The 57671-nt window shown below is 60.9% G+C and carries 48 protein-coding genes (2 of these 48 running past the window's edge); 27 read left to right on the top strand and 21 right to left on the bottom strand.

The genetic code is table 11. From position 1 onward, the window contains the following. Positions 1 to 1155: the 3' portion of an indolepyruvate ferredoxin oxidoreductase family protein gene (locus FFS45_RS11085; protein ID WP_137954682.1), read on the top strand. 2439 nt of this gene lie to the left of the window's left edge; only the last 1155 of its 3594 coding nucleotides appear in the window; its start codon lies off the left edge, out of view; it ends in the stop codon at positions 1153 to 1155. Between the two features lie 37 nt (positions 1156 to 1192). Here the strand turns inward: FFS45_RS11085 and FFS45_RS11090 are convergent, their stop codons facing one another. Together FFS45_RS11090 and FFS45_RS11095 are read right to left on the bottom strand one after the other, a co-directional pair. After that, a complete protein-coding gene (locus tag FFS45_RS11090) occupies positions 1193 to 1888 on the bottom strand; it encodes a copper homeostasis protein CutC (RefSeq protein WP_137954683.1) in 696 nt (231 codons plus the stop codon). A 35-nt stretch (positions 1889 to 1923) separates the two neighbouring features. After that, positions 1924 to 3201 (bottom strand): EAL domain-containing protein, encoded by a 1278-nt coding sequence (locus tag FFS45_RS11095; RefSeq protein ID WP_137954684.1) that lies wholly within the window; start codon positions 3199 to 3201, stop codon positions 1924 to 1926. A 390-nt stretch (positions 3202 to 3591) separates the two neighbouring features. Here FFS45_RS11095 and FFS45_RS11100 point away from each other — a divergent pair, with 390 nt between their 5' ends. Beyond that, the gene (locus FFS45_RS11100; protein WP_137954685.1) at positions 3592 to 5259 is read left to right on the top strand and encodes a Na+/H+ antiporter; all 1668 of its coding nucleotides are present in this window, start codon (positions 3592 to 3594) and stop codon (positions 5257 to 5259) included. A 75-nt stretch (positions 5260 to 5334) separates the two neighbouring features. Here the strand turns inward: FFS45_RS11100 and FFS45_RS11105 are convergent, their stop codons facing one another. The 4 genes from FFS45_RS11105 to FFS45_RS11120 form a co-directional block, all read right to left on the bottom strand. Further along, a complete protein-coding gene (locus tag FFS45_RS11105; RefSeq protein ID WP_137954686.1) occupies positions 5335 to 6642 on the bottom strand; it encodes a solute carrier family 23 protein in 1308 nt (435 codons plus the stop codon). A gap of 137 nt (positions 6643 to 6779) precedes the next feature. Next, positions 6780 to 8345, bottom strand: coding sequence for a methyl-accepting chemotaxis protein (locus tag FFS45_RS11110; protein ID WP_137954687.1), 1566 nt, complete (start codon positions 8343 to 8345; stop codon positions 6780 to 6782). 439 nt (positions 8346 to 8784) lie between these two features. Then, positions 8785 to 9414 (bottom strand): DUF2239 family protein, encoded by a 630-nt coding sequence (locus FFS45_RS11115; RefSeq protein ID WP_137954688.1) that lies wholly within the window; start codon positions 9412 to 9414, stop codon positions 8785 to 8787. A 143-nt stretch (positions 9415 to 9557) separates the two neighbouring features. Continuing rightward, positions 9558 to 11069, bottom strand: coding sequence for a sensor domain-containing diguanylate cyclase (locus FFS45_RS11120; protein ID WP_137954689.1), 1512 nt, complete (start codon positions 11067 to 11069; stop codon positions 9558 to 9560). A gap of 399 nt (positions 11070 to 11468) precedes the next feature. Between FFS45_RS11120 and FFS45_RS11125 the strand changes: the two genes are divergently transcribed. Beyond that, positions 11469 to 12872 carry a GGDEF domain-containing protein gene (locus FFS45_RS11125; protein ID WP_137954690.1) on the top strand — a complete coding sequence of 468 codons (1404 nt, stop codon included), beginning with the start codon at positions 11469 to 11471 and terminating at the stop codon, positions 12870 to 12872. A gap of 74 nt (positions 12873 to 12946) precedes the next feature. Here the strand turns inward: FFS45_RS11125 and FFS45_RS11130 are convergent, their stop codons facing one another. From FFS45_RS11130 to FFS45_RS11140, 3 genes are read right to left on the bottom strand one after another with little or no spacing between them, the layout of a single operon-like run. Continuing rightward, positions 12947 to 13897, bottom strand: coding sequence for an oxidoreductase (locus tag FFS45_RS11130; RefSeq protein WP_137954691.1), 951 nt, complete (start codon positions 13895 to 13897; stop codon positions 12947 to 12949). A gap of 19 nt (positions 13898 to 13916) precedes the next feature. Further along, positions 13917 to 14780, bottom strand: coding sequence for an oxidoreductase (locus FFS45_RS11135; RefSeq protein ID WP_137954692.1), 864 nt, complete (start codon positions 14778 to 14780; stop codon positions 13917 to 13919). Between the two features lie 57 nt (positions 14781 to 14837). Next, positions 14838 to 15410, bottom strand: coding sequence for a TetR/AcrR family transcriptional regulator (locus tag FFS45_RS11140; RefSeq protein WP_137954693.1), 573 nt, complete (start codon positions 15408 to 15410; stop codon positions 14838 to 14840). Between the two features lie 614 nt (positions 15411 to 16024). On the opposite strand from FFS45_RS11140, the gene FFS45_RS11145 reads away from it, so the two are divergent. Further along, complete coding sequence (locus FFS45_RS11145) at positions 16025 to 17965, top strand: hypothetical protein (protein WP_137954694.1); 1941 nt, start codon at positions 16025 to 16027, stop codon at positions 17963 to 17965. Between the two features lie 23 nt (positions 17966 to 17988). On the opposite strand, the gene FFS45_RS11150 is transcribed toward FFS45_RS11145, so the two are convergent. Both FFS45_RS11150 and FFS45_RS11155 read right to left on the bottom strand, forming a co-directional pair. Next, positions 17989 to 18363 (bottom strand): DUF190 domain-containing protein, encoded by a 375-nt coding sequence (locus FFS45_RS11150; protein ID WP_137954695.1) that lies wholly within the window; start codon positions 18361 to 18363, stop codon positions 17989 to 17991. Positions 18364 to 18398: 35 nt separating this feature from the next. Then, a complete protein-coding gene (locus tag FFS45_RS11155; protein ID WP_137954696.1) occupies positions 18399 to 18737 on the bottom strand; it encodes a DUF190 domain-containing protein in 339 nt (112 codons plus the stop codon). A 350-nt stretch (positions 18738 to 19087) separates the two neighbouring features. Between FFS45_RS11155 and FFS45_RS11160 the strand changes: the two genes are divergently transcribed. From FFS45_RS11160 to FFS45_RS11170, 3 genes are all read left to right on the top strand, one after another. Then, on the top strand, positions 19088 to 19900 hold the full coding sequence (locus FFS45_RS11160; protein ID WP_137954697.1) for a mechanosensitive ion channel family protein: 813 nt from the start codon (positions 19088 to 19090) through the stop codon (positions 19898 to 19900). A gap of 253 nt (positions 19901 to 20153) precedes the next feature. Further along, positions 20154 to 20600: an SRPBCC family protein gene (locus FFS45_RS11165; RefSeq protein WP_137954698.1), complete on the top strand. Its 447-nt coding sequence runs from the start codon at positions 20154 to 20156 to the stop codon at positions 20598 to 20600. 84 nt (positions 20601 to 20684) lie between these two features. Next, entirely contained in the window at positions 20685 to 21218 is a 534-nt protein-coding gene (locus FFS45_RS11170) for a phospholipase D family protein (RefSeq protein ID WP_137954699.1), read from the top strand. Between the two features lie 599 nt (positions 21219 to 21817). Here the strand turns inward: FFS45_RS11170 and FFS45_RS11175 are convergent. Further along, positions 21818 to 23272 carry a hypothetical protein gene (locus tag FFS45_RS11175; protein WP_171029628.1) on the bottom strand — a complete coding sequence of 485 codons (1455 nt, stop codon included), beginning with the start codon at positions 23270 to 23272 and terminating at the stop codon, positions 21818 to 21820. Positions 23273 to 23834: 562 nt separating this feature from the next. Between FFS45_RS11175 and FFS45_RS11180 the strand changes: the two genes are divergently transcribed. From FFS45_RS11180 to FFS45_RS11195, 4 genes are read left to right on the top strand one after another with little or no spacing between them, the layout of a single operon-like run. Then, the gene (locus FFS45_RS11180) at positions 23835 to 26537 is read left to right on the top strand and encodes a type VI secretion system Vgr family protein (RefSeq protein ID WP_137954701.1); all 2703 of its coding nucleotides are present in this window, start codon (positions 23835 to 23837) and stop codon (positions 26535 to 26537) included. A 38-nt stretch (positions 26538 to 26575) separates the two neighbouring features. After that, positions 26576 to 28516, top strand: coding sequence for an alpha/beta hydrolase (locus FFS45_RS11185; protein WP_137954702.1), 1941 nt, complete (start codon positions 26576 to 26578; stop codon positions 28514 to 28516). Further along, positions 28510 to 29544 (top strand): T6SS immunity protein Tli4 family protein, encoded by a 1035-nt coding sequence (locus FFS45_RS41695; RefSeq protein ID WP_249362751.1) that lies wholly within the window; start codon positions 28510 to 28512, stop codon positions 29542 to 29544. The genes FFS45_RS11185 and FFS45_RS41695 overlap by 7 nt, the downstream gene beginning before the upstream one ends. Positions 29545 to 29555: 11 nt before the next feature. Next, complete coding sequence (locus FFS45_RS11195) at positions 29556 to 29843, top strand: PAAR domain-containing protein (protein ID WP_137954703.1); 288 nt, start codon at positions 29556 to 29558, stop codon at positions 29841 to 29843. A 270-nt stretch (positions 29844 to 30113) separates the two neighbouring features. Here the strand turns inward: FFS45_RS11195 and FFS45_RS11200 are convergent, their stop codons facing one another. From FFS45_RS11200 to FFS45_RS11210, 3 genes are read right to left on the bottom strand one after another with little or no spacing between them, the layout of a single operon-like run. Further along, positions 30114 to 31034, bottom strand: coding sequence for a plasmid partitioning protein RepB C-terminal domain-containing protein (locus FFS45_RS11200; RefSeq protein WP_137954704.1), 921 nt, complete (start codon positions 31032 to 31034; stop codon positions 30114 to 30116). After that, positions 31034 to 31921, bottom strand: a complete 888-nt coding sequence (locus FFS45_RS11205) for a plasmid partitioning protein RepB C-terminal domain-containing protein (protein ID WP_137954705.1) — start codon at positions 31919 to 31921, stop codon at positions 31034 to 31036. Before FFS45_RS11205 ends, FFS45_RS11200 begins: the two co-directional genes overlap by 1 nt. Then, a complete protein-coding gene (locus tag FFS45_RS11210; RefSeq protein ID WP_249362752.1) occupies positions 31918 to 33480 on the bottom strand; it encodes a recombinase family protein in 1563 nt (520 codons plus the stop codon). Before FFS45_RS11210 ends, FFS45_RS11205 begins: the two co-directional genes overlap by 4 nt. Before the next feature lie 228 nt (positions 33481 to 33708). Here FFS45_RS11210 and FFS45_RS42340 point away from each other — a divergent pair, with 228 nt between their 5' ends. The 8 genes from FFS45_RS42340 to FFS45_RS11250 all read left to right on the top strand — a co-directional run bounded on the left by FFS45_RS42340 (position 33709) and on the right by FFS45_RS11250 (position 40328). Continuing rightward, a complete protein-coding gene (locus FFS45_RS42340; protein ID WP_249362753.1) occupies positions 33709 to 34473 on the top strand; it encodes a hypothetical protein in 765 nt (254 codons plus the stop codon). 128 nt (positions 34474 to 34601) lie between these two features. Continuing rightward, entirely contained in the window at positions 34602 to 35579 is a 978-nt protein-coding gene (locus FFS45_RS11220) for a DUF932 domain-containing protein (RefSeq protein WP_137954706.1), read from the top strand. Between the two features lie 78 nt (positions 35580 to 35657). After that, positions 35658 to 36653 carry a lambda-exonuclease family protein gene (locus tag FFS45_RS11225; RefSeq protein ID WP_137954707.1) on the top strand — a complete coding sequence of 332 codons (996 nt, stop codon included), beginning with the start codon at positions 35658 to 35660 and terminating at the stop codon, positions 36651 to 36653. 38 nt (positions 36654 to 36691) lie between these two features. After that, positions 36692 to 37597, top strand: coding sequence for a phage capsid protein (locus FFS45_RS11230; RefSeq protein ID WP_137954708.1), 906 nt, complete (start codon positions 36692 to 36694; stop codon positions 37595 to 37597). Then, positions 37594 to 38682: a hypothetical protein gene (locus FFS45_RS11235; RefSeq protein ID WP_137954709.1), complete on the top strand. Its 1089-nt coding sequence runs from the start codon at positions 37594 to 37596 to the stop codon at positions 38680 to 38682. The genes FFS45_RS11230 and FFS45_RS11235 overlap by 4 nt, the downstream gene beginning before the upstream one ends. 62 nt (positions 38683 to 38744) lie before the next feature. Further along, on the top strand, positions 38745 to 39551 hold the full coding sequence (locus FFS45_RS11240; RefSeq protein WP_137954710.1) for a DUF4942 domain-containing protein: 807 nt from the start codon (positions 38745 to 38747) through the stop codon (positions 39549 to 39551). A gap of 122 nt (positions 39552 to 39673) precedes the next feature. After that, entirely contained in the window at positions 39674 to 39973 is a 300-nt protein-coding gene (locus FFS45_RS11245) for a hypothetical protein (protein WP_137954711.1), read from the top strand. Between the two features lies 1 nt (position 39974). Further along, positions 39975 to 40328 (top strand): hypothetical protein, encoded by a 354-nt coding sequence (locus FFS45_RS11250; protein WP_137954712.1) that lies wholly within the window; start codon positions 39975 to 39977, stop codon positions 40326 to 40328. Here FFS45_RS11250 and FFS45_RS11255 read toward each other — a convergent pair. Then, a complete protein-coding gene (locus FFS45_RS11255) occupies positions 40322 to 40690 on the bottom strand; it encodes a helix-turn-helix transcriptional regulator (RefSeq protein WP_137954713.1) in 369 nt (122 codons plus the stop codon). The genes FFS45_RS11250 and FFS45_RS11255 overlap by 7 nt on opposite strands. A 273-nt stretch (positions 40691 to 40963) precedes the next feature. Between FFS45_RS11255 and FFS45_RS11260 the strand changes: the two genes are divergently transcribed. Continuing rightward, positions 40964 to 42712: a hypothetical protein gene (locus tag FFS45_RS11260; protein WP_249362754.1), complete on the top strand. Its 1749-nt coding sequence runs from the start codon at positions 40964 to 40966 to the stop codon at positions 42710 to 42712. A gap of 228 nt (positions 42713 to 42940) precedes the next feature. Next, complete coding sequence (locus FFS45_RS11265; protein ID WP_249362755.1) at positions 42941 to 44095, top strand: hypothetical protein; 1155 nt, start codon at positions 42941 to 42943, stop codon at positions 44093 to 44095. Between the two features lie 126 nt (positions 44096 to 44221). Here FFS45_RS11265 and FFS45_RS11270 read toward each other — a convergent pair whose 3' ends face one another. Continuing rightward, entirely contained in the window at positions 44222 to 44608 is a 387-nt protein-coding gene (locus tag FFS45_RS11270) for a hypothetical protein (protein ID WP_137954714.1), read from the bottom strand. 1457 nt (positions 44609 to 46065) lie between these two features. Here FFS45_RS11270 and FFS45_RS11275 point away from each other — a divergent pair. From FFS45_RS11275 to FFS45_RS11300, 6 genes are all read left to right on the top strand, one after another. Then, positions 46066 to 46953: a hypothetical protein gene (locus FFS45_RS11275; RefSeq protein WP_137954715.1), complete on the top strand. Its 888-nt coding sequence runs from the start codon at positions 46066 to 46068 to the stop codon at positions 46951 to 46953. A gap of 757 nt (positions 46954 to 47710) precedes the next feature. Continuing rightward, positions 47711 to 48133, top strand: a complete 423-nt coding sequence (locus FFS45_RS11280; RefSeq protein WP_137954716.1) for a hypothetical protein — start codon at positions 47711 to 47713, stop codon at positions 48131 to 48133. 465 nt (positions 48134 to 48598) lie between these two features. Then, the gene (locus tag FFS45_RS11285) at positions 48599 to 50206 is read left to right on the top strand and encodes a hypothetical protein (RefSeq protein ID WP_171029629.1); all 1608 of its coding nucleotides are present in this window, start codon (positions 48599 to 48601) and stop codon (positions 50204 to 50206) included. Beyond that, a complete protein-coding gene (locus FFS45_RS11290; protein ID WP_137954718.1) occupies positions 50184 to 50798 on the top strand; it encodes a hypothetical protein in 615 nt (204 codons plus the stop codon). The genes FFS45_RS11285 and FFS45_RS11290 overlap by 23 nt, the downstream gene beginning before the upstream one ends. 576 nt (positions 50799 to 51374) lie before the next feature. Further along, complete coding sequence (locus FFS45_RS11295; protein WP_212745717.1) at positions 51375 to 52133, top strand: hypothetical protein; 759 nt, start codon at positions 51375 to 51377, stop codon at positions 52131 to 52133. 125 nt (positions 52134 to 52258) lie between these two features. Beyond that, entirely contained in the window at positions 52259 to 53026 is a 768-nt protein-coding gene (locus tag FFS45_RS11300) for a DUF6710 family protein (protein WP_137954719.1), read from the top strand. A gap of 149 nt (positions 53027 to 53175) precedes the next feature. Here the strand turns inward: FFS45_RS11300 and FFS45_RS11305 are convergent, their stop codons facing one another. The 4 genes from FFS45_RS11305 to FFS45_RS11320 form a co-directional block, all read right to left on the bottom strand. Further along, complete coding sequence (locus FFS45_RS11305; protein ID WP_171029630.1) at positions 53176 to 54483, bottom strand: inovirus-type Gp2 protein; 1308 nt, start codon at positions 54481 to 54483, stop codon at positions 53176 to 53178. Between the two features lie 334 nt (positions 54484 to 54817). Further along, a complete protein-coding gene (locus FFS45_RS11310; RefSeq protein ID WP_212745718.1) occupies positions 54818 to 56425 on the bottom strand; it encodes an AAA family ATPase in 1608 nt (535 codons plus the stop codon). Beyond that, positions 56415 to 57545: a hypothetical protein gene (locus tag FFS45_RS11315; protein WP_137954721.1), complete on the bottom strand. Its 1131-nt coding sequence runs from the start codon at positions 57543 to 57545 to the stop codon at positions 56415 to 56417. Before FFS45_RS11315 ends, FFS45_RS11310 begins: the two co-directional genes overlap by 11 nt. Positions 57546 to 57555: 10 nt before the next feature. Continuing rightward, positions 57556 to 57671, bottom strand: partial view of an AlpA family phage regulatory protein gene (locus FFS45_RS11320; RefSeq protein WP_137954722.1) — the final stretch only. It continues 169 nt past the right edge of the window; 116 of the gene's 285 nt are visible here — the last part of the coding sequence; its start codon lies beyond the right edge, outside the window; the stop codon is at positions 57556 to 57558.

Here is a 57671-nt window from a genome sequence, read left to right on the forward strand (position 1 = left end):
GATGCGCTGCAAACGGTGCGGCATGGCCGCACGCGCATTGTCGTGAATACGCATGCGATTCCGAACGCGACCTTCGTGCAGAACCCGGACGCGAACCTGCACGCCGACGCGCTGATCGACAAGATGCGTCATGCCGCGGGTGAAGAGCGCATGTCTTCCTGCGACGCGCAGGCACTGGCGACGCGTTTCCTTGGCGATACGATCGGCGCCAATATCCTGATGCTCGGCTTTGCATGGCAGCTTGGCCTCGTGCCGGTGTCGTTCAGCGCGATGATGCGCGCGATCGAACTGAACAACGTCGCGGTGCAGATGAACCAGTTGGCGTTCTCGGTGGGCCGTCTTGCCGCGGCCGATCCGGCGGCGCTCGAAGCGCTTTGGCAGGCTCGGCATGCTGTGCAACAAGCGGTGCGTGTCGATACGGTGGATGAGCTGATCGCGCATCGCGAAGGCCGCCTCGCGGTGTACGGCGGTGCGCCTTACGTGAAGCGCTATCGCGCGCTGGTGGATGCGGCGCGCCGCGCCGAAGCGACACTCGGCAGTGCTGCGCCGGACGAGCGCTTGACGCGCGCGGTGGCGACGACGTTCTATCGCTTGCTGGCCGTGAAGGATGAATACGAGGTGGCGCGCCTGCATACGGACACCGCGTTCCGCGCCTCGCTCGAAGCGCAATTCGAAGGCGTGGCGGGCAAGGACTACGGCGTGAAATTCAATCTCGCGCCGCCGACGCTGTCACGCCCGAAACACGGTTCGGCGCCGCTCAAGAAGACGTTCGGGCAGTGGCTATGGCCTGTGCTCGGCACGATGGCGAAATTCCGCGGACTGCGCGGCACGATGCTCGATCCGTTTGGCCGCACGCTGGAACGCCGGATGGAACGCGAACTGGCCGACGACTACGAAGTGACGATGCAAAAGGCCTTTGCAAAGCTCGATGCGGTTAACGCTGAAGATGTCATCAGGCTGGCGGACCTGCACGCTCGGGTGCGCGGTTATGGGCACGTGAAGCTGGCGAATCTCGCAGGTGTGAAGCGTAGCGAGCGTGAGCTGGCCACGCGTCTGAATATCGAAGCGGCGACTGGTGTAGCGGTCAGGCAAGCGCTCGAGGAAGTGAAGGGTGCGGGGACGTTGAAGGGGATTCCGGTGGTGGTGGCAAAGTAAGTGCGCGTTGGTGCGCGCGGCTTCGGGCGAGGTTCGATCAGAGCAACGCCCGCACCCGTGCCACCTTCTGCGGGTCCACCGGCGCAAGTCCATTCCCACCCACCCTGACACCTGAGCCGAAGTGCACTGCCGTGACCTGGGTTGCCTGAACAAACCCGGCCACCGCATCCACCGTCAACCCGGCACCGGCCAGGATCGTGCAATGCGAACCGGCCGCCTGCCGCAGCAGCGCGCGAATCGTCTCCTCAGCCTGCAACACGGATGGCTTGCCACCTGAGGTCAGCACATTCGTCACCGCCTCAAAACCCAGCAGCACGTCCAGCGCCGCGGGCAAATCGCGCGTCTCGTCGAACGCACGATGGAAGGTGATGGCGAGGCCATCCGCAGCATCGACTGCACGGGCCAAACCCTCGCGGTCGATTTCGCCCTCCGGCGTCAGCATGCCGATCACCACGCCATTCGCACCGGCCGCCGCGACCGCTCGCACGTCGCGCAGCATCACCTTGTGGTCATCCGCATCGAACACGAACGACCGGCTATGCGGGCGCACGATCACGTTCACCGGAATATCCACGGCCTCGACCACCGCTTCGATCAGCCCGAGACTGGGCGTCAAACCGCCCTCGCCCATCGCCGTGATCAACTCAAGCCGGTCAGCCCCCGCCTGCGCCGCGAGCCGCGCGTCGGCAAGCGTAGTGGCAATGACTTCCAGCAAAACGCGGGCGTGAGACATGGCGGCGGATCGGTGTCGTTAAAGCCGACATGATCTCAGAACTGCTCGTCATCCACCCAGTCGATATCGCCGCACAGCACGCAGGTCTGCTCGCCGACATGCGTCGCCACCGACAGCGTCACGCACGGCAGCGCTTCGTTAATCGACAGATACGGCCGCGTCACATGCACGCGCTCCGGCGCGTTGATCGCCGCCCGGAAGTACGGCCGGCGCAGCCAGTTCGCCCCTTGTGCATCGGCGAGTGGCAGAAAACGCGTCTCGTGCGCGGCGCGGTCGGCGCGCAGCACCACGTTGCGGCCCGCCTGGCGGCCCTTGGCATCGAGCAGGAAGCAACGCGCCGCATGATCGAGCGCGAGGAAATTCCAGCACACCTCGTCGAGCGGCTCGCCCGCCGCGAGCCGTTCCGCCGCCCGCTCGAACGCGCGGATATACGGCGCGAGCCGGCTCGCATTGCGCCGCTCGCGCTCCTCGGTCTGGTTGCGGTAGCGCTCCGTGACCTCGCCGATGCAGGTCACCGCCTGCACACTGTCAGCCGCGCCCGGGTTCGGCCGGCCGAAGAAAAAACCCTGCACGAAATCGGCGTCGCAGGCGAGCGCCATCTGCGCCTCATGTTCGGTTTCCACGCCTTCGATCAGCACCAGCTTGCCCGCTTCGTGCAGCAGCGCGACCAGTCCGGGCAGGATCGTCGCCATATCGGCGCGATGCGCGGCATGCGAGAGCATGATGCGGTCGAGCTTGACGATGTCCGGGTTCAGTTGCCAGATCCGCTCGATGTTCGAATGTCCCGCGCCGAAATCGTCGAGCGCGATCAGGAAGCCGAGTTCGCGGAACTTGCGCACGGCTTCCGCAAGACGTTCGAGGTCTTCGGCGCGTTGTTCCAGCACTTCGAGCACGATGCGCCGTGGCGACAGATCGAGCCGCCGCAGATTCGCCAGCAACGCGGCGGCGTGGTACGGATCGGTCAGGGCACCCGGGTGAACGTTCAGAAACAGCCACTCCTTCTCGGCGCCAAGCACCTTGAAGTTCTCCAGGTGCAGCGCCTGGGCGAGCCGGTCCATCTGCAGCACATCACCGAGCCGCGCGGCCTGGCCGAATACGTCGAGCGGCGACACGGGCCGGTCGAGCGCGTCGTGGGCGCGCAGCAGTCCCTCGTAACCGACCGCACGCATATGCGACAAGCTGAAGATCGGCTGAAACACGCTCGTCAGCTCCAGATCCCCATGCCGCACCGAGTACCGTTCGAGCCCCGAAGTCACACTCACCTCAAAGCCATGCGGCGCGGCGGCCGTTCTTTCCTGTTGCGCAATCGTCATGCATTCCTCTCACGCGAGAGCCGGGCCGGTCCGAACGCGGGGGCGAACAACCTCGGCGCCGATTCTCAAAATGTGCGTCATCGACACTGCTTAAGCAAGCTCCGTGCGCACGCTGCCGCACCTTCGAGCAAACTTTGTATGCGTAGCGGCGCTGGTTGCCGTTGCGGTCGGCGCCTCTGCGCGCACCACGCACCATATCGGTGCAATCGCCTCGGCCTAAAAGCGCTAATTGGGGGCATACGGAGTGCGTGTGGCTCGGGCTAAACTCCCACCTTACGTTTGTTAATGTCTGCACATTCGCTGCCCGCCGCGCATCCCGCCGCATGCCCGCGCCTCGCACATCCGTCGCCCAGCGCACGAGTGCCTGCCGCCCCTCTTTAGACGAGCCAGATGGAAATTGTCTTCACTGTCCTGATCCTCCTGCTTGCGGTCGCCGTCTCCGGTGTCGTCGTCCGTGTGCTGCCGTTCAAACTGCCGCTGCCGCTCGTACAGATCGCCCTCGGCGCTGTGCTAGCCTGGCCGAGACTCGGCTTGCACGTCACCTTCGATCCGGAAATCTTCATGATGCTCTTCATTCCGCCGCTGTTGTTCGCGGATGGCTGGCGCATTCCGAAACGCGAGTTTTTCATGGCGCGGCGCTCGATCCTGCTGCTCGCACTCGGGCTGGTCTTCATGACGGTGCTGGCGGTCGGCTATTTCGTGCACGCGCTGGTGCCGGCAATCTCCTTGCCGGTCGCCTTCGCGCTTGCCGCCGTGCTGTCGCCGACCGATGCGGTGGCGCTGACCGGCATCGCCGGCAAGAACAAGATTCCGGCGCAACTGATGCATATCCTCGAAGGCGAGGCGTTGATGAACGACGCGTCAGGCCTGGTCGCGCTGAAGTTTGCGATTGCCGCCGCGCTGACCGGCGTGTTCTCGCTGCGCGACGCCTCGATCAGCTTCGTCATCATTGCTCTGGGCGGGCTCGCCACCGGCGTGGCGGTGAGCTGGCTCTTCAGCGTCACGTCGGCGCGTTTTCTGAACGTCACCGAGGAAGGCGATCCCGCGCCGGGCGTGGTGATGACCCTGCTGATTCCGTTCGCGGCTTATCTCTTTGCCGAGCATTTCGGCTGGTCGGGCATTCTCGCCGCGGTCGCCGCCGGGATGATGATGAACTACACCAGCATCGCCAACGCCGGGCCCGTCTCGGCGCGCGTGCGCGCCAACAGCACGTGGACGATGATCGAATTCGTCTTCAACGGCATGGTGTTCATCCTGCTCGGTCTGCAGTTTCCGCACATCCTTGGCCGCGCGCTGATCGATGCGCACGAGACCAGCAATGAGCAGATGGTGTTGCTGATCGGCTATATCGCGGCGGTCGCGCTGGCGCTCTACGCGCTGCGTTTTGTGTGGGTCTGGCTGCTGCGCTGGTACGCGAGCCGCGGCGCGGCCAGGCGCGGCATGGCGAGTGCGGTGCCGGGGTTGCGTACCGTGACGGTGACAACCGTGGCCGGCGTGCGCGGTGCGGTAACGATGGCGGGTGTGCTGTCGCTACCCGAGGCATTGCCGAACGGCGTAGCGTTGCCGGGCCGCGATCTCGCGATCTTTATCGCCTCGGGCGTGATTCTGGCGTCGCTGCTGGTGGCGGTGGTCGGGTTGCCGCTTCTGCTGCACGGCTGGCGGCGTGGCCGCGATCCGCATGCTGCGGAGGAACGGCACGCCCGCAAGCTTGGGGCGCAGGCAGCGATCCGCGCCGTCGACAATCTGCACGAAACCGCCACGGCCGATCTCGACGAGTCGGCCTCCGCCTATGCGGCAGACGTCACAGCGCGCGTGATGGATATCTACCGGCGCCGTCTCGCGACGCTCGGCGACGAGAGCACGCCGCCGAGCGAAATGGCGCGGCGCGCGGAGGCGCTGGAGTTTCAGATGAAGCTGGCTGCGATACGCGCTGAGCGCGCTGTGCTGCTGTCGTTGCGCAACACGCAGAAGATCAACGACGAGACGCTCAACAAGCTGATGCGCGAACTGGATCTGTCGGAGACTGCGCTGATCACGCGAGGCGCAGCGCGGGCCTGAGTACCGGCGCGCGCTTGCCTGTGGCCGATCTGTTGTGGCTTACCTGTGTGGCTAGCGCGTCGCCTGAAGCGTCGCTTAAAGCGCAGGTTGCTGCGCCGGCTTGCGGCGCAGCAACGCGTACAGAATGATCGCGCCAAAGGTAGCCGTGCCGATACCGCCGAGTGCAAAGCCGCCCAGCTTCAGCGAGAAGTCGCCCGCGCCCAGCACCAGGGTCACGGCCGCGACGATCAGGTTGCGGTTATCGGAGAAATCCACCTTGTTGACGACCCAGATGCGCGCGCCCGTCACTGCGATCAGCCCGAACACGACAATCGACACACCGCCCAGCACCGGCCCCGGAATGGTCTGGATCACCGCGCCGAACTTCGGCGAGAAGCCGAGCACGAGCGCAATTACCGCCGCGATTACGAACACCAGCGTCGAGTAGATTTTCGTCACCGCCATCACGCCGATGTTTTCCGCGTAGGTCGTGACACCCGTGCCGCCGGAGAAGCCGGAGACGACGGTGGCGAGGCCATCGCCGAGGAATGCGCGACCCACGTAGCGGTCGAGATTCTGGCCGGTCATCGCGCTCACGGCCTTGATATGGCCGAGATTCTCCGCAACGAGGATCACCGCAATGGGTGCGAGCAGCGTCATGGCCTGCGCGTTGAAGACCGGCGCCGTGAAATGCGGCATGCCGAACCAGGCGGCGTTCGCAACAATCGAGAAGTCGATCGGCTTGCCCATGCCGAGGCCGTTGGTGACAATCGCATAGATCACGTAAGCGGCCAGCAGGCCCACCAGAATCAGCAGGCGCTGCAACATGCCGCGCGCAAACACGGCAACCGCGGCCACGCACAGCACGGTGACAAGCGCCATCCACGAGTCGAAGTTGCTGCCGCTCACACCCTTGACGGCAATCGGCGCGAGGTTCAGGCCGATCACGCAGACGATCGCGCCGGTCACGAGCGGCGGCATCAGCGTCTCGATCCATTTCGTGCCGACGGCCGAGACGATCAGCCCGATAATCGCGTACACCACGCCGCACGCAATGATCCCGCCGAGCGCGACGGGGATGTTCGGATTCGGCCCATGCCCGCCGTAGCCGGTCACGGCGATCACGAGACCGATAAAGGCGAAGCTCGAACCGAGATAGCTCGGCACGCGCCCGCCCACCACCACGAAGAACAGCAGCGTGCCGATCCCCGACATGAAGATGCACAGGTTCGGATCGAAGCCCATCAGCAGCGGCGCGAGCACCGTCGAGCCGAACATGGCGACGACGTGCTGGATGCCCATCGCAAACATCTGCGGCCAGGCAAGCCGCTCATCGGTATTGACGACACGGCCCTCGGCCGCGCTCGGTTGCGTGCGCCAGCGTGGGAAGTAGGAATCGGCCATGGCGGGGGTTCTCCTCTAATCGGCGCGTTGTTTAACGGGTTTTGCAGCGGGTCTGCAACGGGTTTTATAAATTACGCGCGAGTGTACGGAGAGCGCCACCCCCTGGCAAGCTCAGTCGTGGAAGCGCCGCAGCGCGTTCAGGCCCGGCGCGACTCGAGCGCGAACACCGCCACCGCCGTCTTCAACTCGCGCGCCTGATCCGCCATCGAAGCCGCCGCGGCAGCCGCCTGCTCGACCAGCGCGGCATTCTGCTGGGTGACCTGGTCCATCTGCGCGACGGCGCGGTTCACCTGCTCGATGCCCGTGCTCTGTTCGTGCGATGCAGCAGAGATTTCTCCCATGATGTCCGTCACGCGCTGCACCGCATGCGTGACCTCGGCCATGGTCTGGCCGGCGCGCTCGGCGAGCGCCGCGCCGCTGCCAACACGGGCGGTGGAGTTTTCGATCAGCTCCTTGATCTCTTTGGCCGACAGCGCGCTGCGTTGCGCCAGCGAACGCACCTCGCCCGCCACCACCGCGAAGCCGCGGCCCTGCTCGCCGGCCCGGGCCGCTTCGACCGCTGCGTTGAGCGCCAGAATGTTCGTCTGGAACGCAATGCCCTCGATCGCCGCGATGATGTCGGTCATGCGCTTCGAGCCTGCGGCCAGCTCACGCATGGTCTCCACCACCTCGCCCACCAGACCGCTGCCACGCGCCGCCACTTCAGAAGCGCCGTGCGCTACGCCGCTCGCCTGCTGCGCGTTGTCGGCGTTCTGGCGCACGGTGGCGGTCAACTGCTCCATGCTCGAAGCGGTTTCCTCGAGCGAGGCGGCCTGCTCTTCGGTGCGCTGCGACAGGTCGGTATTGCCCTGAGCGATTTCACCGGAGGCGAGCAGGATCGACGCGCTCGATTCGCTGATGCCGGAGACGATCCCGGCCAGCCGCTCGCGCATGTTGTGGAGGGCGAACAGCAGGCTATGGGTGTCGCCGGCGCGCGTGTCGACCCGCACGCTGAGGTCGCCGTCCGCGATGCGGTTGGCAATCTGCGCGGCATAGCCGGGCTCGCCGCCGAGCTGCCGCGCGAGGCGCCGCGCGATCAGCCACGCCAGCAGCATGCCGGCCACCAGCGCGCCCAGCACCAGCGACGACAACACGATGCGCATCTGCCGGTAGCTGGACCCAGCCTCGGCTTGCGCGTCGCTCGCCTGCTCGCGGCGATAGTCGATCACCTGCACGATGCGCTCGCGCAAGGCTTCGCTCGAAGCGATCGCGCGCCGCACCAGCTCCTTGTTGTCGACGCCGGCCGGAATCGGCTCCTGGCCGATCTGCTGATGCACGATCTCTTCCCACACCGCCGACTTGCGCAGCACCTCGTCGAACAGCGCCTCGCCCTTGGGCGTCGAGATCGTGAGGCGATAGCGGTCGTAGGCGTCGTGCATATTCTTGAGCGAGGCGACGATACCGGCGTCGAGGCGCTGGCGTCCCGCTTCGTCTTCGGCATAACCGAGATTCGCCGCCGCGAGGTCCGCATCGATCTTGTTGCGGTTCGCCTCTTCCATCCAGTAGAGGCCGTCCATATGCCTGCTGCTGATTGTGTCAGTCAGGTCATGCATCGACGACAAGGTCATCAGGCCAGTGCCCCCCACGACCGCGCAAAACGCGATCACGATCGCGAAGGCCAACAGCAGGCTTTGCAACACCGTCATGCGCTCGAACCACTTCATGTCCCCATCCTCATCATAGAAAGCGCCGCTGTCGCGGCGACGGTGCGCGCTTGAACGCGTCCAGTTCTATTACGGCGGCGTGCCCCCTGACTTGACCTGCTAATCATGGGAATAACCGGGACAGGATGTTGAAAGGCGCAGGCCGCAAAGCCTTGCCAGCATTGGGATTTGTCTGATTTATGGAGAGCGGCCCACTAGCTACACTGGCCTCGCTGCGTGACACCATCAATTGCGCCAGCGATGTTGTAACTCTCCGACTTTCCGCTCACGCTCCCCGGTGTGAGCGGTTTTTTTTCGTCTGCGTTTTTGCGTGTGCGCTTTGGCGTCTGCGCCGGCTTGCTGCCGCTTGCTTCGGTTGGTGGTAACCGGCTCGGATCGGCTCGGGTCGGCTCGGGTCGGTTTTCCTCGTCGCCTCTCTCTTTGCCTTCACTCGCGCCGTTCAGCCTTGATGGCCCCCTTCAAATGCGCGTGCCGCCAGCTTCTCCGCATACTCCCGCACGTCGGCCGGCCACGGCGCGATAGAAGCGTGAAAGCGCACCCGATCCGCTGCAAACAGCGCTCGCGTCGCCTCTTCATAGTCGGGCAGATTGCCGGCAAGCGCGGTCATGAAGCGATAGGCGGCTTCCTGCGCGCGACGCATGCGCTCCTTGTCGTCACCCGCCAGACGCGCTGCTTCCACCAGCTTGCGCAACGCCACCGAAGCTCCGCCAGGCTGACCGCTCAACCAGTCCCAGTGACGCGGCAGCAGCGTCACCTCACGCGCCACGACGCCCAGCCTCGGGCGGCCGCGGCCGCGCGGGGTCTCCTCATCGGCAAGCTCCACGGCTTCGCCATCCTCGCTGCGGCCGCCGGGTTCGTCCGCCAGTCTCGCCTGCACTTCGGCGTCCGAGCCGCGCAGATCGAATTCGACGGGCTGACTGGTGAGATCGTCAAAGACCAGCACCGGCGCTTGCTCACCACGCTCGAGCACCCGCTTGACCGCCAGCGCAACCTCGGCGCGCCCGCCGGATGCGATGCGTCTCAAGCCTTCGAAGGCGGTGCAGGTGGTGGTGGTGGTTTGCGGCGTCATCACGAAAATCCTCAAAGATCGATTTTCGCAAATTATACCCGGATGAAATTACCGCGCAATATTATCCGGGTGAAAATATTCCGAAGCTGGCGGCAACGGATTGTGTTCGCATGCGGCAAGCGGAGACCGGCACCGGCAGCCGGCTAATGCCCCGGTTGGATCACCATCCCCGGCTCGTCGGCGCGCTCTGCGACGGGATAGCAGAGGATGCGATTGCGGCCGGCGTCCTTGGCGTGGTAAAGCGCCGAATCGGCGGCATTGACGAAGGCGCGATAAGCGCTGAATCGATGATTCGCCGTACTGGCGATGCCAATGCTGATCGTCAGCACATGATGCGCGCTGGACACGTGGCGCACCTGCAGCGCCTGCACGGCGGCGCGAATCTGCTCGGCGATCTGCACGGCGCCGATGCCGTCGGTGTCCGGCAACAGCACGGCGAACTCCTCGCCACCGTAGCGCGCCGCCACATCGTCGGGGCGCCGGACATTGCCGTCTATGCAGCGCGCCACCGCCACCAGCGCGTCGTCGCCGGCGGAGTGACCGTAGAGATCGTTGAAGCCCTTGAAGTTGTCGACGTCGATCAGCAGCATCGAGAGCGGCCGCCCGCTGCGCAGCATGGCCAACCAGGCTTGTTCGGCCTGTTCCTCGAAGGTGCGGCGATTGTTCAGGCCGGTTAGCCCGTCCGTGCGCGCCAGCACCCTCAAGGCCTCCTCCATTTGCAGACGGCGCCGCAACTGCTGCGACAGCAGCACGGCGAGTGCGATGATTGCGATGTCGAGCGCCGCGATCATCGAACCGATGATCCATGCGCGATGCCGCCATCCGGCATAAATGTCGCGCGTCGAGATCGCGACATCGAGCAGCAACGGAAAGCGCCCGATATGACAAAACGTGTACCAGCGCTCCACGCCGTCGATTGCCGCCGTGCCGAAGAATTCGCCGCTGTCCTGCTGGGTAAAGCGGGTGTAGTTCGCGGTGCCGGTCAGATTGATGCCGATGATCTTCGGGTCATAGGGACGCCGCATCAGCATCGCGCCGTCTGCCAGCATCAGCGCCATCGAGCCGCCGCTGCCCAGGTTCATGCCCGCGAACAGGCGCTGGAAGTAGGTGAGCCGCAGCGTGCCGACCACCACGCCGGCGAAGCTGCCGTCCGGGTGCGAGAGACGTCGGCTAAGCGCAATGGTCGGCCCGGCGCCGGTCAGCCGCGGCATGAACGGCCGGCTGACGTATAACCCGACGTTCGGTGAGTTGCGATGCACGAGGAAGTAGTCGCGATCGGCAGCGTTGATTTGCCGCGGCGTCAGCGACTGCGAATCGAGGATAGCGTGCCCTGCTTCGTCCAGCACCAGCATCGAGCCAAGGTCTTGGGCGCTGGCGGAGCCGTCGAACAACACCATCTGGCGCAGCGCCGGAGGCAAGTCCATCACGCCTGGCTGGTTGAGTCCGGCGCTCACGGCACGCAGGGAGAGGTCGTAGAGTTCAAGGTTGCGCGCCACGTCGCGCTGGACCAGCAAGGAGACGTTCCCGGCGGAGTCCTGGGCGCGCCGCAGGGCATCCGCGCGCATCTGCGCCAATACCCAGATGGCGATCGCAAGGATCGCCGCGGATAGCGCGATGCTGATGACAATCACGGCGTTCGGTCGGCGCGTCATCATGTCTCGAGTTGTTCCAAACGTGCGGCAGATCTGCGCGCTATCGGAGAGTGTGACTTCTTTCAGACCCGGCGACCGCGCCGGCCCAAAGGCGCGGGCCAACCCTACATGCAGCGGCCTCGGACATTAGCGTAACAGACCTTGGAGCGCGAGAAACGATTGTGTCGACCACGCTTTGCTCGCTCTCCTGACTGGATATCGGCTTCACACGGCCGGGGTTGAATGCAACCGGCATGACGCCGCCCATTTCATATTTCACATTTCGTATTTTGCGTACTCACACACGACGCTGCCTATACTGGTTACTAAAGCTGAAGAATAGGTGAATCGCCTTGGTCTGACGCTCGCGCATGATAGCGAGCACCGTTACATCCCGTCCTGCCGGCCTCAGGAGAAACGCGTATGAGCGCAAGCGTCGTGGTTGAGGAGCCGTCCGCAGTCGTAGAGTGGGTCACGCGAGCCTATCTTGGCCTGTTGATTGGCGGCTTTGCGCTGATCCCGGCTTACCTGATCGCCTACTTCCATGTTTTCCAGAATCCCGCGCTGACCTTCGAGAACCACGCCTTTCACGAGATCGCGATTGCCTCCGCCACGCTCGAAGGGCTGTTCGTCGCCTATGTTTCCGGGCGCTGCTATTTCTCCTCCGGCGAGCCGCTGCTGCGCTGGCTCACGCTCGGCTTTCTGGCCTTCGTGCTGATCTACGCCCTGCATGGCGCCTTCACCGGCATGGCGCATCACAACATCTGGCTGTTCCTGCTGTACGGGCCCGCCTCGCGGCTCGCGATGGCGGTGCTGCTGCTGGTCGGACTGCTGGCGTGGCATCAGCCGCCCGATCCGGTGGAAACGCGGCGCGCGCCGCAGCGCTGGTTCGGATGGATCGGCCTGTTCCTCCTGATCGATGTGGCGGTGGCCGTCATCGCTTATTCGCCCGTGGCCTCCAACCTCGCGGTGCGCGTGTCAATGGAAGGCGGCGCGCTGCTGGTCTCGAGCGTCAACGTCGCGGTCATGCTGGCGCGGCGGATCCGTTCGCCGCTAATGAAGATTTTCGGCATCTCGGTGACGTCGTTTGCACTGTCGTCGCTCGCCTTCATTCTGGCGCGGCCGTGGAATCACATGTGGTGGCTCGCCCACGCGATCTTCGCGGCCGGCTTTTTCCTGCTGAGTTACGGCGTCGTGCAGGCGTTCCGCACCACCCGTTCATTCTCGACGATCTACAGCCAGGAGGAACTGATGGCGCGCCTCGCCGAGGCGATGGCGCGCACCGAGAGCGCGCTGCAGGAGCTCAAGCGCACTAACCTTAAACTCGAGCATCTCGCCGCCACCGATCCGTTGACGGGCGCGGCCAACCGGCGGCAGTTCATCGAAATGGTCGACGCCGAGATCACGCGCGCGCGGCGCGGCGGCGCGCCGTTCTCGCTGCTGGCGCTGGATCTCGACCACTTCAAGGCGATCAACGACTCATACGGGCATCAGGTCGGCGACGAAATCCTGCGTGGTTTCGTACAGAAGTGCTTCGATGCGATCCGGCCATACGACGGCGTCGCGCGGGTTGGTGGCGAGGAGTTCATGGTGCTGTTGCCGCAAGTCGCACTGGGGGTGGCACAGTCGATCGGCGAGCGGATTCGCGAGGCGATTGCCAATGGCGTATTCGGCGGACAGGCGGGCAAGTCGGTGGCGCTCACGGTGAGTATCGGCGTGTCCCAGTATGGGCGCGATGGCGACACGCTCGATGCGATCCTGCGTACTGCCGATGAACGGCTCTATCGGGCCAAGCATCTGGGCCGCAACCGGGTGGTCGCCGCGTAGTTCGGTTGCGGGTTGCGCGCGGCGCGTGCGCGGCGGCGTCGCCGCTGTGCCGGCCGCACCAGACAACAATACCCCTATGACATACGCTCCGCCTGGGTGCTGGGCCAACGAACGTTAGCCAGCGTTTCAGAGATGTCCCACAGGCGCGCGGCAACCGCCAGGTCCCGCGCCCGCGGTGCGATCGCAGCCGCGCCCGGCGGCCCCTTCAGTTCGAACGCACCGGTGGGCCCATAGTAGCCGCCCGGTTTCGCATCGGCCGCAGTGGCGGCATACAGCGTGGGCAGCGCACCGGCCGCAGCCGATTGACTCATCAACGGTTCAAGGGTGACGCGGTTGAGGCGCTGCCTCAAGGTGTTGCTACCCGGCCCGTTGGCGATCAGATCCGTGCGCGCGTAACCGGGATGCGACGCATTGCTGAGGAGTCCCCAGCCATTTGCGTCGCTGCGACGTTGCAGCTCCAGCGCAAACATCAGCATCGCCAGTTTCGATTGTGCATAAGCGGGCCACGGTTCGTAGCGGCGCGCCCATTGCAGGTCGTCGAAATGGATTGCCGCCTGCACCTTGTGCGCGATGCTGCTCAGATTGACAACCCGCGGCTGACTGGCGTGACGCAGCACCGGCAACAGATACGCGGTCAGCGCGAAGTGCCCCAGATAGTTCGTGCCGAATTGGAGTTCGAAGCCGTCCGAGGTGGTTTGGCGCGAAGGCGGCATCATCACGCCCGCGTTGTTGATCAGCAGATCGAGCGCCTCGTGCCTGCTTGCGAAACGCTCGGCGAACTCGCGCACCGAGGCGAGACTCGCCAGATCGAGATGCTCGTAGCTGATCGACGCGGCGGGATGCCGTGCGCGGATCGCCGCCAGCGCGGCATTGCCCTTTGCCGCGTTGCGCCCGGTCAACACGACATCCGCACCCGCCGCGGCCAGCGCGAGCGCGGTCTCGAAACCAAGGCCGCCGGTCGCGCCGGTGATGACCGCGAGACGTCCGCTCTGGCGAGGCATGTCAGCGGTGGTCCAGTTAGCCATGTTGCGGATCCTCAGGGTTTCAGGGTTGAGGGAACTCAGGCAGCGTCGCAGCAGCGGTAAAGTCTGTCGCCAGGCTGACCGGGCGCCATGCTTCGCCGCTTGCCGCGCGCGCCTTCTCGGCTTCACCGGCGTAGTGCAGCGCGTCGCTGCCCAGCAGCAGATGCACCGGCGGTTGCTCGTGGTACGCGAGCTTCAGCACGACCTGGGCCACTTTCGCCGGGTCACCGGCCTCGTTGCCGATGTACTGGCTGAGCATTTGCGCGATCGCGCCAACGGAAGGAGCATAGTCCACGATGATGTCAGGCAGCGCCCTGCCGGCTTCGACGCCCCATTCGGTTTTCATGCCACCCGGCTCGAGCGCGGTGACCTTGATGCCGAGCGGCGCCACTTCCTGGCTCATCACCTCGGTGAAGCCGCCGACCGCCCATTTGGCCGACTGATACGCGCTCAGCCCCGGTATGCCGACCCGGCCGCCCACCGACGAAATCTGGATGATGTGGCCGCTGCGCTGCTTGCGCAGGACCGGCAACGCGGCGCGCGTGACGTTGACCACGCCGAAGAAATTGGTCTCGATCTGGGCGCGGAAATCCTCCTCGCTGGCCTGTTCGAGCGGCGCCAGGTGACCAAAGCCCGCATTGTTGACGACGACGTCGAGACGCCCGAACGCATCGACCGCCGCTTGCACGGCCGCGTGCGCAGCGGCGGAATCGGTCACGTCGAGTGCGACCGCACGAACCTGTTCGCCGAATCGTTCCACCAGATCCCCGAGGTGACGCGGATCGCGCGCCGTTGCGACCACGCGCTCACCCGCCGCCAAAGCCGCTTCGACGATCTTGCGCCCGAGTCCGCGAGCGCTACCGGTAACCAGCCAGACTTTTGCCATGATGTTTCCCTCTCCATTAATTGAGTGCGTAATCACTCATTAACTGCACAAAAAACTTCAGGTTTTAGCGACGGCGTGCCAGAACGCCTCAAAACCCGCGTCCCGGTAGCGCGCCGCCTGAGCCGGATCGCGCTCCATAAATTCCATTGTGGTGTCCGCGAGCGACCCCATGATCGCCGCCACGAAAGCGGGCGGTTGATTGCGCAGGATGCCGCTGGCAACGCTCGTTTCCATCATCGCGTTGACGTCGGCGAATGCCTCCATGCCGATTGCGCGAGCCTGCTCACTCAAGCGGTCGCAAACCGCCAGTTGCGTGACAGCCCGGCGCTTGTCCGGAAAGGCGACGCCCCAGTCCACGTATTGTTGCCACACATACCGCACTCGTTGCTCGACGCTCCCGGACCTCGGGTAGGCCGCCATCATGACGTCACGCATGTCGGACTTGATGTCGAGATACAACTCGTTGAGCAGCACGTCCTTGTTTTCGAAGTAGGTAAAGAGCGTGCCTTCCGCCACGCCCGCGACCTTGGCAATCCGCGCGGTAGGCGCACCCAGGCCCTGCTCGGCGATCACCTGAGCGGCCGCGGCAAGGATGGCGTTGCGTTTGTCTTCGCTTTTCGGACGGGCCATGCGGGATTCAGATTCGACGGAAATAAATGAGTGATTGCTCAATCATAATTGCAAAGTCCGGCTTGTTCAAGGACAAATTTGCGACGCGGCGGCGCTGGGTTCGTCAGCCGGTTCATTCCGCTCAAAAGTGCGCGCGTCGCAGACTGAAAGACACTTGAAATGACCTGATGAATCGGCACTCTTGTGTTCAATCAATATTTAGGTGTGCATCATAAAAAAGTGGCGCACCAATTTCTTCTCAAAACGCGTGCTCATGCGGGCGATCCGAATAGCGTTTGACCCTCGTTTCACAGTGCCGGTGCATCTTTTCGCACTGAAATCGCGAGATTGTTCATACGTTACAGCTAGTTACGTCTTTTATGCAGACCTAAGGAACTTGCTTCGGTAGGATTCACCTGGCAAAAAACGAACCACCCCTAACGTCGGTAAGTTCGAGTGTGCAGCACGCGAGGCGTGCGCACCCCGCGTCTCGAGCCCCGATATCTGCGGGCAGCGTTCGCCAGAGGCCGCGCCTCGGCATCGCCTGTCTGAAGTCAAACCCGATCTTGGTCCGCGCAGCGGCGCATCTGATGCGAGACGCCGCCGGACCGGCATTCACACTTTGCTCCTTACAGATGAAATACCCTTCGTTACTGCTTTCTTCCCTGTTACTCGTACTGGCCGGCTGCGGCGGTGGGGGTGGCGGCTCCGGCAGCGGCAACAGCGCCACGGCCAACAACGGCACGAGCTCCACGACTAACGGCACCACGAACGGCACGACAAGCGCCACGCTGAGCGCCAACACCCAGGCAGGCGAAACGATGAGCTGCCAGGCCCCCAGCAGCGCCAGCGCCGCCGCAGGCAGCGCACTGATCTCCGCCGACACGCCCAGCGCCGACGCCACCCGCATGTTCGCCTCGGGCAGCACCTTCCAGCTCGCCTTCACGACCAACGCCCCGTCCGCCGACAAGGTGAACTGGGCCGTCAGCGACCAGCTCGGCAACGTGGCGGCGAGCGGCAGCTTCCCGGTTGCGAGCGGCCCGGTCACCAGCACGCTCAGTTGCACCTCGACGCTGGCCGGTTATTTCGCGGCGTCCGCGACACTGGCGGCCAACGGCGGCCAGTTGCCTGAAGCCGGCACCCGCCCCACCGGCATCGCCTCGTTCGGCGTGCTGCCGAACCTGTCCGGCGTGGTGCCGGCCGTGACCTACGCGCATCAGGACGAACACCGCTTCGGCATGCAGGGGGAGAACGATAACGGCCCGCTGCTCGCGGACCTCGGCATCTCGTCGACCATCGACAACCGTCAGCTCTCGACGATGGAGCCGAACGGGCCGAATACCTTCAATCCGGCCGCCAACAACCTCGATCCGTTCTACACCTCGGGTCAGGTGATGCGCCTGATCCGTCTCGACGGCATCCCCGCCTGGGCGAGCCCGACCGGCGCATTCGAAGACGACACCAACCCGCCGACGAGCCTTTCGTACTACCAGAACTACATGAGCCGGGTGGGTACGGAATCCAATACGATTCGCACTACGTATTTTCCGAACCAGTCGAACAACTACTACCAGGTGACGTGGGAGCCGAACCAGTTCTGGAACGATACGGACGCCAACTTTGTGGCGCTGTATCAATCGGTCTATCAGGGCATCCACTCGACCGATCCGCATGCGGTGGTGATGGGCCCGACCGACGCGTTCCCGTCGCTCACGACCACGCGCCTGCAGCGCATTGCGTCGCTTGGCTTCGGCAACTATATCGACGGCATCTCGACGCACGGCTACTACGACGCGGGCACCTCGCCCTCGCATCCGCCTGAGCGCCTCGCCACCGACCCGAGCCCGGCAAACGCCGCCAACGCGTTGATGAACGAGATCCGCGCCCTGCGCACGGAAATGGCAGCGGACTACAAGCCCGGGATGAAGCTGTTCCAGACCGAGGTGGGCATCAGCTATGACCTCGGCACCTCGTATGGTCCGAACTATCCGACCGCCAATGTGCTGTTCGCACAGGCGGCCGTGGTGGCGCGCACGCACATCATCCTGCTCGGTGAAGGCGTCGACCAGACCTATGTGTTCTACGGTGCGGACTATCCGGGCGAAGTGGGTTATGGCACGTTCTTCGACCTCGCCGATGCGCAAGGCGCGTTCGGCGCGACCAACATCAGCCCGAAGCCGGCCGCAATGGCGGTCAGCGCGTTGACGCACGTGCTGGACGGCACCAACACGCTGGGCCCGGTGAACGGCACACCGTCCGGGGTCTATGCGTACTCGTTCCAGCAGCTCGGCAACGGTTCGGTGATTACCGCGCTGTGGACCCACAACAATAACGTGTGGAGCGCAAGCACGGGGTTCAGTTCGACGTATAGCGTGCCTTACAGCCTCGCCGTCGATGCGCCGGGCACCAGCGGCACCGTGAAGGTCATCGACATGATGGGCAACCCCTTGCCGATGAGCTACACCAACGGAACGCTGACGCTCAACCTGACGGAAGCGCCGGTGTACGTGGTGTCGAACAACGCGACCGTCGCCAAGGCGAATGTGACGACGCCGACTGGGTACGTGGCCAACTAATCAGGCGGGCGCAAAGCGCTGCGTCAGCCTTGCGTGGATGGAGGCTGATGCAGTCCTTGCGCAGGTTCGGCGTGGTTCGGCAGATCGCCCGAGATCATGCCGAACTCGACCGGATAGCGCACATAGAACACGTGGAGCCGCTCGGTGCGGACGATCTCCAGCAATTGTTCGGCTTCCTCGGCGGTCACCGCGAGGATGATCTGCAGCGGTTGATCGGTGAGCTTGAGCACATGGGCGGCATGACGTGCGCCCGCATGACCGACGCCCTCCGCACAGTTGATGACGGTCGCGCCGCAAATGCCGAGTTCGCGGGTTTTGTGCAGCAGCCACTCACAGACGGTCTGATGACCGTGTTTGCGGTTCTTCTCTGTATAGAACGTCAATTGATAGCCGTTCATGGCTGTCCCTCCCCCACGCGGCACAAACCGATCCCCTATGCCTGGCTTGCCGGTTCGTGCATGCCGAGCACTTCGTATTCGACGGGGCAGCGTGTATAAAAGAGCCGCACGCCGCCGTGGCGCAAGTCGTCGAGTAGCGCGTCAATACGGGCGTCGTCGGCCGCCACAGTCACGACGACCGGTTGATCCACCAGTTCAAAAAAACGCGCCGCATGGTACTTGCCATGCACGTCGATGCTCTCGCTGACTTCGATCACCGTCGCGCCCTCGATGCCCGCTTTCGCGACCCGGGTGAGAATCCACTCGACGAGCGTCATATGAGCCTTGCGACGGCTCTGATTGTCCGCAAACACCGTCAACTGACTGCCTTTCATGAGGGGTCCCTACGGATGCGCGACGACGCGGGCGGGATCGACGCCGCCGTGGACGCCGCGGCTCGCTGACTCATGTCCCTAAAGATAAGAATAGGAAATGGATCGGCGCCACGCACGAAACGAACGCACTGTTGCGCAAAACTGACCACTCCCGGCAGGCCGTCCGGCCTCACGCGCAATGCTTACCGCACGGGACCTCCGGGCATAGAACCGCAATGCGTTGAAGCGCCAGGTATGAAGAATGCTGGCTCACGGTTCGTCTGGCTCATCCACTTCAGCAAAGGCGGGAACATATCCGCCTGAAGCACGTCAGGACATATATCCCCACCAACCGACCGCGAGATCGAACGATGGACGACCTGCTCACGCGCCTCCTGCATTTACAGCCCTCACTATTCGTGACGATCGCTCACGACCTGCTCCATGTGCTGGTTGCAGCCCTCATCCTCGCGGTAGGCTGGTGGCTGTCCAACCGGATAGGCACGCTGTTCGCCAAGGCATTCGCGCATACGAACGCCGACCCCACGCTCGGCCCGATGCTCAAGGCAATGGGAACGTGGGCGGTGCGGGTGGTGGTGTTTATCGCCTCACTGAGCGAGGTGGGCATTGCGACGGCCAGCGTACTGGCGGTGCTGGGCGCCGCCGGTCTCGCAATCGGGCTCGCGCTGCAAGGCACGCTGCAGAATATCGCCGCGGGCATCATGCTGCTGATGCTGCGGCCGTTTCGCGCCGGCGACGTCATAGAAGGCAGCGGCGCGGCGGCGGGCATCGTGCGGGAGGTGGGGCTCTTCACCACACGCATCGAACGCAGCGACGGTAATGCGGTGTTTGTGCCGAATAGCCTGATCTGGAGTAACCCCGTGATCAACTACAGCAGCGGCGGCACCCAGCGGATTGAGGTGGATGTCGAGCTTGCGCAGCGCAAGGATGTGGATGCGGCAATTGGCGAGCTCAAGAAGCTGGTGGCAGACGAGCCTCGGGTGCTGACCGGGGCCACGCTGGCGCCGGTTATTTCGGTGGCGAGCTATCCGAAGTCGGGCGGCGCGAGATTGAGGATCGCAGCCTGGGTGCGGAGTCCGGACGCGCCGCTTGCCAGCGACGATTTGCGCAGTCACGCGCAGGCGGCCCTGGTGGAGGCGGGGTGTGCGATGGCGACGCAGTGAGGGGGAGAGGGGGAGAGGGGATAAGCGGTTAAGCGATGGAAATCTACGCAACGCGTAACCTATAAAAACCCATGAAATGGCTCATTTCAATTGCCACATCAGGTCTCGATCGTCTTTCTGTGTACCATAAATGGCCGGGAGTTGAACATCATGCTTCCGTAGGTGGCCCAGCTTGCGTGACCGCGTGTCGATTCCCCCGTCCCTCACGCGTCGTATAGGATCGGAGGACTGCCCTCCGCTTCTGGAGTCAATCATGCCTGGACAAACCATCCACCTTCATCGCGTGGTCCGCTCCACGCCCGAGCGCATCTATCGCGCTTTTCTCGACGCCGACGCCCTAGTCAAGTGGCTTCCACCGAACGGGTTTACCGGCAAGGTCCATCAGTTGGACGCCAGGGTGGGCGGGGGGTATCGGATGTCGTTTACGAATTTCACCAACGGCATTAGCCACTCGTTCGGCGGGGAATATCTCGAACTGGTGCCCCACGAGCGCATTCGGTACAGCGGCAGGTTCGATGACCCGGGCTTGCCGGGAATGATGCAGACGACGGTGACACTGCGCGCGGTGTTTTGTGGAACCGAGCTTAGTGTTGTGCAGCAGGGGATACCGGAGGCGATCCCTGTCGAGGCCTGCTATCTGGGGTGGCAGGAGTCGCTTGCCTTGCTGGCCTCGTTGGTGGAGGCGGAAGTTCGGCAGTGAGGGAGAGGGGGCGCTCAAGGCATCGAACTCGACGCGCCCTTGCGCCATAATGTGGTAACGCGTTAACAAATCGAGTTACCAACAATGAAAAAAATTGTAGCAGTCCTTATTTTATCCTTGACTTCTGCCATTGCCGTTGCGGCGCAGCCGCTGCCGTCGGGCGCAGCTTTTGACGCGGGGTTTTCGCCTGACGGTAGTGCGCTGAATGTAGTCGTGAGGGGCATCGAAAGCGCCCGCGCTTCGATCCTGGTTGCCGCCTATACCTTCACCAGCAGACCGGTAGCGACGGCGCTGCTAGCCGCACAGCGCCGCGGCGTGAAGGTTGCGGTCATCGCGGATCGCGCGCAAAACAGCAATAGCTATTCGGCCATATCGTTTCTGTCGAACCGAGGTGTTCCCGTTCGCCTCAATGATCGTTACCAGGATGAGCACAACAAGTTCATGGTGATCGACGGCCAGCACCTTGAAACCGGCAGCTTCAACTATTCGGCGGCCGCCGCCAACAAGAACGCCGAGAACGCTGTCCTGCTATGGAACGTGAAGCCCTTGGCTGAGCGCTACACGGCAGAGTGGCAACGCCTGTGGGAGGAGAGCGCCGATTTGAAACCGGCGTATTGAGAAGGTCGTGGCGAACGCGGCGAAGGCTTTGACGTGTTCGAGGGTGGTGACGGCATCCAGGTGGGAAGGCATCCGGCGGTGCGGCAATGGCGCAAGTTCGCCATAAACGATGCGCAAAAAACCTGCATCCAGATGCAAAACAACGCACTACACCGCGAGGCATAGTGCGTTGTTTCTAAAGCAATTCCTGGTGGGAGGAGGACTATCAAACTAAATGCCCCAACACCACCAAAACAGCCACTCCCACTATCCAAGCGAACTAAATGCCCCCATAAGTGCCCCCAACTTCTACCTCCTGCTCGGGCACCCCGGGAAGACACTTAACTCGCCATGATCCGCAGCCCGGCTCGACTAGGTCGCTGCACCAGTGTTGCGGAAAGGCGACACGCTGTCATCCTGTAGCCTGAGAATCAAGGCAGCGCTTTTTGGCACGAACACGTTGCAGGCATCGTCTGGTTCGGGAGGAGCCAACGCAACGACCGCTTGTGCGGCGCAAAGGCCCTTCCATTTCCCGATACATCCGACAGGTCGTCGGCCAACGCCGTCGTTCGCTTCGCCCGTTCGATCCGCCCGCTATGCCATCCACCGCTTACTCGCCACTACTGTTCGTACGGGGTCAAGAGAAGCACGATCATGGCGTCCGTCAGATCGCTCGGTATGGTCTTGTCAAAGACGCAGTGGAAAGCCACAGTTGGCTTCTTGAGGCTCGCCTTTCTCCATAGCTGTCCAAAGCTGGCTGCTATCTGCGAACCGGCCTCGAAGCTCACGCGCTGTACCGTCCCTGCTGTCAAGTGCTGCTTCAATAGGCTGGCTTGACTAGAAGCTTGGGCGTCTGATAGCTGAGCTCGGTCCATCTTGATCGACAGCCATTCGCTGAAGTCCGATGTAAAGCTCAGGGTCGTAGTTGTCGGCGGCTTCTTCTTTGAAACTGCGGCGCCCTCAGCAGGGTCTGGCTTGGGCAGATGGCGCCCTTGTACGATGATGACTGAAGCCCAAGGTTCCTTACTAGCATCAAATTCCTTCTGGAACCCATTTTTGCCAATCAGGACGAGCTTTACGCGATACGCTGTCACCGACGGCGGCGCAACAGGCTGACCGATCCGTCCCACACGCTGAGTCAAATCTTCTTGGCGTGCGAGTGCCGCAACGGGCTTCAATCGAGCCAGTCGCTTGATACCTCCCTTACGCTGGGATAGCTCTGCCAATTCCGGGGTCGTGGGGTTCACGAAATCCCAACTGGCCAAATAGTACTTATGTGTCTTACCGAAGGCCATGCTGACCAGGTCGACCGCCCCGTACGCCGTCCGATAGAACGCAAGTGCCACGTCCCCGATCTCCTGCGGAGTACAACGCAGGCACAACACCGCGGTCTTCTGACTAGAGGTGGGCCTTGCGAGGTCACAGCTCTGGTCGACCACAAGAAGGAACTCCTTCGGTGTGCCGTCGGCATTCAATCGCGCGAAGACATCACCCAGCTGGACTGGCGAATTCTTGGTCTCGGGGAGGTCATCTGTGATGTCGAGCCGCATCACCGAGCGAACGTGCATTTCGGCCAGTCGACTGCTGGGGGGTACTGTCCCGGGAAACGCGCTGTGCCCAATCAAGTCTGGCAGTTGCGTCCCCAAAGCGCGAACTCCTACGTCCTCTAGCAATCCGCTCGCGAGCGACTCCGAGACTAACCATGAAAGGTAATCGGGCAGCCTGGCCTCTTCGACCGCAAGCTCAGCCTCATGGAGCAGCGCAATTTCCGAGGGCTCGATTTTCGACAGGTTCTGCCGCAGCGTTGTCGCAGCGCGAATCGCGCCGAGCCAGAACTCGTCTAACATGTGCGCCCAAGATTGCTTGCCTTCGTACCCCTCGAGCATGCGTGTGAGCTTCGGCGTTATCTGTTGAGCGATCTCGTTCTTTTCGACGAAGCAAAAGAAGTCGGCTCGAAGTCCTGTTCGCTCCTTGAAAGCTCCCTGTTGCTCTGTCGCACCCGGCCTCGACGACATTAGGATAACCAATGGGTATTGCTCGAGAGTATCGGGCACAATCCTGATAATGGCGCGCAACCGTGGGAGTCGCCTTGTGCAGAACCTGCCAGGCTTTCGGGTACGAGGACTTGCCCGCCAGCAACTGCGCGAGCAAAATTCCGAGAGCCGATTTGCCACTGCCGTAAGGACCCACGAGTTTCCAGGCTCGTTGGGCGTGGCCGTGCGCGAGACTCTCGCCGTCAGCAATCTTGCCTGCCATTTCGGCGCTACAACCTATCAAAACGATGTGTCGCGCCAGCACAACAAGCTTGCCCCGTCACCGATATTCGCAGGCGCCGCCAGTCGAAAACAACTCGGCCGTCAGCGGAATCAACGATTCCACAAAGGGCGCAACACAGCGGCTCACCGCGTACATCGCGACGATCATAGCGCGCGGTCATCACCGCCGCTGCCATGATCCTGCCGCCCGTGCAGGCCGGTCGGCGTTGAAACTCTTGTAATCCGGCACGCACCTAAATATCCATTTCGCATTAAATCAATTTTCATTTTTGCAATTCCTGATAATCGCCTGATTGCTTTCGCAGTATCTTCATACGTAAAATCGCGCGAGAAAACAGGGATAATCAGATAGAGAGGCGGTATGGGCACGCGGGATGTAATCGGGGCAACAACGGGCGGACTGTCGCAGCAGGGCCGCCTCCTGAAACTTGATACTCCGGCCGGCAATAATGTCTTGCTGCCCCACCGCGTCACCGGGCGCTCGCGGATCGGCCGCGATTTCTTTTTCCAGCTCGACTGCGCGTCCACCTCGGGAGACGTCCAGCTCAAAACGCTGATCGCCCAGGCCGTTACCCTCTGGATCCAGCAGGCCGACGGATCCTACCAGCCTCATCACGGCTATGTGCATACTGCGCGCCGGCTAGGGGCTAACGGCACCCTCACGAGCTACCAGTTGTGCTTTTCCTCGTGGATGCACTTCCTGAAGTTCCGTCGTGACCAGCGGCACTGGCAGGACAAGGCAGTAGACGAAATCATCTCGGACGTGTTCAACCAGCACCCACAGGCGAAGGGGATGTACCGTTTCGCGTTGTGGAAGCCGCTGCCGACGCGCTCCTATTGTCGGCAGGACGAGACCGACTGGAACTTCGTGCACCGGCTCCTGGAATCCGAAGGCCTGTATGGCATCTGGCAGCAGGCTGCCGACGGTAAATCGCACACGCTGGTCATCACCGACCGCCTTGAAACGCTCGAACCGCTCTCGCCTGCGGCGGTTGGGTTTTATCGGGCAGGCGTGGCCAGTGAGGCCGACGCACTCACCCAGTGGTCGGGTACACGGACGCTGCAATCCGTGCTGCTGTCGACACGCACCTTCGACTATAAAAGTCCTTCGACACCCTCCAATCCGAAAGGGACGTCGTTTCCGACGATGGAGAATCAGGGAGCGTTGCCCCCGCAAACCGAAGTCTATGAGTACACCGGTAACTATACGTACCCAGAGCAGGAACGCGGAGATCACCTGTCGAAGATCCGGATGGAGGAATGGGAGTCGCAGGCCAAGCGCTTTCACGGTGTGGGTAGCTTGCGCGGGATGGATGCAGGGCGGCGCTTCACGCTGACCGGTCATCCGGAGCACGATCAGGACGCCGCTGGCCAGCGCGAATTCGCGAGCATCGAGGTTGACTGGACCATCGAGAACAATCTTCCGCTCTCCGGGCACGAAGCGAGCTACCCGCACAGCCTGAGCAATCAGCTCGCGCAGGCCCGCGCCGAGGACCCTGCCCAGATGTTCAGCGTGAATCACGCGGACGGCTCCACGGGGTTCTATCGGGTCTCCATCGAAGCGCAACGCACGACGGTGCCGTACCGCAGTCCGTGCGAACATCGCAAGCCCGAAGCGAAGCTGGAATCGGCGATTGTGGCGGGGCCGAAGGGCCAGGAGTGCTACACCGATGAGCTGAACCGGGTGAAGGTGCTCTTCATCTGGGACCGGCAAAACGCAGGCGACGAGCGTGCGTCCTGTTGGGTGCGCGTCGCGCAATCCGATACCGGAGATGGTTATGGCGGCGTCCATATGCCGCGAGCAGGTGAAGAACTGTTGATCGGTCACATCGGCAATGACATCGACCGCCCGATTGCGCTTCATCGCGTGTACAACGGCGCGGCGAAACCGCAGTGGCATTCAAACGGGCTGCTTTCCGGCTATCAGTCCAAGGAGTACGGCGGTGGCGGTGGCTACAACCAGCTCGTGATGGATGACTCCACGGGCCAGAGCCGCATGCAAATCATGAGCAGCCATGGCATGAGCATGCTCCATGTCGGGTACCAGATCGTCCAGGACGGCAACTCGCGGGGCGCATACACCGGCAGCGGATTTACGTTACGAACCGACTATGCGGGCGCAGTCCACGCGGGCGAGGGGCTCTTTTTCAGCACGCACCCAACCAGTGCCGACGGTCAGCCACTCGACACCACCCAGCCGCGCGAGATCCTGTCGCGCGCGGATCTGCTGGTCGAATCGTTATCCGACGCGAGTGCGGCCGCCAAGGCCGAGGATCTGAAGCCCGGCCGGGAAGCACTGTCCCAGTTCGCGAAGGCAACCGAAAATAACAAGGCGGGGGTGACGAAAGGCGGCAACACGGCAGGTGGCGGGACGGGAAATGCAAATGGCTTTGCCAAACCCGTCATGCTTGGATCGAGTCCTGAGAGCATGGGCTTCACTACACACGCCTCGGCGCAGGTCGTTGCGGACGAACACCTGAACTTCGTCAGCGGCAAGAACACTTACTGGGCCGTCGGCAAATCGCTGGTGGCGGCCGTCGCCGACACGATCAGCGTGTTCGTCCAGCGCGCTGGCATTAGACTGATTGCAGGGAAAGGTGCGATCGACATCCAGGCGCTCACTGACCAGTTGCGATTACTGTCCGAACTCGGCCTGACGCTCAAGAGCAATAACGGCAACATCGAGATCGACGCGAAGACCGAACTGCTGCTTAAGTGTGGTGGCTCGTACATCCGTATCACCTCAGCAGGTATCGAGGACGGCACGCGCGGTGCGCGCACGATCAAGTCCGCGTCGTTCAGCCGGCAGGGACCGAGTTCGATTGCCGAGCATATGAACAGCCTGCCGCAGACCAAGTTTAACGATCCTTACGTGCTGCGTGATCGCATTACAGGCGACGTGCTGAAGAATCACCCCTATGAGCTGGTGCGTGCCGATGGCACACGCCTGACAGGAACGACGAACGAACTGGGACAGGTGTCCGAGCAGAAGAGCCAGGATGTTGAGTCGGTGATGCTGCGTGCGTTGCGGCCGGGCTCCAACCCGGGCGGCGGATCCGCGTGAACCATTTTGACTGATCGACACACATTGCACGAACTACGATGAGCGATAACCAGACGGGCAATCAGGGAGGCACGCCATTCGATGACGATGCCGAGCAGCAGGTGGTACAGCAGACCGGACGCACGCACGCGGACGGCTCGTCCTATGGCACTTTTACACTGACGCCAGAGAGCGACAAGCGCAGCAAGGAACTGTTGTGTGATGTGCGACCGATCATCCCGGTGATATTCCTGCCGGGCGTGATGGGGTCGCTGCTGGCAGACAAGGATACCGGCGACGAACTGTTCTTTGCGCCAAACACGGATGGCATGCTCGGAAGCGTAGGCGCACTCCCGGCGTTGATTGGGTTATGGTTCAAGAGCGCGTCATCGCGGGAAACACAGTTCGACCCGACCCAGGCGGCGGTGACGCCGCTCGGCCCGATCAATGTCGGCAAGCATGGCAAAGGCGATACGGCCGACCAGTTCGTGGACGAAGTGGAAGCGAGGCGGCGGGGGTGGGGGTCGGTGCATCGCACAAGCTATCACCCCGTGCTGGCGTGGCTCGAAGAGCAGTTGAACCAGCCGATGCGGCTAGGCAAGCCGCATGGTGCGTGGGTCGAACCCGATCCTACGGGCGAAAAGTGGACGCTCAAGCCAGTGATCGACACGGACCCGGTCGACTACGGCGCCTACGGCACGGGCGAGAAAATTACGCTGGATTCGGCCGCATTCAAGCGCTTCTCGAAATACCGGTATCGCGTATACGCCATCGGCTACAACTGGCTGCAGTCAAATGCAGACTCGGGGCAGCAGGTCGTCGAAGGGTCCGATTACTACGATCCAAAGACGAAGAAAACGACGAGGCTGATGGGGATCAAGGAAATTTGCGCGGAGAACCATACCGGCAAGGCGATCATCCTGACGCACTCGATGGGCGGATTGGTGGCCCGGATGGCGATCGCGATGCACGGGGCGGAAAACTGGATGCACGGGGTATTTCACAACGTGCAGCCGGCGACGGGCGCGCCGGTAGCGGCGAAACGTTTCCGCACGGGTGGGGGAAACGAAGGCGGGATAAACAGCTTTATCAACGGCAGTCTGGTTGGCCGCGACGCAGGCGAATTCATTGCGGTGATGGCGAATGCACCGGGGCCGCTGGAACTGATCCCAATGCCCGACTACGACAACGGCGAAGCGTGGTGGGTGTTCTCGCGGCTCAATGGCGAAGTGGTGATGCAGTTTCCGCAGAATGGTGACGCTTACAACGAAATCTACCTCAACCCGAACTGGTATGGCCTTTTGCCTGACCCAGCATTACTTGATCCGGCCGGAACGTTAAAGAAACAACTTGATAAAGCCGGGCAGGGTGAAACGGTGACAGAGAATTTTTGGGGAACAGTTCAAGCTGCTGTCGAGAAGCAACGCAAGATAAAAGATACATATCACGGCAAGACATATGTCGCGTACAACGGCAACGGTGCCATAAAACCAGAGTCGCAAACAGGTGCTTCGACGGATAGCAGTGACAAGGGCAAGCCGGGAATCGAAAAAGGTCTGCCGCTCACAAAGGTATTGACGTGGGGCAAGGTGATCTGGACGGGGAATGTGCCGTCGGGAGTGTCGGAAAAAGAATTGAGCGCTGCGACCCTCCTGCACGATTCGCATACGGGCAATGTGCGAGTACATCTGGCATCGCGCGACCTGACCATCGAGTTCGAGGTACAGAAAGTACCGAAGCTGCCCGCCGGCACGGATGCCCCCGACCCGAACAAAAACGGCATTATTGCAGGTGACGGTACGGTGCCGACGTGGTCGGCCGACGCCCAGGCGCGCGGGCTGAGACCGGGCGTGAAAGGTAATCCTGCTAAAGGCGTGCAGATGGCTTTCGTACAGGGTGGCTACAATCACCAGGGTAGCTATGACCACCCGTGGACCCGTTGGGCGCTGCTCTACAGCGTCGTGCAGATCGCGCAGGATGCGCCGGAGCCGTCATGTTGAAACTTGTCCAGAAATTTCTGTTGCTCGTGTTGAGCGTGTGCGCCTGTTCGATTGTGTTTTCCGGGGAACCGACGATGAATAATCCCTTGCTGTCCAAATCGCGTCCGTGGTGCATCGGTCGCTTCGTATTCGACCGGCCCGTGGCGAGCGAGATTTCGAATCAACGCTATGGATACCGCGGTGACAAACTGGAGACGATACACAACCAGTCATTTGAAATTTATCGATCTAAAATTGACGCTCGAGAGACCTATTTAGAAACGCAAAAGCGTACGGATCCTGGAAATGGGAAGGAGACAGATCATGCATTATTGGAAAAGACCTTTTCCCCGATCAAAGACTCCAGGGTGTTCATCTTTCAGGATGGCGTTGCAAAATATGTAAAGCTGCCCTTCAAGTCCGAGAGCTATATTTACAAAGAAAATACGATTTTTCATACGACTGGCGGAATTGGTTCATCTGCGATTGATAGAGCCGAAGAAATCTATAACGATACGGTTCGCCGCATCAAGGCGCGCGATAATTGGACAGTGCCAACCGAGTCGGGGTTCTGCTTCGACGGCGGGATCGTCACAGGTTCGTCGACCTATACCGAGGAGGTCAGCCAATCGTTCGCACTGATGCCAGGACGACCAGCGCTTCTGGTGATTCAGATGCGTGACGCGGTGGACACGGATCAGAAAGAGTCGCTGACCAAGACGCTGCCTCAATTGCGCGCCCAGATGGATCGGATGCCCGGCGACTATCGTATTTTGCGCCAGGGCAAGCGCACCGTCGCCGGGATGGATGCAGAGGAAGTGGTGTTCGAACTTAAGGAAGGGGAGATCACCTCGTACCGTTTTTATCTGCTCGCGCCAGGCGACCCGAGTACTTTGGCAAAGCCGCATACGGCTATTCAATTGCTACTCGGCGCAAGCAGTCCCGATTTGACACCGGAGCAGGCGACTTCGCCTGTAGACGAAGCTGGGGCGCTTCTGACGTGGGATACGCTACTAAACAGCTTGCGGCTGCGACCTGGCGCGGTTTGAGCGAGGATGACATGCGACGCTACGACATCGTAAAGGGCGACACGACTACGGTAGGCGGCATCGTTCAGGGCGGCGACGGGCAGGACGTGCTGAATGGCCGCGAGCAAGCCTACGAGCACGATCCGGTTTGGTGTCCGGTGTGCAAGGCGATAGGCAAGATTCAGCGCGACGGTCCCCGCATCTCAACCACGGGACCGGATGGCCGGGAAGCGGCGCTGAGCGACGATCTTTGTATCTGTCAATGTTCGCCGCCCCCGAAGCTGGTGGCGTCGCAGTCGGCGTCATATATCGAGATGTAAACTGGGAGGGTGTGATGGTCAGGAAATTGATTGAGGCTGCGGTGTTGCTGGTATTGATGGCTACCCTATCGGGTTGTGCGATGTTTACCTGTAATGCTCCTCCGGTGTGTTAATTGCGAGCGAGGCCCCCGGATTTTGACGATGGAAACAGATGTCCGGGCAGCCAGTGTTCTCGCGATTGAGGCTTCGTAGCGATCACGACAGCTTCGCGAATTCTAAAAAGAACTTATGAAAAGTCCCCGGCAGCTTGCCTATCACGCACCATTCTTGTCAGGCCGCCTTCTCGCCACGGCTATCTGTTGTCAACGTCTTTACCTCGGCAATCGCCTGTAGCTGCTGCAGATAGTCGGCGCGAAACTGGGCCAGCCACCGTACCACGCGGGCGTTGTCGAGCAGGTTGGTAACATAGCTTTTGATCACCACCAGCTTCAGACTGTCCGGGCCATAGTTCTCTTCGAACAGTTTGGTGTCGGCCTGCAGCACGGCCAGCTCGCGTTCCAGACGCCGGATTACCTCCAGCGCCCCGCTCTTCGCCGCACGCTCCCGCGGGCCCTCCACAAGCTGATCGTCTGGCGTAGTTTCAAGCATCGCCAGTGCGAATTTTCCTGAATAGTTTTCGAGGTTAATCATCGCGTGCACCACATCGACCTGGCGGAACGGCTTCATTTGACGCAGGATCTTGAAAATGCGGTGGGGTACCCGTTTGTCAGATAGCAGTTTGATCGCCTCGTCGCATATCCCGTCCAGCATTCTGAAACGGTCCCTGATCGTGTTGGTTGACAACCCAAGCGCGGCGGCCAACCGCTCCAGTGATACGCCGCTTTCGTACACCCGCAAAATCATGAGGTGATCCTGGATCGCGGCCAGCCGGCTGACGCGCTTGTTGTACGTGAGACTTTCATCATCTTTCGCAATCAGACAACGGGCGTGCACCTTTCCGATCTCCTTCAATGCATCAACGCGAAGATGACCATCGAGAATCGAGAAATGACCGGGAATGGATGAGTGCGGGATAACGACAACGGGCTCGACCAGCCCGATTACGTCCACCGATGACCGGATCTGCGCATACTTGGCGCTATCTTTCACTCTGGCCGGTAACGCTTTCGACGGGTGGAGCACCGCGAGCGGTATGTCAAACCATTCGCGATTGAATCCGCACTCCACGACTTTCGTGCGAGACTTTTCCATCACACGAGCCCTCCGCGGTTAGCCGCCTCGGCCAATGGCTGGGGGACGGTCATCAACCCTTCTGCCTTCACCACGCCGACGAATTCCGCATTCGAGAACAGTTCCTTGAAAATCTCGTTGACAATGAGCAGGGAAGTGCTCACGCGCTCCGCCTTGAGCTGGATCAGCTTGTGTTTTTCCGCATCCCGCTGATACAGCCGCATCAGATCTTCCGGGCTGAGCTTCTTTCGTTTAGCGCTTCCCCCGGCCTGCTCCCCGACTGCCTTGCCGACCCGCACGCGCTGCTGGAGAAGCCGGCGAATCGTCGTCACCTTCTTTCCCTTGATTTCGCCCCTGTTCACAGCTTCAAGCAATAAATGCTGCGCCTCGGAATCGCTTGCACGGGAAATGTCGATCGCCAGGTGCAATGGAATATGTCCGGCTTCGGTTGCAGCAAGCAGGCGCTTTTCCCCTCGCTCGAGCAGCGTTCCCACCATGTTGACCCATGAGGCCGTGTAGCCGATCTTCTTGCCGATTTCGCCGTCTGAATACCCCTTCTTGCGCAACGCATCGACCTGCGCGAGCATCTCGCTCGCAGGCGGATTTCGCCGTGCGACATTCTCCACCACGCTCATGATGTACCCGGTCTCCTCATCGACATCGAGAATGATGGCGGGGATCTCCGTTTGCCCCAGGAGCTTGAAGGACTCCAGCCGGCCCTGACCGCACACGAGCGCGTACCTGTCGGAGTTGCCGGATATACGTCGCACCTCGATCGGCCGTTTCAACCCGACGCGCTGGATGTTCTCGGTGATTTCGCGATGAACCTTCCTGTTTCGCTCTCGCGGATTAACCACTGTGATCGCATCGACGGGAATCATCGCAACCTGTCCGGATTCGCTGTTCATGCGGCCTCCGCGAGCGGCACGCGTGCCGCGAGAAGATAGAAGACATCGAGCGTCTCGAACTGGTACGCATCCAGCGCAAACCCGTTGCACTCGGCGTAAGGAAGGAACGCTGATGTGAAGTCGATCGATGGAAGGAGATAAAAATCGAACGGCGCGGTGTTGTCGTGATTCATGCGGGCAACGACCGTGATGTCCGGTGAGAGGCTTGTATCGAGCCTGATCCGCCAGCGGTAGCTTCCTGCTGGCGTCAGCTTGCATCGCGCAATAACGAGCGATGCACTGAACTCCCCGTTCACGTTGAGAAGGTCCGTTTCGCGATCACGATGAGCGAAACCACCAACCTGTTCAATGCCGCGCTGGATCTCCGTCAATACCTCAGGATGTCGCTGTCGCAGGGCCCGATTGATTTCGAGGTAGGAGTAGTCGCGTCCGGGAAGAAAACCGATCAGGTTGTATGCGCGAAGCAGACTACCGAACCGGGATCGATACGCTGCACTTGATGGTGCGCAGTCTTCCTCATCGATGATCAAACCGGACAGCGCCCCACACTTCTCCAGAATCTGCGCCAGCACTTTGAGCATTTCACCATCGTCGAGATGATGCGAGCGACTTGCGATAACCGCCTGGACCTTCAGATACCAGTCTAACGGAACGATCGACTCGAACGCGCCGTCTTTGCGGATCCATTGGTCAGGTGGATTTCGTACATGTTGAATCTTCAGTTTGTAAGACGTGTGGTTATAAACGTTGTTACCGATGTACTTCTCGTTCGTCAGAATCTGGTGGACCGTTCCTCGGGTCCATGGGCGACCGTAGTCGGTCAACACGTTTTCACGATTTAGCAATGATGCAATGACGCGCTCCGGCATCCCGTGATCGAGAAACAATCGGTAGCTACGGTGTACCGTCGCAATCTCCTCGGCAGGCCCCGGTACCAGAACGACGCGATCGCTCTGGATGTTTTTCCTGTCACGACGGTGGAGGAGCCCTTTAACATTGTGGTGCTCGTCGATCAGTTGCCTGCGCAGGCCCAGACCGGGCGCACCGCCCTGTCGATACCCGCGCTGAACAAGGTTACGATGGCCGGCAAATACCTTGACCGACAGTTCCCGGCTGTATTCGGCGGCCATGCTGCGCTTGAGACTCTTGAGCAGAGTCGAACCTAACGAGGTGTCGTTTCCAAACTGTTCCGCGCAGAAGATGACCTGAATGCCATTTCTCTTGCACGTATGCTCATGGACTGCCGCTTCATCCGGGTCAGGAAAGCGGCCCCAGCGACTGACGTCATACACGAGTACTGCGACAAAATCGACCTGCCCGCGCTGCACATCCTCAAGCAGTTGCTTTAACCCTTTTCGTCCTTCAATGCTCAGCCCGCTTTTTCCGTCGTCCTGGTACGACCGCACGATCTCCATGCCGTGTTCACTGGCGAATCCGGCAATAAACTGGGTTTGATTTTCGGTCGAGTAACGCTGGTGCTCCGTCGACATGCGCGTGTACTGCGCAACCGGGATCTTCCTGTCGCCGCTCTTTTCTTCAACCATTATGGCGTGCCGCATGATCGTGCTCCAGCGATCGACGTTGAGCGCCCATCCTTCGCCGAATCGATGACAGTTTGATGGCCGGGAAAATTGTTTTTTTCAGGGTCTAATGATTTAGCGAATCGAAATAAATCGCAGGGGTCGAATCCAAAATTTTTCAACCACATATGACTTCCCTGAGCGCAGCCAGATACAGCCGCTCCACCGGTGCATCCCCGCACCGATGCACTTCGCTCAGGAATACAAATGAATCTCACCCCTTTCCTTCTGCCCGGCGTCTTGACGCTCGCGCTCGTCATCATGTTTATCGTTGGTCTGCGCTCGCTCGCTACCATCAACCGCCCGCAGCCTGTTCCGCCCTCTACCACCGGCGCGCCCACCAGGGCCCGCCCGGCGCAGCACGCCACGTCAGCACCAGACGGACTGGACGAATGGGAAACCAACCCTCAATGGCACGAACACGTGGGCCACGCACCCGTCGGCATCGACGAAGATCCGGATTCCGCGCGACCGTCCGTCGACCAGTACGCATCCATCACTGCGCCAGTGCATACCGATGAAGTGCACGAGGAATCGCGCGGCGCGCTACAGGCTGAGCTGCGTGACATTTTCGGCCCGTTCACCCACGAACCACACGACCGGGCAACTGCCCCTTCGTCGACCGTGACGCCGTCCTCTCCGACAGACACGCTGCGCTGTCCGCATTGCCGGTCCTCCCGCATCGACACGCGCAACCGAGCTCGCAAGGCGGGTAGCACTATCGGCAGTGTGGCGGGCGCAACGGGCGCAATGACCGCGGCGCTCGCCGGTGCGGAGACCGGTGCGGTTGTCGGCTCCATCGCAGGTCCGATAGGAACCATCTTTGGCGGCCTTGCCGGGGCAGTGATTGCCGGTCTTGTCGGCAGTGCTGCCGGATGCGCGGCCGGCTCAGCTGTCGGTGCTGCAATCGACGAAAACGTGCTCGACAACCACCAGTGCCTCGCCTGCGGTCACACGTTCAGCGTCCGGTAAAAGCAGTCCTCGCTGTCATTCGCCCCCGCTCTTCGATTTTTGCTTCACTCCCCCTGCTTCATTCCTCTGATCCAAACCTGTCCGGCTTCTGCCGGGCGTTATGCCTTTTCAATTCCCCGGAGTTCAACATGCATCTTGTTCAGACAATGGCCTACGTTGGCCAGGAACCGTGGCACGGCCTTGGCAACAGGCTCGCTCCCAATCAACCTCTCGAAGTCTGGGCCAAAGCCGCTGGCATGGACTGGAGCATCGAGGAGGCCGAAGTGCGCTTTGTCGCCGGCAGCGCAGTCAACCGCGCCGGTCTCGGTTCAATTCACGCCTTCCCTGAACAGAAAGTCCTGTACCGCTCGGATACCCGGGCGCCGCTGTCGGTCGTGTCGTCACGCTATCAGGTCGTTCAACCCGCCGAGATTCTGGAGTTCTACCGGGACCTGACGGAAGTCGGTGGCTACGAGCTGGAAACGGCAGGCGTACTCAAGGAAGGTCGCAAGTTCTGGGCGCTCGCAAAGACCGGGCAGTCGGCCACGCTCAAGGGACGCGACGAGGTCAACGGCTACATCCTCCTGGCGACTGCCTGCGACGGCACGCTGGCAACCACTGCGCAATTTACCTCCGTGCGCGTCGTCTGCAACAACACGCTCGCCATCGCACTCAGCGATGGTGCAGGAGCCGTCAAGGTGCCGCACCGCAGCCAGTTCGATGCGCAGGCAGTCAAGCGCCAGCTTGGCATTGCCGTGTCGTCGTGGGACGCGTTCATGGTCCGGATGAAAGCGTTGTCCGAGCGCAAGGTGTCCGATGCGGTAGCAGAGAAATTCCTGCGCCGTGTACTCACCTATTCCGCAACGAGCCCGGCCGATCGCGACGCGACCACCGTCAACGATCGCGCCATCAAGGCAGTCGCCCAGCTTTATGCAGGACGTGGCAAGGGCGCGGAATTGCAGTCCGCATCCGGCACCGCATGGGGCCTACTGAACGCGGTGACCGAGTATTGCGATCACCATCGACGCGCCCGCAGCGACGATCACCGGCTCGATGCTGCCTGGTTCGGTGCAGGCGCGACCCTCAAGCAGCGCGCGTGGGACGAAGCGATGAAGCTCGTCGCATGAGACACACCCCATTGCGGTTACTGCATACACGCCCGGCTGGATTCCAATCCGCCGGGCGTTGTTCATTCTGGAGGCGGTATGAGTCACCCTGAGACAGGCGGCCACGACCGGAAGCGTCCGGCCCTGCGGCTGGTCGACACGAAGGATCTGTCGCGCAGCGAATGGCTGGAGGTGCGGAAATCCGGGATCGGCGGATCGGACGCCGCTGCCGCAATCGGCCTAAGTCCTTACGTGAGCCAACTCGAACTGTGGCTCGACAAGACCGGGCGGGACGTCGGTCTGCCACGCCCGGACCCGGCCGACACCACCGCCCCCACCTATTGGGGCACGCTGCTGGAGCCGATCGTCGCGGCCGCCTATACGCAACAGACCGGCAATCGGGTACGCAAGGTCAATGCCGTGCTTCGCCACCCGACAATCCCGTTCATGCTCGCCAATCTTGACCGGGAAATCGTCGGCGCACGCGACGTCCAGGTCCTCGAATGCAAGACCGCGGGCGAGTTCGGCGCGCGACTCTGGCGCGAGGGCGTGCCGGAACACGTCCAGCTGCAGGTGCAGCACCAGCTTGCCGTGACGGGCAAGGCGGCGGCGCATGTAGCCGTGCTGCTTTGCGGTCAGGCGCTGGAGGTCCACCGGATCGAGCGCGACGATGCACTGATCGGCAGACTGGTCGAACTCGAAGCGCGATTCTGGCGATTCGTGGAATCGGACACGCCGCCGCCCGCAGATGGTTCTGAATCGTCCGATCGCGCCTTGCGCCACCTGTATCCGGGCCAGGGCGGTACGGTCGACTTCAGCGACGACCGGCATCTGTCGTCGGTGTTCGCCGATCTGGTTGCTGTACGGGTCGAGATCGAAGCTCGCCAGCAACTCGAGGCGAAGCTGAAACAGACGATCCAGCAGGCGATGGGTGAAGCGACCCGGGCAATGTTCGAAACAGGCTCGGTGTCGTTCAAACGCAGCAAGGATTCGTCGTCGGTCAATCTGGAACGCCTGCTGGCCGATCACCCCGGATTCGAAACACAGTACCCGGCTTCGAAGCCGGGTTCCCGGCGGTTTCTCGTCTCCACCTGATTCCCGCTTCCCCTCCTACTTCCATTTAGAGGACTACCATGCTCAAGGGTCTCGCTATTACTCCACCCGTTATCGGGCGCATTTCGATTGGCCGTCTGGTCGAGAAGGCCGGCAAACGTCTGCCGGAGAAGGACGACCAGTTCACGCTGACCACACAGGTACAGCAGCGTGGCGAATGGGTGCTGCATCCACTCAACGAGACATTGCGCAAGGCGACGTCCGGCAAGTTGCGCGCGATTCCCGTGCGCTTCCTGTTCAATGATCCCGGCCTCAATCTGCGGGCTGAATACTCGCTGTTCGACCACGGTACCGGGCGTCCTGTGTGTGTCGGTAACGGCGAGACGTGCAGGCGCGCAGGCGACGCCGGTATCGAGGAACTGCCCTGCCCGTCGCCAGATGGTTGCGCATTCGGTCGTGCCGGCAACTGCAAGCCGTATGGGCGGCTAAACGTCGCGATCGGTGACGAGGATGAACTCGGCTCGTTCATCTTCCGTACGACTTCGTATAACTCCATCCGGACGCTCGCCGCGCGCCTACATTATTTCAGTGCGGTGTCTGGCAACCTGCTCGCCTGCCTGCAGCTGGAACTGAAGCTGCGCGGCAAGTCGACCACGCAGAGCTACAGAACGCCGATCTACTACGTGGATCTGGCGGTGCGATCCGGTAGTACGCTGGAAGACTCCATCGTGCAGGCGCAGGAACTCGATGCGCGGCGACAGGCAGCCGGGTTCAACCAGGCAGCGCTTGATGCGGCGGCGCGGGCGGGTTTCGCCAACGGCGCGTTCGAGGACAGCCCGGACGAGCGGGCCGCAGTCGTCGAGGAGTTTTATCCGGAGGATACGGCTCGCTCGGATGCAGAAGGTGGCGGTACAACCGACACGCCACCGACGCTGCGCGACAAGCTGGAACGCAAGGCGGTGCTGCTCGGCGGCAAAGCCGCATGAGCACGCGACGCTGGGCATTCGTCCTGGCCGTTGGCGCGACAGGCACCGCGCTCAGCCTGTCGATTCTCGCAGGCTGGCAGCGAGGTGGCTCGCTCCCGGAACAGCTGGTTTGGGTCGCGATCGGTCTGGTGCTCGTCACGAGCGCGCACCTGTTGCCGGCGCTGCTCAGGGGTGCGCCGATCCTTGTCCGGGGCGTAGGTCGCCTGCTATGGGGAGCGTGTCTGGTAACTACGTGTTTCGGGCACGCGACCTTCTTCACTTTCGCGCAACAGCATGCCGGAGAGCAACGGGCGTCGAAGGTACCGGTGGTCCCTACCTTGTCGACCGCTCGCACCCTCACGACCGTCATGACGGAGCGCGCGACCGTGACCGCCCAGCTTGCCGCAGCGACGGCGCGTTACTGCGTCGGTAACTGCGCGACACTCGAAGCCCGTCGCGCGACGCTCGCGGCACGGCTTGACGCGCTGAACGCCGGAGCGGACGATATTCGGCACCGACAGGCAGCAGACGACCGAGTCACGACCCGGCGTGACGCGTTACTCGCGGATCCAGTCACGTCGCGTCTCGCCGCGTTACTCGGCACGGCACCTGCCCGGATCGATCTGCTGACGGGCCTCGTGTTCGCCGCTGTACTGGAAGGCGTCGCGTGTCTGTTGTGGACGATCGCGCTCCGGTCGCCGTCACTGGCGCCGCTATCTGCTGAAGTCACACCACCAGTAACAGCAATAGTTTCGGTAACCGCCGACGTGACTCAACCCGTAGTCACGGCAGTCACGGACACGACCGCTTCGACCCAGCCAGTAATCTCGCCAGTCGCGGCGAGTCAGGTCGCCGCGACCGTTGGTCGCAACGACGTGCCCCCCGGTCACGACAGCACATCCCGCAGTCATGCGCCTCGTGACGATCCAGTCACGCCGTTACCGATTGCCGATCCCATCGACAACCACCTGACGCAGCTCGTTCGAGATGTCGCGGCCGGTCTCGTTCGACCCACTGTCACTGACATCCGTCGTCATCTCGGTTGCTCGCAAGCGCGCGCAGCCACGCTGCGTCGCCGGCTTGCTGAACACAACGTGACGGCATAGACGCCGGGCCTCGTGCCCGGCTTTTTCTTTGTCGCCCTTTCTCTCTACTGCCCTCATGCTCCATGGACTCGACCGATCTCGTCAAAAGCATCAGCATCGCCAATCTCGCCAACCAGCGCGTCGCCGTCGTCGAACGCATCCGCGCCGCACTCGATCTGCTCGCCGAAGCCCAGCAGCTCGCCAGGGCTGCGCATCTCGGGTTCCCTCGACTCGTTCTCGATGAAAGCTACGGCTGCCGTGGCCGACCTGCAGTGACCGGTGAATATGCGGTCCGCGCCGACGCTGAGGCCGCCATCGTGCGCATTGTCGATATATGTGGCTGGGATTACCTGCTGTCGGAATCGGGTTTGCGCACTTTCATGGACGCGCAGGCTCGAGAGCAGTGGAATAAGCAGATCGCCGAAGGCGACGTCCCTGAACTGACGGCCGCCAATATCGAAGCTACGTTCGCGCAGCTCTACGGCGCACGCGGCGACATGTTTGAGCGTGGCGTAATCGCGTGTTTCCGCAGACTGTCGTGGGACTACAAGACGAACCAGCCGTTCCGGTTCGGCAAGCGGATCATCGTGCGGTATCTGCTTAGTCAAGGCTCACTCAACCACCGCGTCACCGATGAACTGGACGACCTGATGCGCGTGTTCTACGTGCTCGACGGCAAACCCGAAGCAGATCACCGCCACGGTGCTTACTACCTGGTTTCGGATGCCCAGCAGCAGCGGCGCGCCGAAGCCGAGAACGATTACTTTCACCTGCGCTGGTTCAAGAACGGCAATGGGCACCTGGGTTTCAAGCGGCCCGACCTGGTCAGCCAGATGAACCTGATCCTCGCGAAGCACTACCCGAACGCGCTGGCCTCGGAAGCGCGGTAGTTCGCCGACTCATCCACGCCGTTCACGCCGCGTCCTGCGTCCCGGTTTTATCCCCTTTGCTTTCGACCCAGCACCGTCCCTATGGGAGGCATGTGCTCGCCCTTTATCTGGAGATATTCATCGTGACTTCACCTTCTACGTATCGCGCCGGCGCTCGCTTCAAGCCCGGACGGATCCTTGCCACTCCTGCCGCGCTGGAGGTCATCGCCGACGCGAAAGCTTCAATCATCGAGCTGCTGACTCGCCACATCCGGGGCGATTTCGGCGACCTGTCCGAGTCCGACCACCAGCAGAACGAACTGGCTGTTGCAACCGGGCAGCGCATCCTGTCCAGCTACGTCTTGCCTAACGAGCAGACGGTCTGGCTGGTCACAGAGTGGGACCGCTCCGCCACCACCTTCCTGTTGCCCGGAGACTACTGACATGACGAACCGCGCTCTTCCTGCCCGGCTCCGTGTGCCGATCCGCGTCACGCCCGGTTGTGTCTTCGTGTCACTGGGTGCGCTCGACGCGCTGCACACCGTCGGCGTCCCGCCTGTCCACTTCCTGATACGTCATATGCGTGGTGACTGGGGCCGGCTCACCGACGAGGACTGGCAACGCAACGAATGTGCGCTCACGACAGGAGACTACCTGCTGTCTAGCTACATCCTGTCGACCGGACAAAAAATTTGGATGCACACCACTTGCGGGCGCTCAGCGACCTTCGTCACGTTGCCGGCTGAGGAGTTCAAGTTGGAGTCGTCCCTGCGCGATGCGCTACTAGGACGTTATTGACGCCCGGCCCCTGTCTGGCGATGGGTCAACCTCGCCGACAGGCGCTCGAAGACCTCTAGCAACATCGTCCGGTCGGCTGCGGAAAGCTGTGACAGTACCCGGTTAAGGTGACTCGCCTGATCGCTGGACCGGATGCTGGCCTCGGTTAGCAGATCGGCTGCCTCGCACTCGAAGATGTCCGCCAGCTCGAACAGGCGCACCACCGTCGGGATGACGACCCCGCGCTCCATCCTTGACACGGCTTCCAGGCCAATGCCCAGCAATTCCGCGACATTTTCCTGCGTCAGCTCGCTCGCGATGCGCTGCTTGGCTATCGCCCGCCCCACCACCACCGCCAGATCTTCAGATTCCGATTTCGACATACCACCTCCCAGTCAACCGGAATGGTTGAGCATCACCCCTTTGACATGAAGGGCTTTTTGAGTTGATATTCAACTTTTTAAGCGATTTGCCGTAGTACCGGGTAGACATGGGTTGGTCCACGGCGGATTCGACCTATGACGGTCCGCGTCAGGCGGTTGCTCATCAACTGGAAGTAGCGTCAATGGACTAGAACTCCCCAAAGGAACGGCGCGATCTTCATTTGCAAGGTGAAAAGAAAGATGCACACGAGAATTCCGAGTTGCGTTATTTGCATGTCAATCGTCGCCATGCTTGCGGCCTGTGGCGGTGGCGGTGGCGGAAACAGTGGATCGTCCGCACCGTCGACGCCAGCTACCTCAGCTCAACTCACCGGCAAGGCCATCGACGGCTATCTGGTCGGCGCCACCGTCTGTTTCGACAACGGTCAGGGCGCCTGCGACTCGACGCAGTCCACGACGACCACCGACGCCAACGGCGACTACACGCTCAAGGTCAGTGGAAGCGTGACCGACAAGCAGGTCGACGTAATCGTCACGCCCAGCACCACGGACCTTGCGAATCCGACCATTCCCTTCACGTCCACCTTCACACTCTCCGCCATCGTTCAGGGCACGACGCAGAACGTGACGCCGCTCACAACGATGGTGGTCGCGCAGATGGCGACGGGCCAAACGCAACAGGAGGCCACGCAGGCCGTACAGAATCTGGTGGGCAGCAAGGTCGATCCCAATGCGGATTACATCTCGGGAGGTGACACCGGCACGGCATCGGTTGCGGCCAGCATGGTGAGCCACATGACCGAGCTGTCTGGTCAGGGTCCGATTTCGTGGTCGCAGGTGCAGGCGACCATGAACGCCTATGCATCAAAGGGCAACATCAACGGCGTGCAGCAGTCGGACGTCGACGCGCAGCTTGCAAACCCGGCCTTCAGCAAGGCGATCGACGCATCCGCTGCGCTCGCCACTCCCCTCTATACCGTAGATGGGGACCTCATGCAGGAGGTTGCGGGAAGCTCCACCATCTCGTCCGCACTCTCGCCGGTCCGGGAGAATTTCACGCTCTCCGGTTCGACGCTGTCGGTCACGCAGGAGATCCAGGGCAACGGCAACTGGTCGGCGGCGTCACCTGTCGGTAGTTACGATGCGATGTTTAGTGGCTCGTTCATCTCGCTCAATGGCGGCATGGGTGCGTACCTGATGAAGTCCGATGGCTCGTGGACGAACTGGCTGACGGCCGCGCAACTGCACCCCTCGTACAGTCTCTCGACTGTCGGATCGACGCTCGTCGGCTCCGATCCGAACACGAACGATCAGGTCACGATTTCCTACCGCACAACGGATGTCAGCGGGCAGCCGCTTTCGAGCGCGCTGCAGATCGACTATCGCAACCCCGTGCGTGGCACGATGACCGGTACGTTTCCCTCCGGAACCACGGCGTTTCTCGCAACGACGGCCTACGCGCATGACCGGCTGATGCTCGTCAGTGAAGGCCTCGGCTTACCGTGGATCAACGGCGCAGATGTCAACCAGCCGGTCTTCGTCAATGGTTCGTCGCTGTACAGCCTGGGCGATCCCACCCAGACGTACACCTCGGTGCAGCAGACGGTGGGGACGCAAACGGACATCGGCGGCGGCTGCCTGCTTCTGAACATTGAGGCAAACGGCGTTGCCACGGTCGACAAAAGCAATGCGTCTGGCTGCCGGTACGGCGGCATCGATACCAACAGCTACCCGGTCACAGGTTCATGGTCCGCATATCCGCGTAATCCCAACGCGATCACGGTCAGCCTGCCGAAATCAATCGGCGGGCCGACCGTGCCGATCGACGACACGATCAAGAACACGATCAACGCCGGGGGCTCGCTCGTCGTGGCACTCGTGAACGGCAAGCTGATGGGTGGCTTCCTGCGACCCGCCAGCGCACCGGACACCGTCGCACAGTTCCCGTCGTCCGTCACCGACACCATCGCGGCGTCGATGCGTGCTGCCGCAGTGAAGCTCGGTCTCACGCAAAACCCATAACGCGCACGGCAGTTCGCACCTTCGAAAGCGTCGGCGGCTCGTTTCACTGCGCCGACGCGCTTCACGGCTTTCGACCATCGGAAATTTCCGAAGGGCCCTGCAACAACGCTGTCCGGTTCTGGCAAGCACGTTCGCCCTCGGAACGCCAGAACCCTTTCGCCGACCGGTTCGCCGGTCGGCGCTTTTTATTCCCCCCGGTTGCCGCGTCTCGTTCGCCCGGACATGCGCATGCGATCACTCCTGCTCCTGAAACTCATGAATATCACCACCCTTAGCCAACGCGCGGCGGCACTCGCCGCGGTCACCCTTGTAGCAACGTTGCTCGCCGGCTGCAAAGGCGACGTCCTCGACTATCACAATACCCGGATGGAGAACGGCAAGATCTATGCAGGCAACGCTGACGAACCGTTTACCGGAAAGCTGACGAACGTCCCCGATCGATCGCTGCTGATCGATCAGGCCGGATTCCAGTTGACCGGCAAGCTCGCCAGCATTGCTCTTGCCGACAGCGTGCCCGCCGCTGAGCGCAATGCCCAGTCGTTCCTTGGCGCATCAGGGGCGGCGACGTTGTTGTCCGGCGCGCTGTGCGACGTCGAGATCGGCAGCGGTCTGCTGGACGGCAAGGCGGTATGCAAGGCGGCGCAATCCGACGTCGCGCGTATCGAAACGTCGTTCAAGCACGGCGCGCTGGACGGTTCGTTCAAGCTCTCTGGCGGACAGGATGACGGTCCGCTGATGGCGGTGACGTTTCACAACGGCCAGCCCGACGGTGCGCTGAACGTCTATGACTGGACCAACCACAAACTTGTTCATACGTTCCCGTGGAGCAACGGCGTCGCGTCTGGCACCGAAGAAGCGTTCGACGCGAATACCGGCGCGCTCGTGAAGCGCGCCACATTCGTCAACGGGAAATACGAAGGTGCAGTCGTCCATTACGCGCCCGATGGCAAGCAGGTCACCCTCACAGCAACCTACGCTAATGGCAAGCTCAACGGGGCGTACAAGGAATGGGATGCCAGCGGTACGCTCATCGCGGACAAGTCCTATTCGAATGGAGTGGAAGTCAGCGCAGACGGCTCGGATGTCGGCTCGTGCGTGAACGAATGGGACGATGCCTATCGGGCTGTACCGGGCCGTCCATCATTTCCGCCAGCAGAATTGCGTCAGCAGTGGGAAGTATCCTGTCGTGCAGGCAAGCATCCCTCGGATCCTGACCCTGTAGTACCTGGTCGAACAGTCTCCAGCGAGCCACCTGGCTCAAACGCTTGCGTCGACGCCTGGACCGCGGCGTACCGTCGTGAAAACGGCGAGGACGCGATCGTCACTGTCGGCCAACTCGGCGAGTGGCAATCGTGGTGCAAGGAAGGCAAACTACCTTCGTAGCACGTCAGTTCGGCAACGGCATAGTCAGCGGGATGCGCCTTCGGGCGCATCCCGTATCGCACGGATTTTTCCTTTTTTGGCTAGAACCAGTCACCGGGACGCTCGCTTACGCATAGACTCCTGCACTTAGGGAGCACGTTCGCAAGTTGCTTGCGAAAACTCAGGGATTTGCCGGTTGTACTTCAAGATCGAAACTAGACCATTGTCGAGGTGCTGCGTCTGGACACCCGCGGGAATGTTCTTGCAAGCACCATCATCGACATACTCGGTACGCGCGAGAACATGCGCCGGCAATTCGCATCGCTGAAGCACAGAAATTGCCGGCTCAGGAAGCTTTGCCAAGCCGATGGCGATGAAGATCAAGCCGACTGGCGTGAAGAACGGAATCGCATCGGACAATAGGCTCACCGAGAACCCCCTGCTTGCGAGACGTATCGCTTCATCGGCCTTTTTCCCCCCGGAATCATCGCCTCGGTTCGACAGAAAACGCAGGGCCCTTCTGTCGGCCGTCATCCGATCAATTTTTTTTCACGACGTACCGTTGGTTGATAACATTGCAACTCGTCGATTGAGTGGGAGTGCCTATGAGCTTCAGTGCCGTCCTTACCTTTCTCCAGCAAAGTCATCTCGCCACCGTCGTATCCATACTCAGCGCACCAATCGTTGGTGCCGTAACCTGGATCAGGTTTCGACACGGCACGCTGCGTTTCTCGCAGGGACGTACGAAGCGCCTCTACACGCTCCTGAAGGGTAAGCAGGGTTGGCGTACTGCATCGTCTGGGGCGTTACAAGTAGCTGTGCGAGATGCCCTACGTATCGAACTATCCGGCGACGACATCCGGTTTGCACTCGAGCGCGACAACCCGATGCTCGTGTTAAGAACAATCGGACAGGCTCGTGGGTTTGTAAGGCTCAGTCTGGACGGAAAGCGCTATGAGGACGCGCGTAGGAATCCTCGACTCTCGCTTAGTCAAGTGTCCGGCGTGGTACTCGCTATCATCATGACGGGGTATGTGCTGCTGGTCCTCGGTGGTCCAGTCACCCGCACAGTTAATCCGATCGTGATCGGTATATTGTCTGCAATCAACCTGGCAGCCACGCCTTTGCTCTTTATCATCACGTCGAGCGCCAGTGCAGCCGACCGACTTCTTCACGCGGATACTACGTACCCGCTTCCGCGGGATTTCCGGAATGGAAATACGACACCAGATGCCCCAGTTGCTCAAATAACTTCCCCGCCCAGGAAGCGCAGCAGTCGCGCCCGGCCTGCGCCAACTCTGAACGGGCAGCCAGCGAGTTCTGACAGAACAGCTACGACTTCGATCTGACTGCTTTGGCGTTCAACGCGAAGTCCGACAACGTTGGCAACGTCGATGCTGCAATGAGAGACGGGTGGGAAGCCAAATGAAAGGAGGAACTGCACTCCGACACATCCTCCGCAACACCAACCGGGGAATCTGCCCGCGCTCCGTCAGGTGATATGGATGCATACGTTGCGGGCTGGACTGCGGCCTAGCGGCGTGAAAACGAGGAGGACTCTATGGTCGCAGCGGATCAGTTGGAAGAGTGGCGCTCGTGGTGTAAAGCGGGGAAACGGCCAGAGTAATCTCATATCGGAAGATCGGGCATAACGAGGTGCGCCGCGTGGCGCACCTCGCCTCTTGTTGCGCTTCTTTTTTGCCAACGACAACATCGAGCCGCGTAGCAGACGCGCCTCGCCTCCGAAGCCGAGGGCTAGGAAGATTGACGCTCCGTTGTCGCGAACGACCGCTGTCAATAAAGCCGAGCGCCTCAAGCGACCCATTGCTGGCGTTCGTATTCCCGTCGTCGATGGCAGCCATGCGGCGAAAGCCGTCTTTCGGCTCCGATTCCCATACGACTACCCGCGTTGCAGAACCGTGCTACGCCAACTGTCTAGTGGCTTCACAAGCGCTACACTAAGGCTCATACTTTACGCAAAGGGTAGCTTTATGGATCTGCGGGACAAATTCAAAATCGTCGTATTGCAAGCGAATGCAGCTCAGTTCGAGGGATTTTTCTCGAAGGTCAAAAACTACGTGCACACTGACTTTGCGCAGGTGAGGCCGCACGGTAATATCGGAGATCGCGGCAATGATGGTTGGTTGCCGAGTTCGGGCACGTACTATCAGGTGTACGCACCGGAAGAACTCTCAACTAACACAGCGACGGCGCAGAAGAAGGTCAAGGACGACTTCAAGAAGCTTAAGCAGTATTGGGAAACGATCAAGCCGATCCGGAAGTTCTACTACGTCCTCAACGATAAGTTCGCCGGCGTCTCGCCACATATCTGGAAGACGCTCAGCGAGATTGAGTCATCTGAATCTCTTGAGGCTACCGGGGTTTACGACACCGCGACACTTGAGCGGGAGCTCTTTGCGTTGCCGCACGATCAAATATGCAGCGTCCTCGGGGTCAGCCCCGTCGCCTCCGGCCACATCGCAGAAGACAAGCGAAAGGTTAGGGACTTCTTAGACCACTTCTCCGCAGCATTTGCAGAACTGTTCCCGCTAGGTGGTGAGGCAGGATATTTTTTCCCGGCGAACATACTGTATGAGTACGGTGACGAGCTTGGCAACGACTGGCTTTTCCAGCGTTTGACATCAAATGAGCCCTCGATCGCTCAACACCAGGCGGCCATCAGAAATTCACTTGATGCCATGTTCCGGCAGCTTCGCGCGGACTCGTACTACGACGACATAGGGAATTCTCTGAAGTACAAACCGCCTTTCGACCTGAAAGACCGAGATCAGCTCATTGAGGAACGTAAGGAGAGCATGGGCAAACTTATTGCCCAGATGAAATTCTCCTATGACTGCATCAAGGGCTACGCTGCGTAAAAAGCACAAAATAGATCAACAGCTAATCTGCGAGACGGTCAGTGTGTGATGGTCTAGTGTCCTGTCTACTGACTAGCTGGCATTCGTGGTCAAAAGTCGAATGGCGGCTACTTGTCTAAGCCGCCGCACGATTACGTTGTGCGGCGGCAGCTCTTGGGCCGCACATTGCCATGCGACCTGCATAACGCAAGCGCCCTCGGCTGCCGCACTACCGCACTACCGCACTACCGCACTACCGCACTACCGTCATGCAGAATAACCCAGCGTCGGAAGCCTTCGAAGTCCTGTACGCCAGGCTCGGGCATGCGCCCTCCGATGTCGCCCTGCATTGGTAGCAAGTCGGCCGGGAGTCACCGCGCCCATAGTCGGTCCTCGAACGATGTGGCAGTTCGAGGCCAATCTGGCGGCCATCGAGATCGCCTTGTGCGACGATACCCTGACTGAATTGGACAAAATCTTCCCTGTCCGGGCAGCACGCCAGAGGCCGACGCTTGGTAGGCCGACGCATCAAATCCAAGAGTGTCGGAAGTTCGAGCCGCCGGAGGCGCACCGCGCGCTTCGCCTATCGATGTCCCGACTTTTTTTGCCAGCGACAGCGTCGAATTCGATAGCAAGGCGGCTTCGCTTGTCCGACAATGCCTAATGGCGACTATGTGGTGGGCGTACGATTTGCCAACCCGCCTGATTCCCAGCCATCGCACTCTAATCGCTACAGTAAGCGTGTGCTCACCTCGACACCAGACAAAGGAAATACGTTATGGTTTGGCAATGCACTGTCGGCAGCGTCGCTTTGGAAAACCGGATCTCCAGTATCGCAAAAGCGCACCCCGAGGCATCACAGGACATCATGGCAGTCTTGGATCTCATGAAAAACTTGTTCGACACGCTGAGCCAAGTTCATGTGGCTGCCGCTCAGAGGCAACAAGCGGTCGAACAAGCCATTGAGGCGGAGACGATCGCAATCGTCGGCGCAGCCAACTACCGGAACACATTCAACAGGATGACACCCCAGGAGTTCAAACGTCATTTGCAGCAGCATTTTGAGGCGATTGGCGTCGCCCCTCCTAGCTGGGGCGAAGTCGCGGAGATTGCCTCCGAAAGTCTGCTGGACCCGGAAAATGATCCAGATGGCAGAATCCGCCGTGAGATCAAAAACGCGCTGATAAACAATAAGCTCTGACGGTTAAGCTCCAAACGCGCCGAAATCACGCGCAAACGAAGAGTTGATGCGGAAGGCTGGTTTATCAAGTCGGCCCAAAGGGTACTTCGGGCTGATTGCGGGCCATATATGGGCTGCTCAAATGACTGGTTGCTGCGCCCGGCCACGGTGCCCCTGGCGGCGCGCGTCGATGACGCGTCATGCTCGATGACAATCGCCCATGCGTCACGGTGAGCCCATAAGTCGCAGTCCGATGTTGACAAGAGTCTCCGCGGCAATAGCTCACCTCGCCTTGGTCTGTGGCCTCCTGGGATGTATCTGAAACAATCTCCTCGGCATGTGGTAATAAGGCTGGAAAGAGTCGACAGGTCATGGATCCACGCGCCGAATTCCCTTCGCCAGTTGACACATTCGAAAACACGTAAGCATCACATAAACGCCGGCACAGAAGAAGGCCGCCGTTCTTTCGGGGAACGACAACCACCCATGCACAGTTTTCAAACACCGCCGCTTGGAGGCAGCCCTTTCGCGCCGGCGCTCGCCGGGCGCATCCTGCATCGATTCAGGTCACAGGGATGGGAGGGCCTCGTCGATCGCGTTTGCGCGCTGGCACGCAAGGCCGAAATGTCGAGGAACGACGTCGATCCCGAGCACTTCCTGACACAGCTCGCTCAAGCCATGCGACGTGGTCAAATGCTTCCGAACAGTCCATTGCTCGTCAATTGTGCTGAAGCGGCACCGCGACTATTTGCGTGTTTCGCGGTGGATGTCGACAAACCCGCATCGGAATTCCTCAAGAGCTTCCGGTTCATTCACGACGGCATGGGCGGGGTCGGTTATACGCTCAAGAGCGACGAATCCGGCCTCGCGGAACTGATCCGTCTGATCGACGACGACACGGTTGCACACCAGCAACGCCGTCCGCGCCCAGCGAGCAACGCGGTGACGATGCCAATCAGCGGCGACCTCGACACGTTTCTCGGCCTTGCTGGCACGCTAGCTGTAACCAATATGAACGTGGCGCTTTCCGACGCGTTCATGGCTGCGCTGCCGACAGACCGTGCGGCGCAACAGCGGTTTAATGCAATTGCCGGGTGCATTCACGCGACCGGCCAGCCTGGCGTCATCTTCCCCGACCGGATCACGCGCGTTTCCCGCGATACGCATGCGCAGTATGCGGCGAATGTCTGCGGTGAAGCGCCGTTAGCTGTTGACGAATCGGCGCTGCTTGCCTCGGTCAATCTGTCAGCCTTCGTTACTGCGGCGCAGGACGGCGCCCGCATCTTCGACGAAGCGGGATTCGCACACTGCGTCGCGCTTTGTGTACGCATGCTCGACGGCATGCATGACCTCCAGACGCATGCCAGCGAAGCGCTTATGCAGAACTCACTCGCGACGCGCAAGGTGGGCGTAGGTGTCATGGGCTTTGCGCACGCGCTGATGTTGCTCGGCTTGCCGTACGGCTCTCCAGCCAGCCTGCAGTTTGCGAGGCGGCTCAGCGCGATGCTGCACGAGTCTGCGGCCGCCGAGTCGCAACGCCTTGCGCACTGCCTCGGCGCGTATCCGGCGTGGGACCCGGGACACGGGCACGCGCGCCGCAACGCGAATCTGACGGCAATCGCAGGCACGGCGACCATCGCGCTTATCGTGGGGACGTCGTGCGGGATCGAACCGATCTACTCGCACCGGGTCGCGCAGCGCGTCATCGATCGCGAGATCTGCGTCATGGACCCCGTCGTGTCGTTTCTGCTCGGCGAGCAGGGCATCGATCCCGCGCTGGCCGAACGCAGGATCGCCACGGGTGAGAGCTTGCGGCAGATCGCCGGCGACGCGCTAGCCGACTTGTGCCCGACCGCGCTGGAATTGTCCGGTGACCTTCACATCCAGATGCAGGCGGCCCTTCAGTCGGGCATAGACTGCGGGATCACGAAGACGGTGAACTGCCCGCCTGAAACTACGGTGACCGAGATCCGCTCGTGGCTGCTTCAGGCTCACGCGAGCGGCTGCCTCGGGCTCACAATCTATCGAAATCAGTCGCTGCAAAATCAACCAATGCAGGTCGCGGAACAAGATGCCACTCCTAATCACGTTTGACGGCCCCAAGGGCGTCGGAAAGACCACTCTGATCCACTTGGTGGAGCAACGGCTGCGTGAGGCCGGACACGGCGTCGAGGTGCTGGTCGAAAAAGAGCTGATGGCGGCGACTTTGGGGCCATCGCTGGATGAGGCCTATCAGGCGCTGAAACGCGAACCGGGCGAGGCAAGCGACGCGCAGGTGGCCCGCCTGCACAGGCAGGGGCGCGTGCTTATCGGCGAACGCCAACTAAGCGCCTCTACGGCGGACGTCGTGCTGCTCGATCGATGGTATCCGTCCGATGCGGTGTTTCGGAGGCACATCGATGTCGTGGAGGCAATCGACGCAAACCTGCGAGACGGCGTGCGCGTTGCTGACATCGCGTTCGCGGTTGTCTGCCGGGCAGAGGTCTCGTGGGAGCGGGCTCATCAGAGGACACGCCGCCTCGACAGCAAGGTCATCGACAGCTTTAACGATCATCGTGTCTCGACCGAGCGTTTCGAGCGTATCGCGTCGGATTATGGCTGGCACTTGGTACGGAGCGATTCGATGAGCGCGAACGAACTCAGTCGCCAGGTGATAGACGCTATTCAGGCGAAGCTTTCGTTCTAGCGGATAGAGGCCACAACAAATTCCAACGTCAGTGCAACGCGGCATGCGGGTAAGGACACCTCTATCACGGCAAATGGATGTGTATGCTGCGCAGCCCCTGCCGAAAGCTGACGTACCAGAGGGACTACCAGAACGGGTTGGAGCTACCGGACAGCGAAACGATGGATACACGCCTTGACCCGAAATACACCGCGTTCAATACGCCAGACAGCGATGGCAACATGAGTGCCGCCATAAGAAATAAATGGGGACCGGCGTGCAAGGGAGAACCGCGCCCGAACACATCGTCGGCAACACAAACCGTACACTCGACCCGCACGTCGTCAGGCGACGTGGACGCTTGCACGTCCCAATGGACTATTTGTCTATCGTCGCGCAAACGGCGACGAGCCGATCGTCACTTCGGATCAACTGGGTGAGTGGCAATCGTGGTGCGAGCAGGGTACGGATTGATTTGGAAGGCTGTCGTGACTCCAGAAATCGTGCTTTCCGCCGATATACCATCCAAGCGCACCTTGGGTGCAGCCTTCTTCAATGGTAACAAGATCTGTTGCACCCTAGATTAAATCTCTAACCATGGCCATCCATATTCCATTCGGTCCTCTTCGTTCCGTCGTCAAGTGGCTTTACGACCGCCTCACCAAACTCCTTCTACTCTCGACCTATCGCCAATCGCATGAGCTTTGGGCTAAACGCCACAGGTTGGGTTCTCATTGGAGCCCGTTGGGCGACGAGCTTGAATACTCTTTGTGTTTTGCACAACTGTCAGATCCCGAGCCTCGAACTTCCCGAATCGCTTTCCGGGCGACCGAGGGAGAAATTGAGGCGGTGAACCTAGTATTCGAAGCAGTGGGCAGCGGCATCCGTTATCAGGAAGCGATCCGCCTTCACCAGGTTGATCGCCGCCCAATCGTTCGCGCCCTCTCCAGCGTTCCGAGTCTGGACATCCTCGAACTATCAGAGCGGGGAGTGTTCTTTACGATAGATTCCTACCAGTTCAGGGATTGCAGCATTCGCTATCCTGACGGGCGGTCGCGGGAGATGGAGGATTCGCTCGAAGGGCATCTGATGCAAAACTGGCTCTTGAACGACTGCTGGGTACACCGGTGGAACCGTTGGTGGAACTGCAACGAGATCCGCTATGCAAAACGCAACATCGGTGAATATTGGCGCTTTCGTTCCGGTTGGCCTTTGCAGCGGGCGTCGTTATTCGGGAAGATCATGGGTGTTCACTGGCTGGTGACGGTTCAATTCTGGCTCGCCATATGGTCAGGTTTGTATGTCATGAACGACGACGGGCTTCTCGTGTCACGTCTGGAGACGCAAGGACACTGACGACTTGGTTGAATAGCGGAGCCGAACACCGACTGAGCACGCGACGGCCAAACTGCCACTTCATGACAGGCTGGTCGCGGACTGTAGATGCGCATAGCGTACAAACGAACACGGAAGGAAGTGGAATGGGCATCGAGTGGTTTCGTAGACTGGGGCGCAACTCCAGAGCGCAAACGGAGGCGCATCGGGTGTCTGGGCCTTTCGCTCAGTTAATGCGTACCGCGAGGGCTATTGCAGAAGTCAATCCGCGGGGACTCACTGACTTGGTGCGCGCAATCGTGCGACCGCATCAGGCCGATTACCTGTTAGCTGTGGCAGAAGAAGGCACTGATGCAAGGCCTGATTTTGAGGAACGATCGCTTTTCGGAGAGGAGGTTCGTCGACGGATGTTTTCTGATGCAGGAGATTTCCGTACCGTGCGCCTGCCAGAGGATCATTTCCGAATCCATTTGGCACGTGATCCAGTGCTACCCTGGCCGTGGAAGCACAGTTCCTACGTTTCTACTCTCGCTCGGATTGGCGCCGGGAAAGTCGACCCGGCGGACACCTGGAATTGGCATCACTCCGGTGCGTGGCGTCAGGATGGCAATCACCGCGTGGCACTCTGGCTACCTTGGGGAATTGGGTTTGTGCAAGGAGGAAACCATTCCATCGCGGCTGGGATTCTTGCCGGCGAAGGCGTTCTCACCCCGGCTTACGTCTACGACATGAGTTATCTCTTCTCGGAGATTTACGCCGATGCGGTGTCCTATCGAGAGATGGGAACGGACAGGAAACTCGGGCCTGTTATTAGCGAACGTTTGGCCGCGCTTTTCGAGATCGGGAGGTTGATGCACGAGAAAGGCTTTCCCGCATTTCACGAAAGTATTGCCATTGCACAGAGTGAACCTTAATCAGACCACCAGGTACGGTCAATCCGGCGGCGTGTGGCCTTAGCGTCCGCCCAGTCGGGCCATACATTTCTATCGCCGGGGCGGCCGTGAAGTTTGGCGGATCCTTGAGCGACCATGCTGTCCCAGGAAGCAGATGATCCCCGCGCACCTCATGCTCGTGCGAACAGTTCCCACGGATCGCACCACTGCATCGGCTCAGGCTTCTGATGCTTACGGTGCCCCTCCTTCGTCGATGCTCGGGCGTGTACTTTCGGCTTGAACGGCAGCGGCAGGTTAATCAGTTCGGCCGACGCATCCGCCTTCGTACGCTTGGGTCCACGCTTCTTCGCGACAGTTTCGCGTGGCTCGCTCCTGAAGAACAAGTGATCCCCCTTATCCTTCATCATCTGCCCATAGAAGTCCGGCTTGACGATGTATCCCGCCACGTTGGTCTCCAACGCGCGGCGTAGCTCCAATTCGTGACTTTCGATCTTGCCGATGCCAAGAGCTTTCTTGTACTTGACGCGTTTCGCATTGCAGTTGTAGTAGACGCCTTTTCCCTTCGTGATGACGTCCTTCCAGTGCTCGCCGAACATCATCGCGTGATGGACGCCGCGTTGCACCTCGTTGCCGTCGAGGAACAGTAATGCATGAAAGTGCCACTTCTTCTGCAAGCCATGCTCGAGCTTGAGCACATATGCCTTGAACACGCGCCTCTTCAATCGCTTCATTTGCCTAAGGTAATCCACCAAAGCGTTTCGGTGCTTGCGTACCTCGGAGTACGGTATCGATTGATGGCTCTTCTCGTACCCGAAATCGACACGGATAACCAGCAAGCGATGGTGTCGTCTGAACAACGTTCGAATCATCTTGACCAGCGAGTCGTAGTTTTTCGCTGCAGGTCGCGTGTGACGCCTCCATTCATCGCGAAAAGGCTTTGCCCGTCCTTCTTCCCGAATCGCCTCTATGGCTTCGTTCAACCCGTCCGCGAACTTCCATAGTTCCTCATCGGATAGACCACGCCGTATCGTCGACCAAAACGACAGCACGTATCGCATCGGCCTCAGGCACGGTCCAGCATCTGCATCAATAGCGGCATCACGAGCAACGGTCCGCTTGAACAGCCCGATGAATGGGTTGGCTCGATCGATAGATTCCACCATCGAGAGGTATTCGAGGTCGATCGCCAGGCAATTGAGAAACGCATCGCCCAAAGGAGTCGCCACCAGTTTCACTTGTCTTGGAGAGCCGAATGCTACGCCCTGCCTGCGCCGCACACTAAACAGCCTGTCGTCCGAATTGATGATCTCCCAGACGCACTTCGTTATCGACGCCGCGTCCTCAGCGCGCGTACTCTCGCTGTCAGAGAATCCCCGCTTGTCATTCTTTTTCATCGAATTGATCGTGTAGTCGAGCAGCCACTCTTCCGTTGCTGCATGATTTCGATCGCCCGCGCTCTCTTCTGATACTGCGTCCATGTTAACTTCCATTTGATGTCCGACCCGCCGTGCAGCGATCAAGCTGAAGTGAAGCAGATCGGGTACGTTGCAGTTAGCCTGATCCGGTGTTCACTAATCCACCGTACCGACGTTCGAGCAGAATCTAATCCAACCCTCAACAACATCGACTCGAACCTAACTATGAAAGTACCGGAATTTCCCGCCTCCAAGAACGCCGGCCACGACGTGAAGACATCTTGCCGTAACGCAGCGTTTGCCGAGCATCGGCACATTGGGGAAGGTGTACAAGTTAGTGCTGACAGTTTCGCGCGCCGCAGCTACGGCATAAAGCACACGCCGCAGCGCTGCGAGGTTAGCCAGCCAATTCAACAAAATTCAATTTGACGAGTCGTTCCTTAACCGCTGCTTTCCACCCGTCGCTAGCCGGCGTTTCTCTGAGGACGCCATCAACTGCTTCCTCTCGCACGGAATATTCGTCGGCTTCGTCGGAATACGGCCGGTTCAAGCGCAGTCCCCGATACTCGTCCACGCAGATGCGAACCAACGACTGCCACACGGCGTCATCGACGTCACATTGAACCTGTTTAACTTGCCCAACTTGTTCAACTTGTTCAACTTGTTCAACTTGTTCAACTTGTTCAACTTGTTCAACTTGTTCAACTTGCTCACCTTGCGAAGCAAAAATCGACGACACCGCTGCAGGAGCAAGCAGAGCATCAAACGCTTCGGTGCCGTGCTCGGCCGGCCGAAAACTGCTCGATGACGCACCGACGTAACGTCGTGCGGGTTGAGCAACACGCGGACCCACAGAAACGCCGACGCGCCCCCAAATATCTGGCTCGCCAAAGTTGCGCGTAGGCGGCGTGCCCCTACCGATGGCGGAAGCCGGCAGCGCCCACAGGTAGGAACTTGCTGATCCCGCGCCGCGCTGCTTATGCGATTCGATGCCGACCTGTTCGCGCGCACGGCGAAGAGTTGCCTCCGAGATTCCAGCATCGGCCGCCCTTGCTTGGACCTCCGACGCGGGCATCGCGCCAGCCTGTAGCGTCCTCGTCAGGAAATCACCCGCCTGATGAACCTTGCTGGCGGCCGCGCCACGCTCTCCGCCTTCGGCCATATTCAAGATGTCCATCGCAGAGCCAGGCAACGCAGCCCCCCATTGGATACACGAACTTTCAACTACACCCTGCTGAGTTTGAAGTTGCGCACCGACGGTGCGATACAGGAAGCCACCATCCTCGCGGCAAATGTTTGCCTTCGCCTTAACCAGTACGCTCCATTCCCGTACCGCCCCGAAGCAACCACTATCGTCACGGACCACCAACATCGCGACCCGGACGACCGCGCCAAGGCCCACACCACCGATGATCCGCTCAAGGGGGTGCTTTTTCTTCGAAGCTTTGACCACGTGGGTCAATCCCAGCACGGCACAGCCCGTACGTTCGGCCAGACCGACCAGCGGCAAGAGGCTCTTTCTCACTTTTGAATTGTTACCAGGACTACCCGGCATCAAATCCGCGATCGAATCGATGATGAGGAGCGCGACGTCCCGCAGATCCCCAATCCTTTGCTCGAGCAGCGGTAGATCGCTAACAGGATCAAACGGACGACGGAGCCATTTTTCTTCGGTCATACGCACCACCTCGATATTCCTGAGATCGGCACCCGCTGAAGCCAGACGTGGAACTACTGTGTCCTCGATTCCGTCCTCGGACGACCAGATCACCACACGAGCGCGCCGACTATATGTTCCATCCGGCAAGGTGCCTCCCGACGAAATCGTCGCGGCCAAGTTGAGCGCCACCGTGGTCTTGCCCGTCGACGGCGCCCCCGCCAGAAGATGCACTTTCCCCCAATACAGCCAATCCTTCCATATACCCTCCGGCGATTGCATCTGAATGTTCTGGGCGGATTCGAGGATGACACCCGTACCAGTGTTCTTGGGGCCGCTAGCGAACATCACGACCTCCGCTGCTTCGGTCGATCACCACACCGTGAACAGCCAATTCGCGACGCAACTTAACCGCCTTCTGTTGCGAGCACCCGAGGTGATTGCGGATACCAGCTACGGTAGGTTTCAACTTGCCGTCCGCGACGTCGCGCATAAATTGCGCGAGTTCGGCATCGGCGTCGCTGAGTACTGTGGAACGCGCAGCGGGGCCATCGGCATCGCTACCCACCTCGGTCGCGACTGGATCGCTGCCCATGCCGTTACCGATCGCCACAGTCGTGGCATACGCTGGGCGCCCGTCGTAAAGGCGTCTTGACAGCGCAAGGTACCAGCCAAGCACGCCGATGCCGTCGAGCACAGCTGCATAAATGAGATCGAGCAGCAGCATCACACGGTCTTCGTCGATCCCCGTCAGGGCCGCCAGCTGCGCCGCTACAGGATCAGCGCGCATCGCATCGCGCTGCCGAATCGTCCGATCATCCAGAGCCGCCCGGCGGTCCGCGAGGAGTTCGCTACGCTTCGCCTCGTCAGCCTCGGTCTGAAGTTCGTCGAGCGTAGCGATGACCGTAGCCCGGCGCAGACGAGCGTCGGCGCAGGTGCTCCCGCAGCGATGGTTGTCTATAAGAGCCAGCTTTGTGCGTTCGGCTGCCTGATCCCGGGCGATGGCGGTCAAATCGCGCGTCGGAGGATCGGCGGTCAGCGGAGCCGTCACTGAGTCGGGCACGCTTTCCGCCCGCCGCGCACCCGCGCGCTGCTGAGCGAATTCGTAGAACGCGACCTGACCGCTGAGTGTCGAGACGAATCCAGCCGCACATACAGCTCCGATGATGATGCGCGCGGCGACCGACCGCCCTCGGCTCAACGTCGGCAGGAGGTGAACAGCGGAGACGACCACGCCAGCGAAAGCCGAATAGGCCAATTGTTCAGCGAGCGTACCGCCGCGCTCCCAGGCTGCGAACACAGCGATGCCGCATGAGGTCATCGTCGCTCCAGCCGCCAAGGCAAGCGACGTGAGACGCCCTGGGTTGCCTTTCCTGGAACTCGATGACGTGCCCAACGATCGGGCCGCGTTGATGGGATTTTCTGCGACCCAGCCGCTATCTGGCGGGGAGAAAGTTGGCGTGAGCATACCAATCTCCTTACGCCACAATGCCGCGGGCCTGCGCACGCGACAAGATCCAGTCCTCGACCTCCTGCTCGAGATACCCTACGCTACGCGCAGTCAGTTTGATCTTGCGCGGGAACGTCGGATCGG

It is taken from the genome of Burkholderia sp. 4M9327F10, assembly GCF_005503145.1.
Classification (GTDB): Bacteria; Pseudomonadota; Gammaproteobacteria; order Burkholderiales; family Burkholderiaceae; genus Paraburkholderia.

What these genes read in the sequence shown, in the direction of transcription:
- FFS45_RS11220 (WP_137954706.1), top strand. Translation starts at nt 34,602, where the DNA reads ATGCATCTTGTTCAGACAATGGCCTACGTTGGCCAGGAACCGTGGCAC.
- FFS45_RS42340 (WP_249362753.1), top strand. Translation starts at nt 33,709, where the DNA reads ATGAATCTCACCCCTTTCCTTCTGCCCGGCGTCTTGACGCTCGCGCTC.
- FFS45_RS11095 (WP_137954684.1), bottom strand. Translation starts at nt 3,201, where the DNA reads ATGACGATTGCGCAACAGGAAAGAACGGCCGCCGCGCCGCATGGCTTT.
- FFS45_RS11250 (WP_137954712.1), top strand. Translation starts at nt 39,975, where the DNA reads ATGACGAACCGCGCTCTTCCTGCCCGGCTCCGTGTGCCGATCCGCGTC.
- FFS45_RS11280 (WP_137954716.1), top strand. Translation starts at nt 47,711, where the DNA reads ATGGTTTGGCAATGCACTGTCGGCAGCGTCGCTTTGGAAAACCGGATC.
- FFS45_RS11090 (WP_137954683.1), bottom strand. Translation starts at nt 1,888, where the DNA reads ATGTCTCACGCCCGCGTTTTGCTGGAAGTCATTGCCACTACGCTTGCC.
- FFS45_RS11290 (WP_137954718.1), top strand. Translation starts at nt 50,184, where the DNA reads ATGCCACTCCTAATCACGTTTGACGGCCCCAAGGGCGTCGGAAAGACC.
- FFS45_RS11260 (WP_249362754.1), top strand. Translation starts at nt 40,964, where the DNA reads ATGTCAATCGTCGCCATGCTTGCGGCCTGTGGCGGTGGCGGTGGCGGA.
- FFS45_RS11200 (WP_137954704.1), bottom strand. Translation starts at nt 31,034, where the DNA reads ATGGAAAAGTCTCGCACGAAAGTCGTGGAGTGCGGATTCAATCGCGAA.
- FFS45_RS11115 (WP_137954688.1), bottom strand. Translation starts at nt 9,414, where the DNA reads ATGACGCCGCAAACCACCACCACCACCTGCACCGCCTTCGAAGGCTTG.
- FFS45_RS11205 (WP_137954705.1), bottom strand. Translation starts at nt 31,921, where the DNA reads ATGAACAGCGAATCCGGACAGGTTGCGATGATTCCCGTCGATGCGATC.
- FFS45_RS11165 (WP_137954698.1), top strand. Translation starts at nt 20,154, where the DNA reads ATGCCTGGACAAACCATCCACCTTCATCGCGTGGTCCGCTCCACGCCC.
- FFS45_RS41695 (WP_249362751.1), top strand. Translation starts at nt 28,510, where the DNA reads ATGTTGAAACTTGTCCAGAAATTTCTGTTGCTCGTGTTGAGCGTGTGC.
- FFS45_RS11305 (WP_171029630.1), bottom strand. Translation starts at nt 54,483, where the DNA reads ATGGACGCAGTATCAGAAGAGAGCGCGGGCGATCGAAATCATGCAGCA.
- FFS45_RS11265 (WP_249362755.1), top strand. Translation starts at nt 42,941, where the DNA reads ATGCGATCACTCCTGCTCCTGAAACTCATGAATATCACCACCCTTAGC.
- FFS45_RS11315 (WP_137954721.1), bottom strand. Translation starts at nt 57,545, where the DNA reads ATGCTCACGCCAACTTTCTCCCCGCCAGATAGCGGCTGGGTCGCAGAA.
- FFS45_RS11270 (WP_137954714.1), bottom strand. Translation starts at nt 44,608, where the DNA reads ATGACGGCCGACAGAAGGGCCCTGCGTTTTCTGTCGAACCGAGGCGAT.
- FFS45_RS11295 (WP_212745717.1), top strand. Translation starts at nt 51,375, where the DNA reads ATGGCCATCCATATTCCATTCGGTCCTCTTCGTTCCGTCGTCAAGTGG.
- FFS45_RS11185 (WP_137954702.1), top strand. Translation starts at nt 26,576, where the DNA reads ATGAGCGATAACCAGACGGGCAATCAGGGAGGCACGCCATTCGATGAC.
- FFS45_RS11120 (WP_137954689.1), bottom strand. Translation starts at nt 11,069, where the DNA reads ATGATGACGCGCCGACCGAACGCCGTGATTGTCATCAGCATCGCGCTA.
- FFS45_RS11275 (WP_137954715.1), top strand. Translation starts at nt 46,066, where the DNA reads ATGGATCTGCGGGACAAATTCAAAATCGTCGTATTGCAAGCGAATGCA.
- FFS45_RS11310 (WP_212745718.1), bottom strand. Translation starts at nt 56,425, where the DNA reads ATGTTCGCTAGCGGCCCCAAGAACACTGGTACGGGTGTCATCCTCGAA.
- FFS45_RS11180 (WP_137954701.1), top strand. Translation starts at nt 23,835, where the DNA reads ATGGGCACGCGGGATGTAATCGGGGCAACAACGGGCGGACTGTCGCAG.
- FFS45_RS11105 (WP_137954686.1), bottom strand. Translation starts at nt 6,642, where the DNA reads ATGGCCGATTCCTACTTCCCACGCTGGCGCACGCAACCGAGCGCGGCC.
- FFS45_RS11285 (WP_171029629.1), top strand. Translation starts at nt 48,599, where the DNA reads ATGCACAGTTTTCAAACACCGCCGCTTGGAGGCAGCCCTTTCGCGCCG.
- FFS45_RS11255 (WP_137954713.1), bottom strand. Translation starts at nt 40,690, where the DNA reads ATGTCGAAATCGGAATCTGAAGATCTGGCGGTGGTGGTGGGGCGGGCG.
- FFS45_RS11235 (WP_137954709.1), top strand. Translation starts at nt 37,594, where the DNA reads ATGAGCACGCGACGCTGGGCATTCGTCCTGGCCGTTGGCGCGACAGGC.
- FFS45_RS11170 (WP_137954699.1), top strand. Translation starts at nt 20,685, where the DNA reads ATGAAAAAAATTGTAGCAGTCCTTATTTTATCCTTGACTTCTGCCATT.
- FFS45_RS11160 (WP_137954697.1), top strand. Translation starts at nt 19,088, where the DNA reads ATGGACGACCTGCTCACGCGCCTCCTGCATTTACAGCCCTCACTATTC.
- FFS45_RS11300 (WP_137954719.1), top strand. Translation starts at nt 52,259, where the DNA reads ATGGGCATCGAGTGGTTTCGTAGACTGGGGCGCAACTCCAGAGCGCAA.
- FFS45_RS11130 (WP_137954691.1), bottom strand. Translation starts at nt 13,897, where the DNA reads ATGGCTAACTGGACCACCGCTGACATGCCTCGCCAGAGCGGACGTCTC.
- FFS45_RS11155 (WP_137954696.1), bottom strand. Translation starts at nt 18,737, where the DNA reads ATGAAAGGCAGTCAGTTGACGGTGTTTGCGGACAATCAGAGCCGTCGC.
- FFS45_RS11125 (WP_137954690.1), top strand. Translation starts at nt 11,469, where the DNA reads ATGAGCGCAAGCGTCGTGGTTGAGGAGCCGTCCGCAGTCGTAGAGTGG.
- FFS45_RS11195 (WP_137954703.1), top strand. Translation starts at nt 29,556, where the DNA reads ATGCGACGCTACGACATCGTAAAGGGCGACACGACTACGGTAGGCGGC.
- FFS45_RS11230 (WP_137954708.1), top strand. Translation starts at nt 36,692, where the DNA reads ATGCTCAAGGGTCTCGCTATTACTCCACCCGTTATCGGGCGCATTTCG.
- FFS45_RS11140 (WP_137954693.1), bottom strand. Translation starts at nt 15,410, where the DNA reads ATGGCCCGTCCGAAAAGCGAAGACAAACGCAACGCCATCCTTGCCGCG.
- FFS45_RS11225 (WP_137954707.1), top strand. Translation starts at nt 35,658, where the DNA reads ATGAGTCACCCTGAGACAGGCGGCCACGACCGGAAGCGTCCGGCCCTG.
- FFS45_RS11145 (WP_137954694.1), top strand. Translation starts at nt 16,025, where the DNA reads ATGAAATACCCTTCGTTACTGCTTTCTTCCCTGTTACTCGTACTGGCC.
- FFS45_RS11100 (WP_137954685.1), top strand. Translation starts at nt 3,592, where the DNA reads ATGGAAATTGTCTTCACTGTCCTGATCCTCCTGCTTGCGGTCGCCGTC.
- FFS45_RS11110 (WP_137954687.1), bottom strand. Translation starts at nt 8,345, where the DNA reads ATGAAGTGGTTCGAGCGCATGACGGTGTTGCAAAGCCTGCTGTTGGCC.
- FFS45_RS11240 (WP_137954710.1), top strand. Translation starts at nt 38,745, where the DNA reads ATGGACTCGACCGATCTCGTCAAAAGCATCAGCATCGCCAATCTCGCC.
- FFS45_RS11210 (WP_249362752.1), bottom strand. Translation starts at nt 33,480, where the DNA reads ATGCGGCACGCCATAATGGTTGAAGAAAAGAGCGGCGACAGGAAGATC.
- FFS45_RS11135 (WP_137954692.1), bottom strand. Translation starts at nt 14,780, where the DNA reads ATGGCAAAAGTCTGGCTGGTTACCGGTAGCGCTCGCGGACTCGGGCGC.
- FFS45_RS11150 (WP_137954695.1), bottom strand. Translation starts at nt 18,363, where the DNA reads ATGAACGGCTATCAATTGACGTTCTATACAGAGAAGAACCGCAAACAC.